This window comes from Streptomyces sp. CY-1, assembly GCF_047218265.1.
GTDB classification, from domain to species: Bacteria; Actinomycetota; Actinomycetes; order Streptomycetales; family Streptomycetaceae; genus Streptomyces; species Streptomyces niphimycinicus.
This window is the reverse complement of sequence record NZ_CP178393.1, coordinates 10,739,896-10,796,371: the sequence shown is the minus strand read 5'-3', so window position 1 is coordinate 10,796,371 and position 56,476 is coordinate 10,739,896. Positions and strand designations below refer to the sequence as shown.

The following is a 56,476-nucleotide window of genomic DNA, read 5'->3' as shown; positions in this document are numbered from 1 at the left end:
GCGGATCATCCCGGCCCCGCCGTAGTAGCGGTCCTGGTAGTTGGTGATGTGCAGATGGACGTCGTGGCCCGCGGTGTTCTTGCGGATGGTGCGGGCCGGCGGCCAGTAGTGGCCGTTGAGGGTGAGGAATATCTGGTCGTGGTCGGCGATCAGTTCGTCCCACAGCCACTGTCCATGGTCGGAGAAGCTCGCCTCATCGCCCTCGTGGTCCGCGTAGACCAGCTCATGGGTGGTGAGGATGACCGGGGTCCTGGGGTGTTTCGCGATGACCTCCCGGGCCCAGGCGATGCCCTTCGCGGAAGGGCGCCAGTCCAGGGCGAGCACCAGCCATTCCCGGCCCGCGGCGGAGAAGGTGTGGTACGTGTTGTAGCCGTCCGGGCTGGCGCCGCGGAACGAGGGCGAGGAGCGGAACCGCCGGGGGCCGAAGGCGTCCAGGTAGGATGTGCGGCCCCGCTGGTCGTCGGTGGACGAGTCGAGGTCGTGGTTTCCGGCCACCACGCTGTAGGCGGCGCCCCGCTCGTCCAGGAGGCGGAACGCCCGGCTGATCGGCCCGAATTCGGTGACCTGCCCATGCTCGGTGAGGTCGCCGAGGTGGGACAGGAAGACGATGTTCTCCTCGCGTGCGTGGCTGAGGAGATAGCGGAACGACGCCTCCACCGGCGCCGGATGGATGCTCTCGCCGTCGAAGAGGTACTGGGTGTCGGGCATGACGGCGAGGGTGAATCTTGGGCTTTCGGGGTCGGGGTGCCAGGCGGGTGCGCCCGCGGTGCCGGAGGCCGGCGCAGCGGCGGCGGGCGGCGCCGCCTCCAGCCCGGTCATGGCCAGGCCCGCGCCGGCGAGTCCGGTGGTGCGCAGAAAGGTACGGCGGCGGGTTCCGGGCTGCGGCTCATGGGTCTGATGGGGGCTGCACATGCGCTTGCTCCACACGGTGGGACGGAGGGGATCGAGCGCACGTTATGGGGCCCATGAGTGCAAACACAGGAAGATGTCCGGCAACAGATGGGGAAGAGCACATGAATGACCTCCCCTCCGGGTGTGGGGCCGGGCAGCGCCGAGCGACCGCCCGTCGCGGGCGTCAGTGGTGCAGGTCCTCGGCGGTGAGGGTGTCACGGGTCTCCGGCGCCCAGGCCAGGCTGACGACCGTGCCGAGCAGCAGCACCAGCGCCATCCAGCCCATCGACCACCCCGCGCCGAAGTGGCTCAGGCTGACCGGCAGGACGAAGGTGCCGATAGCGGAGGCGACCCTGCTGGTGCCGTTGAGGAAGCCGACGCCGGAGCCGCGCAGCGCGGTGGGGAAGAGTTCGGCCGGATAGACCTGGGTGATGGTGGAGGCACCGGCCATCACGAAGGTGTAGATCAGGAAGGGGACCATCAGCGCCCCGCTGGAGGCGCCGCTGAGGACGGCCATCGCCGCCAGACAGAGTGTGAGGATCGTGAAGGTGCCGATGGTGAACGGCCTGCGGCCCAGGCGCTGCACCGGCCACAGCCCGATCACGCCGCCGAGCAGCAGGGCCAGGTTGAGCACCAGGTTCTGGGTGTCGGCCCCGGAGATCCGCAAGGTGGCCAGGATCTGCGGCATAAAGGTGTAGATGGCGAAGTAGGGCAGCACCTGGGCGCTGTAGAAGATGACGCCGAACCAGGTCTTGGTCGCCTGGCCGGGGGCGAAGAGCTCGCGGTACCGGGCGGCGGGCGGCTGGTCGGCGGCCGCGGCCCGCGCGTCGGCGGCGGTGGCCTCGGACTGCCCCAGGTAGGTGCGGCGGATCCGCGCGGCCTCGGCGGCCCGGCCGCGGGCGGCCAGCCAGCTCGGGGATTCCGGGATACCGATCCGCAGCAGCAGCACCACCAGGGCGGGCACCGCCCCGCTGGCCAGCAGCCAGTACGCGGAGGTGCCGTTGATCGGGATGTAGGTACCCAGGACGTTGGCCAGTACGTAGCCGACGGTCCACAGCACGGTGAGGGAGCCCAGCAGGACGCCGCGCAGCCGGCTGGGGACGAACTCGGAGAGCAGGGTCGGGCCGACGGCGTAGTCCGCGCCCAGACCGAAGCCGATCGCCAGCCGGAGCAGAAAGAGCACGAGTGGGCTGTGTGCCCAGAACTGGGCGGCGGAGGCGACCGCGATCAGCACGAAGTTGTAGAGGTACAGCTTCTGGCGCCCGATCACATCGGCCACCCGCCCCAGCAGGATGCTGCCGAAGAACAGGCCGATCAGGGCGGAGGCGCCGAGCAGTCCCTGCCAGACGCCGGACAGGTGCATATCGGTGCCGAGCGCGGGCAGCACCGCGCCGATGACACCGAGGGCGTAGCCGTCGGAGAAGTTCGCCCCGAAGGTGGTGGCCGTCACCCGGATGTGGAAGCCGTTGAGCGGCTCCTTCGAGGCGGTGCCCGGCACAGGCGCCGCATCCCGGTCCCCCGCCGTCCGCGCGTCCGCCGCCTCCGTGTGCACTGCCACGCCTGCCTCCCGACCGTTCACATTCGGACGGCGCCAGCATGCATGAATTCATGCAGTCAAACAATAGGTTGACTGTAGATTGTCATTCACATAGCAGGAAGATCCATCTGGCGACCTGCTGGTCGGGCGGTGACACTGAGGGCAGATCTGGAGACAGGTGGGCCATGAACACCATCGAAGAGACGATCGAGGTCGCGGTCCCGGTACGCACTGCCTACAACCAATGGACCCAGTTCAAGAGCTTTCCGCGGTTCATGTCCGCGGTGCAGCGGGTCGAGCAGATCAGACCCGCGATCACCCATTGGGTCATCCGGTGCGGCCCGGTGCGCTGCTCGTTCCAGGCGGAGATCGTGCACCAGCGGCCGGACTCCTCCGTGGTGTGGCGTTGCCTTCAGCGCCACCCCTCCCACTGGGGCGAGGTGTCCTTCCGCCCCACGACACCGGAGCGCACCCAGGTCACCGTGCGCATCGAGGCCACTCCGGGCAGAGTCGCGTCCCTCCTCACGAACGCCTCCTCCGGGCTCACCCGCCGTGTGGTCCGAAGGGAACTCGGGCACTTCAAGGAGTTCATCGAGGGCCTGGGCCAGGAGAGCGGGGCCTGGCGGGGGTCCATCCACAACGGACACGTACAGCCGACGGAACCGGAACCGCCGAGAAGCCGGGTCGCGCGCTGGCCCGTGGGCTGACCCCGTCCAAGAGAGCGAGACACACCTGATGAAGAAGGCGCCGAGACACAAGCCGGATGACCGGCTCTCCGCCACGCCGCCCAAGAAGTGGGCGGCGGGAGTGCCCGCGGTGACCCATGCGCTGGAGTACTCCCTGGATGAGACGACGGTCCGGCGCACCGCGACGACGCTGCTGACCATGAACCAGGTGGCGGGCATCGACTGTCCCGGCTGCGCCTGGGCCGACCCCGCCCCCGGCCACCGGCACCGCAATGAATACTGCGAGAACGGCGCCAAACACATCAACGACGAGGCGACGGCGCGGCGCGTCACCGCCGACTTCTTCCGTACGCATCCGGTCTCCGAACTCGGCCGCCGTTCCGACCTGTGGCTGAACCAGCAGGGCCGGCTCACCCGGCCGATGGTCAAGCGGCCGGACGCGGACCACTACGAGCCGATTAGCTGGCACGAGGCCCTGAAGCTGATCTCCGCGGAGCTGACCTCGCTGGACTCCCCCGACGAGGCGGTCTTCTACACCTCGGGGCGGGCCAGCAACGAGGCCGCCTTCGTGCTTCAGCTCTTCGCCAGGGCCTTCGGCACCAACAACCTGCCCGATTGCAGCAATATGTGCCATGAGTCCAGTGGCTTCGCTCTGTACGAGACGCTGGGCACCGGCAAGGGCACGGTGAGCCTGGACGATCTGCACCAGGCCGACCTGATCTTCCTGGTGGGCCAGAATCCCGGTACCAACCATCCGCGGCAGCTTTCCGCACTGGAGCAGGCGAAGATCAACGGTGGCCACATCATCGCGGTGAACCCGCTGCCGGAGGCCGGACTGCTGCGGTTCAAGAACCCGCAGCGGGCCCGCGGGGTGATCGGACCCGGCACCCGGATCGCCGATCGTTTCCTCCACATCCGCAGCGGCGGCGACCTCGCGCTGTTCCAGGGCCTGAACCGGCTGCTGCTGGAGGCGGAGGACGCCCGGCCGGGCACCGTGCTCGACCACGATTTCATCCGCTCCAGCACCAGCGGGTTCCAGGAGTTCTCCCAGCACGTCCGCACCATCGCCTGGGACGACATCCTGACCGCGACCGGGCTGACTCTCCGCGAGATCGAGCAGGTCCGGGACGCCGTCCTGGCCAGCGAGCGCGTCATCGTCTGCTGGGCGATGGGAGTGACACAGCACCGGCACGGTGTCCCCACCATCAGGGAGATCGTGAACTTCCTGATGCTGCGCGGAAACCTCGGCAGGGCCGGTGCCGGGGCCTGCCCGGTGCGCGGCCACAGCAATGTGCAGGGCGACCGCACGATGGGCATCTGGGAGCAGATGCCGGACTCCTTCCTGGACGCGTTGCAGCACGAGTTCGGCTTCGATCCGCCGCGCGCCCACGGCCTGGACTCGGTGAACTCGATCAGGGCCATGCGCGAGGGCCGTATCAAGGTCTTCCTCTCGCTCGCGGGCAACTTCGTCCGGGCCGCTCCGGACAGTGCGGTCACCGAGGAGGCCATGCGGCGCTGCCGCCTCACCGTTCATATCTCCACCAAGCTCAACCGGTCCCATACGGTCTGCGGCCGGACCGCGCTCATCCTGCCGACCCTGGGCCGCACCGAACGGGACACCCAGTCCGGTGGCGAGCAGTTCGTCACCGTGGAGAACTCGATGAGCGAGGTGCACACCTCCTACGGGCGGCTGAAACCGGCCTCCGCACTGCTGCTCAGCGAGGTGGCCATCCTGTGCCGGCTCGCCCGGCACACCCTCGGCGACAAGGCCGGCATCCCCTGGGACGAGTTCGAGGCCGACTACGGGGCCATCCGCCACCGCATCTCCCACATCGTTCCGGGGTTCCATGACTTCAACCGGCGGGTGGCCCGTCCCAGTGGCATCAGGCTGCCCAATCCGGTCAACGAGGGGGTCTTCGGCACCCCCGCCGGCAAGGCCCTGTTCACCCGCAACGCCTGGGACATGCTGCGGGCCCCCGAGGGGCATCTGCTGTTGCAGACCCTGCGCTCCCACGACCAGTGGAACACCATTCCCTATACGGACAACGACCGCTACCGGGGCATCCAGGGACGGCGCAGGGTGGTACTGGTCAATCCGGCGGATATGGCCGAACTCGGATTGTTCGAGGGGCAGTTCGTGGACCTCGTGGGCGTGTGGACCGACGGGTTGGAGCGCCGCGCGGAGGACTTCGAGGTGGTCCCGTATCCGACCGCACGCGGCTGCGCCGCCACGTACTACCCCGAAACCAACGTCCTGGTGCCGCTCGACAGCGTGGCCGAGATCAGCAACCAACCGACCTCGAAGGGGATCGTGGCCCGCCTGGAGGCCCGTGCCGGGTAACGCCTCCGACCCGCCCGTTCGCCCGGTGCGAGCAATCATCGGAGGCCGGGTGGGAGGGCTTCAACTGCCGGTTCTACGATCGGACATGACCAAGGTACGTGCAGGGGCCAGCGGTTGCGTGCCGGGCTGCCCGCATCGTGCCACGAGGCAGCCGCCCATGAGCCGGGGGACCACAAGGGTGCGACGAGCGAGCGAACGCCGGGACGGCGCCGAGTGAGCGGGTGTCGCAGGCGGCGCTGCCCCGTGGCAGAGAGCCGAAGACCCACTGACCGGGGGTTTCACTCCCGGCCCGGCCGCCACGTGTCCTAGGCGCGACTCCTTCCCCCGCAGGAGTCCCGACTGACCACCGCCCCACCGTGTGTCCGCAAGCCCTGGGCACCGAGCGGGTCACCTGGCGATGCGCGCAGGACAGCCGCGGAGCCAGATGAGCGCCCTTCCCCGTTCACCAACGGACTGTTTCATCATCCACGCAACACGGTCTCGACCAGGCCGGCATTCCCCCACGCAGATCATTCCCCCCCACAGATGAAGGACCCAGCACCGAGATGACCGCGAACCCTCCCGACATGGCCATGCCCGTCCCGCCCCAGGAGACGGATGCCACCCTGCACTTCACGGGCCCGGCGACCTTCGGCCGTGTCCCCCGTCTGGACCAGGTCGGCACCACGGATATCGCCGTGGTCGGGGTGCCGTTCGACGCGGGTGTCTCCTACCGGCCGGGCGCCCGCTTCGGCTCGAACGCCGTCCGGGAGGCGTCGCGCCAACTGCGCCCCTACAACCCGGCCCAGGACGTGTACCCGTTTCACTACGCCCAGGTGGCGGACGCCGGTGACATCACGGCCAATCCGCACAACATCGACGCGGCCGTCGAGACCATCGAGGAGGGCGCGGACGCCCTGCTCTCCACGGGCGCGCAGCTCATGACACTGGGCGGCGACCACACCATCGCGCTGCCGATCCTGCGCTCGGTGGCCCGCCGGCACGGCCCGGTGGCACTGCTGCACTTCGACGCGCACCTGGACACCTGGGACTCCTACTTCGGCGCCCAGTACACCCACGGAACGCCGTTCCGCCGCGCGGCCGAGGAGGGCCTCCTGGACACCTCCGCGCTCTCACACGTCGGCACCCGCGGCTCGCTGTACAGCAAGGAAGACCTGGACGAGGACACCAAGCTGGGCTTCGGAATCGTCACCTCGGCCGATGTGATGCGGCGCGGGGTGGACGAGGTGGTGCAGCAGCTCAAGGAGCGCATCGGCAAGCGGCCGCTCTACATATCCGTGGACATAGACGTCCTGGATCCCGCACACGCCCCCGGCACCGGCACCCCGGAGGCGGGCGGCCTGACCTCGCGTGAACTCCTGGAGATCGTGCGCGGGCTCAGCGACTGCTATCTGGTCTCCGCCGACCTGGTCGAGGTCGCCCCGGCGTACGACCACGCCGAGATCACCTCCGTGGCCGCCTCGCACACCGCCTACGAGCTGATCTCCGTCATGTCCCGGCAGATCGCCTTCTTCCGCTGGCTCCAGGCGAACGAGCAGTCGTAGCCGCCACCACCCGCCCCACGTTGCGCCGATGCCACGTCAGCCGGGCTGACGTGGCACGGCCGCGTATCGCATGTCGCACTTTCAACCGATCCAGAGATCATTTGTCGCCGAATCCTCGCCTTCACCCACTGTTCTGGCTCCTCTGCGGGGGTCGGCATAGAACGAGACCAGAACGTCGGTGACGCGAGAGAGGTGGAGTCGATGACGAACCTGGCGGACCAGGTCGTGGCCACGGACCGGGGTAAGCTCCGGGGCTCGGACGAGGGTGCGGTGGTGTCCTTTCGGGGAATCCCCTACGCCGCCTCACCGGTGGGTGCGGCGCGCTTCGCGGCACCGCACACCCACCCGGGGTGGACAGGCGTACGTGAAGCGGTGCGGCCGGGACCGGCCGTGCCGCAGGGGCCGTCCCGGCTGGAACGGATCATGGGGAGGCGCGGGCCCGACTGGGACGAGGACGGCTGCCTCACCCTGAACGTGTGGACTCCGCGGCCCGCGCCGGCGGACAAGGCCCCCCGTCCGGTTCTGGTCTGGTTCCACGGAGGCGGTTTCAGCAGTGGCTCGGGCGGGTGGGACTGGTACGACGGAGCCCGTCTGGCGGAGATCGGCGATGTGGTGGTGGTGACCGCCAACTACCGGCTGGGGCCACTCGGCTATCTGTATCTCCCGCGGGTCGGCGCCGACAACCTCGGGCTTGAGGATCAGGCCGCCGTGCTGCGCTGGGTGCGCGACAACATCGCCTCCTTCGGCGGCGACCCGCGAGCCGTGACGGTCGGCGGGCAGTCGGCCGGTGCCTTCTCGGCCCTGTCGCTGGCCCTGGATCCGGCGACCGGGGGACTCGTCAACCGGGTGCTCCTCCAGAGCGGCCCCTGGGGCCTTGAGCCACAGAGTCCGGAGCAGGCGGCCGAGGCCGCCGAGGAGTACCAGCGCTTGCTGGGCGTCCCGCGTGGCGCGGAGCCCGGAGAGGTGCTGCGCTCGCTTCCCGTCGAGCGTCTGCTGTCCGCCTACGGTGAGCTGGCGGTCCGCCTCGCGCGCCCGGGCAATATCGCCCCTCCGATGTACCCGGTGCTCGGCGGCGCCGGCCTGCCACGGGCCTGGTACGACGCCCTCGTGGACGGGGCGCTGGAGGGCAAGGCCCTGCTGATCGGCACCGCCCGGGAGGAGATGACCGCCTTCTTCGCCTTCGAGCCGCGCATCCAGTCGCTCACCCGGGAGGGGGCCGTCGACCTCGCGACCGGCCTGCTCGGCCACGCGGCGCCGGAGGTCTACCAGCGGTACGCCGACAGGCTCCCGGACGCGGCCCCCGCCCAGGTCTTCACCGCGCTGCGGACCGATGAGCTGTTCCGCGACGGCGCGCTGCGGATGGCCGACCACCATGCCTCGGGTGGCAATGCCACGTACGTCTACGAGTTCGGCTACCGTCCCGCACACGACCCCGGCCATCTCGGCGCCACGCACTGCGGCGAACTGCCCTTCCTCTTCGGCACGTTCGACAGCTTCCCCGACAGTCCGATGCTGGGGAGCCCCTCGGACACCGATCGGGCGATGGGCCGGGCCTTCGCCACGGCTGTCACCGCGTTCATCGCCGGCGGCAATCCGGGCGACTGGCCCCCGTACGCACCCAGGGCCACCGCACGGATCCGGCACTTCGGCTGAGACCCATGGAGCCCATCACACGGAGATCGACGCGGGGCGTACCAGACCGGTGCGCTTGACGCCGGAGAGGATGGGGGTGACCTCCATGCCGGAGACATCCGGCAGCGCCCCCACCGTTCCGGTCAGAAACAGATACAGCGCGCTCAGATCGGTGGCGGCCACCGCCACCAGCAGACTGCTCGATCCCGTCGTGGCGGCGGTGAAGCGCACCTGCGGATGGCTGCTGAGGATCTGTCCGGTCTCCTCCAGCGCCCCCGGATCCGCGGTGATCCACAGCAGGGCCTCGGCGTGCACCCCCAGCAGGGCCAGATCGACTTCGGTGGCCAGCCGCACGCCGTATCCCTCCACCAGGGCGTCCAGGCGGCGCCGCACGGCCCGTGGGGTCCGGCACGTGCGATGGGCGAGCTCTCCATAGGTCATCCGGGCGTCTTCGACCAGCGCGTCGATGAGCGCTTCGTCTTCCGGGAGCGGGGAGAAGGGCTCGGGCGCGGGGTCGGCGCTCGGCCACAGTTGTCCGGACTCCTCCCCGGTCAGCAGTCCCGCGCTCCAGGCGAAACCCGCGGGGAAGACTTTCAGCAGGTCATAGGAGGTCCAGGAGCGCACGGCGGCGGTCGCGGGCAGGTCGCGCAGCAGCAACTTGTCGCGTGCGTCGCGCCCGTTGAGAAAGAGCACAACGCAGATTTCATCCCCTCCGCCGAGGATGTCCACCCAGACGGTGTCGGGGCGCCGGGCGAGCCCGGCGGCGATGGTGGCGATCCGGTTGGGGCGGCAGCGGATACGCAGCACGGTGGGGATGAGGTGGGGAAAGAGGGCGGGATTGCGCACGGCCGTCGCCCGCAGGGTGCGATCGTGGAACAGCGGGGCGGCACGCCGCACGACAGTGCGCTCCGAGACACCCAGCACCTCGGCGACACTCCGCCAGGAGGCCCGGGGCGACGCCAGCAGAACGGCCGTGATCCGCCGGTCCGTGGCATCGAGGTCGTGGCGTACTTTCTGCATCACAAGGCCCTCGATGTTCCTCTTTTCTCGATTCGAGTCTATCCGGCGACCGGAACAGGACGGTCCTCGGTGTCGTACAACGTTTCCTGTCGCTATCCGTGGGATACAGGGCGCTATCGTCATGGCAGCGGGCCGGCCGCCACGCGAGGCTGTGGACAGTGCCCCACAGGGGCGTACTGCTACGGACACGGAGAGCGGACACATGGCGACTGACACTGCTGTCGCGGCAGGTGTGAAGGTGCCGGACACGACGCTGGCGCGCGAGGCCACGGAGCTGATCCGGGACACGACGAGCGAGCTGATCTATCACCATTCACGCCGGGTGTACTTCTTCGGCAGCCTCCAGGGCCACCGGCGCGATCTGAGCTTCGACCCGGAGCTGCTGTACCTGGGAGCGATGTTCCACGACGTGGGCCTGAACGAGGCGTTCCATGACAGTGGCCGCCGTTTCGAGGTGGACAGCGCGGCCGAGGCGAAGCGGTTTCTGCATGCCCATGGCGTACCCGAGGACAGCATCCGCCGGGTCTGGACGGCCATCGCCCTGCACACCACTCCCGGAGTCCCCGAGTTCATGGAACCGGAAGTGGCGCTGGTGACGGCCGGTGTCGAGTACGACGTGCTCGGCATCGGATACGAGGATCTCTCCGCCGAGGACCGGGAGGCGATCGTGGCGCTGCATCCGCGCCCCGACTTCAAGAACAGGATTCTTCAGGCGTTCGCCGATGGCATCCGCCCCAAGCCGCAGACCACGTTCGGCAACGTCAAGGCGGATGTCCTGGAGCACTTCGTCCCCGGCTTCGAGCGGGGGAACTTCGTCCGGACGATCCTGGATTCGCCGTGGACGGAATAGCGCGGCGGGCGTCACCGGCGTCCCGTGGCGGACGCACCGTCGTGATCGTCGCGTTCGACGGGGTGCAACTGCTGGATGTCACCGGCCCCGTGGAGGTCTTCACCACGGCCAACCATTACGGCGCCGACTACGACGTACGGGTGATCTCCCTCGCCGGTGACGCCGTCACCACCTCCTCCGGGCTCGTGATCAGCGCCGACGGCGCGCCCGGCACGCTGCCATCGCGCCTGGGCACCCTGCTGGTCCCGGGGCGGAGGGACTGGCGCTCGGCCGTGGCCGACACCGGCCTGGTCGGGCTCGTGGCCCGGCTGTCGGGGCGGGCGAGGCGCGTGGCGTCCGTGTGCGCGGGAGCCTTTGTGCTGGCCGAGGCCGGGATCCTGGACAGCCGCCGCGCCACCACGCACTGGGAGCTGGCTTCACAGTTGGCCACCGCCTACCCCCGGGTGTGCGTGGACGGCAATCCCGTCTTCGTCCGGGACGGCCATGTGGCCACCTCGGCCGGTATCACCGCGGGAATCGATCTCTCGCTGTCCCTGGTCGAGGAGGACTGGGGAGCGGATGTGGCCCGCAGCGTGGCCAGGCAACTGGTGGTCTTCATGGCCCGCCCGGGCGGGCAGGCGCAGTTCAGCGCACGGCTGGCCCCGCGTCAGCCACGGCATCCGGCGGTGCGCCGGGTGATGGACCGTGTCACCGCGGACCCCGCGGGGTGCCACACACGCGCCACGCTGGCCGCCTCGGGCGGCGTGAGCGCCCGCCATCTGGAGCGGCTGTTCCGCAGCGAGGTCGGCATCACCCCCGGCCGCTATGTCGAAGCCGTCCGTGTCGAGGCCGCCCAGGCACTTCTCGCGGACGGCACCGGCACGGTCGAGGAGGTGGCGCGGCAGGCGGGGTTCGGCTCCTCGGAATCGCTGCGGCGGGTGTTCCAGCACACCCTCGGGGTCTCGCCGACGGTCTACCGTGCCCGGTTCCGCAGCACCGTCGGCGCACCCGGTCCCGCGGCCGGGTAGCCGGTCGCCCCGCCGGTCCCTACGCCCCTTCGCGGGCCGTTCGCGCCGCCCGGGCCAGGTCCAGGTCGGTGGTCTCCGGCGCCAGGAACTGGGACACCAGGGCGCCGACCACCAGCACTCCGGCGCCGATCAGGAGCACGAACTCCGCTCCGAAGTGGTCGAGTCCCATCGGCAGCAGGAATGTGCCGATCGCGGCGCCCACCCGGCTCATGGCCGTGGCGAAGCCGACGCCCGTGGTGCGCAGGGAGGTGGGGAACACCTCCAGCGGATAGACCGCGGTCAGTGCGCTGGAGGCGGCGTTGAGGAAGATGAAGAACAGGAAGCCGACGACGATGACGGGGGTCGAGGACGGCCACACCGCCACCAGGGCCAGACATGCGGCCGTGATCCAGAACGGCGGGATCAGCAGCTTGCGGCGGCCGATCCGGTCCACGACGAGGCACCCCGCGGTGACACCGGCCACGGCGGTGAAGGAGTAGACGAGCAGCGCGGCGACCGCGTTGTCCCCCATGTGCAGAGCCTCGAAGACCTCGGTCCAGAAGGTGCCGATGGCGAAGTACGGCAGCACGAGGGCGGCCCAGAAGACGCTGGCGAACACCGTGGAGCGCAGATGCTGGCGGCTGAAGAGCGCGCGGAACCCGTCCTGCCGCACCTCGTCGCGGTCATCCAGTTCCGCCTCGATGTCCACCTCGATGCCGTACTTCTCGATCAGCGCTTCGGCCTCGTCCCGGCGTCCCCTGCTCAGCAGCCAGCGCGCGGACTCCGGGATGCCACCGCGCAGGGCCACGCACACCACCGCGATCACCGCACTGCTCGCCAGGGACCAGCGCCAGCCGCCGTCGACGGAGGTGAAGAGCGCCCCCACGACCGTGGCCAGCGCATACCCCACGTACCAACTGATCTCCAGGCTCGCCAGCAGCCGCCCGCGGCCCAGCCGGCCCGCGTACTCCGACAGCAGCGGGGCACCGATCGCGTACTCGCCACCGATCGCCACACCCATCACCAGCCGGATGAGGATGAGCTGGGGGCCGTCCAGGACGAAGAACTGGAGCACCGAGCCGATCAGGAAGATCAGCATGTCCATCAGGAACACCGGCCGGCGTCCGAACCGGTCGGCCAGCCGGCCGAAGAGCGGCCCTCCGATGAAGATCCCGATGAGCGGTGAGGCACCGACCAGGCCCTGTTCCATGGAGGACAGATGGAGGTCGTCGGTGATCGCCGACATCGCCAGGCCGATGCCGCCGATGATGTAGCCGTCGATTCCCTGGCCGATCTGGGTGGCCAGCTTCAGCTTGGTGTGCAGCCGCTTCCGTTCGCGTTCGGTGGCGGGCGCGCCCGGCGGTGTGCTGGGCTCGTTCTGCTCGGTCACAGGCGTCGTTGCCATGCGCGGGTCCTTCACTGAGAGGGGGAGGAGACCGCTGCCCCGGGAAAGAGCGGCCCGGGAATGAGCGGCCCGGGAGGAGTGGCCCCGGGAGCAGCGGTGGAAAGGGAAAGAGGGGGAATCAGTCGGTCGGCCAGTCGAGGGCGATGTACTGCGTTTCCAGGAAGGCTTCGATGCCCTCGCGGCCGCCCTCCCTGCCCAGACCCGACTGCTTGACGCCGCCGAAGGGCGCGGCCGGGTCGGACAGCAGGCCCCGGTTGAGGCCGACCATGCCGGTCTCCAGGCGCTCGGCCAGGCGCAGGGCCCGGCCCACATCGCGCGAGTAGATGTACGAGGCGAGACCGTGCACCGTGGCGTTGGCACGGGCCACCAGCTCGTCCTCGTCGGTGAAGGTGGCCAGGGGCGCGACCGGCCCGAAGACCTCCTCGTTCATGATCCGGGCGTCCTCGTCCACGTCCACCAGGACGGTGGCCGGGTGGTAGCAGCCCGGTCCCTCCGGCACGCTGCCCCGCGCGGCCACCTTCGCGCCACGCCCGACCGCGTCGTCGACCAGGGAACGGATGGACTCCACTGCGGTCCGGTTGATCATCGGGCCGAGGGTGACGCCCTCCTCCAGACCGGCTCCGGCGCGTACCGCGGTCATGGCCGCCGCGAACTTCGCGGTGAATTCGGCGGCGACGGACTCATGGACGTAGAACCGGTTGGCGGCGATGCAGACCTCGCCACCGCCCCGCATCTTGGCGTCCATCGCACCGCGCACCGCGGCGTCGACGTCGGCGTCCTCGCAGACGATGAAGGGGGCGTTGCCGCCCAGTTCCATGGTCACGTTGACCACGTTCGCCGCCGCCTGCCCCAGGAGGGTCCGGCCGGTGGCGGTGGAGCCGGTGAAGGAGAACTTGCGGACCCGCTCGTCGCGGAGCCAGGCGGAGACCACCTCGGGCGCGCGGTCGGTCGGCAGGACGTTCAGCAGCCCGTCGGGCAGGCCCGCCTCGCTCAGCAGGGCGGCGATCGCGAGGGCGGTGAACGGGGTGTCGGGGGCCGGCTTGAGGAGCACCGGGCAGCCGGCGGCGAGCGCCGGGGCGATCTTCCGGGTGGCCATCGCGGCCGGGAAGTTCCACGGGGTGACGAAGGCGGTGACACCCACCGGATGCCTGCGCACCACGTGCCGGAAGCCGCCCCCGGGCGCGTCGCCGAACGAGGAGCCGATCCGTACCGCCTCCTCGGCGAACCAGCGGAAGAACTCCGCCGCGTAGCCGACCTCGGCCGCCGCGTCCCGGTATGCCTTGCCGTTCTCCAGGACGATCAGCCGGGCGAGCGTGTCGGTGTGCTCGCGCATCAGCGCGAACGCCGTGTGCAGGACCTCCGAACGACGGCGGGCCGGTGTCGCCCGCCACCCGGCGGCAGCCGTCTGGGCCGCGTCGACCGCCGCCATGGCGTCCGCCGGGCCGGCCGCGGACACCTCGCGGATCAGCTCCGCGGTGGCCGGGTCGTGCACGGGGAACGTCCGTCCGTCCTCGGCCGCGCACCAGCGGCCGGCGATGAACACATCGCCTTCGGCGAACGGCGCCTTGACGAGGGTTTCTATGCCGGGGAGGTTCATGAGCTGCTCTTTTCTCCGTTCCGAACAAGGGCTGGTCCGGTTCGCGGTGAATTTACGAGCGCGTCATGCGGCCGACAAGACCACTTCTCGGATCGCAATGGTGGTTGCTGTCAGGGCAACTCCCCCGTCATGCCTGCCCCCGCACACCGGCCCTCGCGCTTTCAGGTGAGCCGTGCCCTGGGGAACGAGGTGTGCCGCGGCTCCCAGCCCAGCATCACGGAGACGCGTGCCGCCGCCTTGGCCGTGGTGCGGCCCGCCTGGTCCAGGCGGTCGCCGAGCCGGGACTTGGGCGCCGAGATGTTGAGCGCCGCGACGACCCGTCCCCGGAAGTCGCGCACGGGTGCCGAGACCCCGACCAGACCGGTCTCGAACTCCTCGCTCACCCTCGCGTAGCCCCGTCGTGAAGCCTCCTGGATCAGTGCCCACAGTTCGGGGATCGGTGGCGTCGAGGCGGTGCCGAAGCGGACGTACAGCTCATCGGGGGTGGCATCGGCCAGCAGCACCCGCCCGGCCGAGGTCTGCCACGCGGGCACTCCGCGCCCCTCCCAGCCGTGGACGCGGAAGGAGTGTCCGGAGACCGAGAGCAGGGTGAGCACCTCGCGGTCGCTCAGCACACACAGATGGCTGGTCTCCTCCACGTCCGAGGAGAGCGCGTGCATCACCGGCTCCGCCATGCGCACCAGCCGGTTCTGCGAGGTCCTGGCGACGAGCGAGAAGAGCCGCCAGCCCAGGCGGTACTCCAGGGTGTCGGGGTCCCGTTCCACGATGCCCGCGGTGGCCAGGGCCTTGAGGGCCCGGGAGACCTGGGTCTTCTCCCTGCCCACCAGATGCGCCAGCCGTACGACACCGAGCCCGCCGGCGTTCTGGGCCTCGTCGGAGGCGAGCGCCTCCAGCAGGTCGATGTCACGGCGCAGCCCGTGGCCGCGCGGGGCAGCGGTGTCCCCGGGGCCGGAGGAGGCTTCACCCGGGCCCGGCCGTTGCGGATCGGCCGGGTCCTCGGGACCGTCGGTGCCGCGAGGGGGGAGGTTCGTCACGCGCGACATCCTAGGGCGCGCGCCGGGGAAGCCCCAGGTCAGCCGCCGGGTTGTCATGAGAGCAACCGGCATTTCGATTCAGCCGGGCGCCTTGTCGGCGAGGTGGCGGCGGTTCTAGATTCGCCGCATCGGACCGGAGAACTGCGGCGAATGCGTGGTTCCTCCCCTGTGGTCCGCCGATTCCCCGCTCCCGGAGATCCAGGAGATCCCCATGCCATCGCCTTTTGCCCCGACCGCCCGCATCGGCGAGTCCTTCGCCGGGGAGGGTGCCAACGCCGCGCACACGAACGTCGTGATCGGACGCAAGGGCGGACCCGTCGAGACGGCCTGGGCCACGGCGCTGGCCACGCCCAGCGCCGGACACGTTCCCTTCGTGACGATCGTGCGGCCCTCGGTCCCGGTGAAGCCGCTGACGCTGTTCGTGCCGAAGGCCGCCGCGGAGGGTGAGCTGCATCAGCGCGCCACCTGGGGCTCCGCCCAGGCCGGTCTGGCGCGGGGCGTCGCGGACGCGGTCCAGGGCGGTCTGCTGCCCGCCGAGGAGGCCGACGATCTGCTGATCATCGCCGCGATCTGGGTGAACCCGGCGGTCGACGACCTGGATGTGTCCTTCCGCAATCAGCGCGCCGCCGCGTACGAGGCGGTGCGGGCCGCGGTGACCGGCACCCCGACGGTGGCCGATGTCCTCGCGGCCGCCGAGGAAGGCCCGGCGAACCCGTTCTACGCCCCGACCTCCGAGGTGCTCACCCGATGAAGATCACGGACATCACCCTGGACCGGCTGCGCCTGGAGCTGGACCCGCCGTTCCGGGCCGCGTGGGACCCCGAGCCACGGCGCCACTTCGACGCGACGATCGTCCGCGTCCACACCGACGAGGGGATCACCGGTATCGGCTCCGGTGATCTGATGGACGGCTTCGACACCTACAAGCACCTGTTCGTCGGCGAGGACCCGCTCGACATCACCCGGCACGTCAAGGCCATCGAGACCGCCAACTTCCACGGCGCCCACTACTGGCCGCTGGAGGCGGCGCTGTGGGACATCATCGGCAAGGTGCACGGCCGCCCGGTGGCGGAGCTGTTCGGCAACGCGGCCAAGAAGCTGCCCGCCTACGCCTCCTGCGGTGAGCTCAAGTCGCCGCGGGAGCGCGTCGCCACCGCGCTGAAGGTCCGCGAAGCGGGCTTCCGCGCAATGAAGATACGCATCGACCGCAGCCGGGTGGACGAGGGGATCGCCGCGGTCCGCGCCGTACGCGAGGAACTGGGCGCGGACTTCGAGATCATGGTGGACCTGAACCAGTCGTGGCGCATGGCGGGCGACACCGCGGGCGCCACCGACCTCGCCCGGACCCGCAAGACCATCGCGCGGCTGGCCGAGCTCGACGTGTTCTGGGTCGAGGAGCCGCTGCCCTACGGCGACCTGGCGGGCTTCAAGCGGCTGCGGGCCGAGAACCCCGGGGTGCGCATCGCGGCCGGCGAGATGCACCACTCCCCCACCGAGCTGCTGCGCTACCTCGAAGAGGACGCCCTGGACATCTACCAGATGGACGTGGTGCTCGCGATCGGCATGCACCGCGCCCGCACCCTGGCGGAAGTCGCCCAGCTCAAGCACCGCCACTTCACCCCGCATAGCTGGACCAACGGCATCGGCGTGCTCGCCAATCTGCATGTGGCGGCGGGGGTCGGCGGCGGCCCGTTCTTCGAGTTCCCCTACGACCCGCCCGGGTGGACCCCGGAGCGCCGGGACTTCATGCTCGCCGAACCGGTGCGGGTCGGCGGCGACGGCAACCTCGAGATACCCGCGCGGCCGGGCCTCGGTATCGAACTCGACGAAGACGCGATCGACCGGTGGAGGATCACATGACGCATGGCATCGACGCCCTGCTCGCCCGCTCGTACGACCAGTGGGTGGCCGCGGCCGGCACACTCACCGTCGAGACCCGGCTGTTCATCGACGGCCGCTTCACCGACGCCCTGTCCGGCGACAGCTTCACCAGCGTCTCGCCGCGCGACGGTGCGGTGCTCGCCAAGGTGCAGGCGGCGGGGGCCGAGGACGTGGACCGTGCCGTACGCGGCGCGCGCGCCGCCTTCGAGGACGGCCGGTGGCGCGACCTCCCGCCCAAGGAGCGCAAGGGTGTCCTGCTGCGCTGGGCCGAGCTGATCCGGGCGAACGCCGAGGAGCTGGCCCTCCTCGACACCCTGGAGATGGGCAAGCCCATCACCGAGTCCGTGCGGATCGACGTGGACAAGGCCGCCGAGACCATCGCCTGGTACGCCGAGGCCATCGACAAGACCTACGACGAGGTGGCGCCGACCCCGGGCGACGCGATCGCCCTGATCACCCGGGAGCCCCTGGGCGTCATCGGCGCGGTCGTCCCGTGGAACTACGCGCTGCTGATCGCCAGTTGGAAGCTGGGCCCGGCCCTGGCCACCGGCAACAGCGTCGTCCTCAAACCGGCCGAGCAGACCTCCCTGGCCGCCCTGCGGCTGGCCGCCCTCGCCTGCGAGGCGGGTCTGCCGGACGGGGTGTTCAACGTCGTCCCGGGCCGCGGCGAGGTGGCCGGACAGGCGCTGGGCCGCCACCCGGAGGTCGACAAGATCGCCTTCACCGGCTCGGCGGAGGTGGCCCGGCTCTTCCAGGTGTACGCGGGCGAGTCCAACGGCAAGCAGGTGGCCGTCGAGGCGGGTGGCAAGTCGCCCCAGCTCCTGTTGCCCGACGCCGATATCGAGGCCGCCGCGTCGGCCGTGGCCTGGGGCATCTTCTACAACGCCGGACAGACCTGCAACGCCGGTTCCCGTGTCGTGGTCCACGCCTCCGTCAAGGACCGGCTTCTGGACGCCCTGCGCCGGATCACCGCGGAGACCTTCCGGGTGGGCGATCCGCTCGACCCGGCCACCGTCATGGGCCCCCTGGTCGACGAGACCCAGCTCGCCACCGTCCTCGGCTATGTCGAACGCGGTGTGGCGGACGGGGCGAGCGTGGTGTTCGGCGGTGGCCGCACCCTCACCGAGTCGGGCGGCAGCTTTGTCGAACCGACCGTTCTGGACGGGGTGGTGAACACCTCCGCCGTCGGCCAGCAGGAGATCTTCGGCCCGGTCCTGGCCATCGTGACCTACGACGGCGACGCCGACGAGGGGATACGGCTGGCCAACGAGAGCGACTACGGGCTCGTCGCCTCCGTCTGGACACGTGATGTGGCCGTCGCCCACCGCGCCGCCAAGCGACTGCGGGCCGGGACGGTCTGGATCAACACCTTCGACGCCAGCGATGTCATCACCCCCTTCGGCGGCTTCAAGGCCACCGGCGCGGGCCGGGACAAGTCCCTGCACGCACTGGACGCGTACACCGCGCTGAAGACCACCTGGATCAACCTGGCCTGAACCGGCCACGGTGCACGGACCTGTCCAACCCTCCCCTCTTTACTTATCTCTTCTCACCACAGCGAGGACAACGATGAGGATCGGTTTCATCGGCCTGGGCAACATGGGACGCCACATGGCCCGCCATCTCATCCACGCGGGCCACCTGGTCACCGTGCACGACACCCGGCCCGAGGCCGCCGCCGAGCATCTGGCGCTCGGCGCCCGCTGGGCCGATTCCCCCGCGACCTGTGCCGAAGGCGCGGAATTCCTGATCACGATGCTCCCCACCCCGCGCATCGTGGAGGACGTGCTGCTGCGCGGTGGCGCGGCCGAGGCCCTGCCGCCCGGTGCCCTGTGGATCGACATGTCTACCTCGACCCCCGCGGCCGCGGACCGTGTCGCCGCCGATGTGCTGGACGGGCGCGGGGTGCGCCGGCTCGACGCACCGGTCAGCGGCATGGCGCGGGGCGCCGAGGCCGGCGCACTTCAGATCTTCGCCGGCGGTACGGACGACGACTTCCGCATCGCCCTGCCCGTCCTCGAAGCCATGGGCGATCCGGACCGGATTCTGCACGTCGGCCCGCCCGGAGCGGGCTACACCGTCAAGCTCATGCTCAACCTGCTCTGGTTCAGCCACCTGGTCGCCACCTCCGAGGTGCTCGCCATGGGCGTCAAGGCGGGCGTCGACCTCGGGACGCTGCGCAGCTCGCTGCTGGCGAGCCCGGCCGCCTCCTCCTTCGTCGAGAAGGACCTCATGTCCATCCTCGCCGACGGTGACTACGACGACTCGTTCGCCATGGCACTGGCCTGCAAGGATCTGGGGCTCGCCGTCGACCTCGGCCGCGACCTGGGCGTGTCGACCGAACTGTCCGCACTCGTCGAGCAGATCTACCGCCGGTCCAAGGCCCATCACGGCGAGCTCGCCGGTGAGATGAGCCCCGTCCGCCTCTACGAGGCCCTGGCCGGGCAGGAGTTCCGGCTGCCCGACCCGACCATCGCGCCGGCCGACGCGACACTCGCGGTCTGAGAACGAGCGAACGCCACCACGACGCCAGGAGCCGCACCCCATGACCTCTTCCGGGCCCGGCGGTCCCACACCGCTGAGCATCGACCCCACCTGCCGTATCGAGTTCGGCCCCGGCCGCATCGGCCGGCTCCCCGCACTGATCGCGGCCACCGGCCACGATCGCGCCTTCGTCGTCACCGACCACGGCCTGCGCGCCGCGGGCGTCCTGGAGCCGGTCCTGGGGACCCTCCGGGCCGCCGGGCTGGAGTACGCCGTCTACGACGAGGTGGCCCCCAACCCGTCCACCGCCAACGTCGACGCGGGTGCCGCACGGGCCCGTACGTTCGGCACCGCCGCGGTCGTCGCGCTCGGCGGTGGCTCGGTACTCGACGCGGCGAAGGGCATATCCCTGCTGGTCGGCAACCCGAAGGCGACGGCCGCCGACGCCGACGAACTGTGGGAGGCGGCCGACGGACTCCCGCTCGTCGCGATCCCCACGACCTCCGGCACCGGCGCCGAGACCAACGGCTTCGGGGTCATCGAGGACACCACCGCCTGCCGCAAGGTCTACCTCGGCCACCCCTCCGTGAAGCCGCGCATCGCGCTGCTCGACCCGGAGCTCACCCTGGGCCTGCCCGCACCCGCCACCGCCGCCACCGGTATCGACGCCCTCGTCCACGGCATCGAGTCACTCGCCTCGCGTGGCGCGAACCCGGTCTCCACCGCCTACGCCACCCAGGCCGTGACCATGGTCAGCCGCGCCCTGCCCGCCGCGTACCGGGACGGCTCGGATCTCGACGCCCGCGCCGAGCTGATGCTGGGAGCCCATCTCGCGGGCCAGGCGCTCAGCCTCTCCGGGCTCGGGCTGATCCATGGCATCGGCCACGCGCTGACCGCGCACACCGGCACTCCTCACGGCGTCGCCCTCGCCGCCGTCCTGGAGGAGGTGATGGAGTTCAACGCCCCCGCCGCGCAGGGCGCCTATGAGCAGGTGGCGCGCGCCATGCGGCTGGCACCGCCCGCCGACGGGGACTGGGCGCGGGCCGCCATCGAAGCGGTACGCGAGATCGCGGGCGCCGTCGAGGTGAAGCGCCCTCTGCGGACGCTGGGCGCCGACCGCGACATGCTGCCCGCCATCGCCGCCGGAGCGGTGGCGGACGCGGTGACGAAGAACAACCCCCTGCCCCCCGATCACACCCAGGTCCTGGACATCCTCACCACCACCTACTGACCGTGGCGCGCCACCGTGACCTGGACGATCCGGGCACGGTGGCGACCACTGTCACATGCGCGGACCCGGCGGTGTCTTCATGCCGAACAGGCAACCGCACAGGGAGAACACCATGTCGCTACGCGTTCCGAAGGGGGAGCTCCCCACCGAGCTCCGGGAAAACCTGCTCAAGCAGCTCGGCGAGGTGCCCGAGCCCGACGAGGTGCTGTGGAACAACCCCAAGGTGGCCGAGGCGAACCGGGAGTTCGCGGCCAAGCTGGGCGCGTGGGACGCGGCCGACGCGAGCCTCAAGACGTTCGCGCATATGGCGGTCGCCGCACAGATCGGGTGCAGTTGGTGCCTCGATGTCAACTACTTCCTCGCGCTGAACCAGAACCTGGACCTGGCCAAGGCCAGCCAGGTGCCGCGCTGGCGGGAGTCGGAGGTGTTCACGCCGCTGGAGCGGGACGTCCTGGAGTACGCCGAGGCCATGACGCATACACCGCCGACCGTCACCGACGAGTTGTCCGCGGGCCTGCTCGACCGGCTCGGCCCGGCGGCGCTGGTCGAACTCACCGTGTACATCGGCTTCGCCAACTTCGCGAGCAGGTGCAATACGGCCCACGGAATCACCTCGCAGGGCTACTCCGACGCCTGCGGGATTCCGCTGGCCGGGCGCGCCGCGCAGTCGTCCGGCGTAGCGTCCACGGCATGACCGAGGATCCGTTCGTCGCCCATCGCAGCCTGCTGTTCACGGTCGCCTACGAGATGCTCGGGTCGGCCGCCGACGCGGAGGACGTGGTCCAGGAGTCCTGGCTGCGGTGGGCCGGCGTCGACCGGTCGCGGGTGCGTGACCCGCGGGCCTATCTCGTCCGCACGGTCACCCGCCAGGCGCTCAACCGCCTGCGGACACTGTCGCGCCGCCGTGAGGAATACATCGGCGAGTGGCTGCCGGAACCGCTGCTGACCAGCCCCGATGTCGCCGAGGACATCGAGCTCGCGGAGAGCGTGTCGATCGCGATGCTGACCGTCCTGGAAACACTCGGACCGGCCGAGCGGGCGGTGTTCGTGCTGCGCGAGGTCTTCGACATGCCGTACGGAGAGATCGCCGAGGCCATCGGGAAGTCCGCGGCCACGGTGCGGCAGATCGCCCGACGGGCGCGCGAGCATGTGGCGGCCCGGCGGCCGCGGATGCGGGTGAGCCGCTCGGAGCAACAGGCCGTGGTGGAGCGGTTCCTGGCCGCGCTGCGGACCGGGCAGGTGCGGGAGCTGATGGAGATCATGGCGCCGGACGTGGTCATGATCGCCGACGGTGGCGGGGTGGTGGCCGCCGCGCGGGCTCCGATCCACGGCGTCGGGGAAGTGGCGAAGTTGCTGGCGCGCGCGCACCAGGTGGTGGCCGCGTTCGAGACGGCGCCCGTATGGCTCAACGGCGCGCCCGCGGGCCGGCTCGTCTTCGACGGCGAACCGTCCGCGGTGAGCCTCCTGGTGGAGAACGGGCGCATCGCCCGGATCTATGTGGTGAGAAATCCACGGAAACTGACCCGGCTGGATGTACCGGCCGAACTCACCAGGTAGGCGCGCCACAGCTCTGATGCCATGGGTGTTCCGGGCGGACCGCCTGGAACACCCACGCCCGCACGGGGGCGGCCCTCCCTAGTGGTGCCAGGCATGTCCACCCGTGTTGTGGATGAATCGCTGGAGCACCTTGACCGTCGTCAGGTACTCCTCGTCGGAGATGCCCGCGTGCCGTTCCGTCCGCAGTTCGTCCTGGAGGGCCGCGGCCTTGTCGAAGAAGGTTCTGCCCTCGGCCGTCAGGCCCAGATGTCCCTCGGCGTCCTCGGTGATCCAGCCCTGGGCGATGGTCCGGTCGATCTCCTCCTCCATGACCTCCGGACCCGCTTCGAGATAGTTGCTGAGCAGGCCGGACACCTCCTCGCGGGTCTTGGCGGGGTCGGCGTGGGCGACCTGCGCGAGGACCCACCACTGTGGCTGGGTGGTGCCGATCCCGGCGAGCGTGGCCTGGATGCGGGTGACAACGGCTTTGTACGCCGCCCAACTCCAGTAGCCGATGGGCTGCCGTATCAGTTCGGCGTCGCTGTGGGAGTACTCCATGGCCGGTCCCTCCGTCTGTGCTTGAACTCGTTCGACGAAACCGACCGTAAAAGTTGAACCGGACGTGAAGTCAAGGACGCCCGGCCCCCGCGCCTCGCGGTCGCCACCTCACCCGTACGACGCGTCCGGGGCAGCGAGTTGGTCGCCGAGGGTGCTTCGCCGGTACATCACCTGCCGTCCGTGGCGTGCCCTGGTGACCAGTCCGGTGGCATGCAGCACGCGCAGGTGCTGGGAGACGGCACTCGGCGTCACCCGGAGGCGGCGGGCGAGCTCGACGGTGGGCAGTGGTTCCTCCAGGAGGCCGAGAAGCCTCGCCCGGGGCACGCCGATGAGCGACACGAGAGCGGGCGCGCCGGCGGTGGGCGCCGAGGCCCAGAGCGTCGCCACCCCACGGCTGGGATAGACCAGCGACGGAGGTTCCGCCGGGCTCACCGGGGGCGCGGGCTTGTGCGCGAAGACGGATGGCAGGAGGAGCAGTCCTCGGCCGGATGCCGCGACCTGGTGCCGGCTGATCATCTTGGCGATGTACAGCACCCCGTTGTGCCAGCGCAGGTTGGGGTGCATATCGGCGAAGAGCAGGCGGGCGCCGCCCATGGCCAGTTGCCGTGCGCGGTAGGTCATGTCCGCCTCCACGACCAGTCGCATCCGCGGCCACATCGGCTTGATGGCGATCTCCCAGTACTGCCGCAGGAGTGCGCAGATGGTGTCGCGGAGTGCGGCGACGGGTGCGTCATCGGCGGCGGTGGCATCGCGCAGCGCCGGCGGCAGCGGGTCCGGCGCATGGGTGGCCGGCAGGTCGCGGCGGACCAGGCCGGGAGGGGTCCGGCGGACGACGGCCAGTTCGTCCTCGAAGGCCGGGGCGAAGCTCGCGGGGCGCGGAGTCAGAAAGTCCGGGAGGGTGCGTCTCCGTGCCACCAGGGACATCAGCAGCTCCGTGTCCAGTTCGCCGAGTGCGCCGAGTACGGATCTGCGCCACGGGAGATGCACCGCGGACAGGCCCGGATCGTGCAGCACCCGCAGGCTGAACACCGTCTCGTTCAAGGGCGATACGGCGAACCGCGTATCCGCCAGGTCCTCGACATCGAGCACAAAGCTGATCATTAAGCCATACGCTACATCGATTGGCAGGGGCACGCCGGTGCCATGGACTTCAGCCCATGACGCATCCCACGCACGCACAGGCCATGGCCGTGGCGCCCGGTGCCGCCGATGGGCCGGTGGACTGACGAATGAGCCGCCGCATGGTCCTGCTCCTCGCCGTCACCTGCGCGGTGGCGGTGGGCAACATCTACTTCCCGCAGTCCATCGGCCCGCTGGTCGCCGACGGACTGCGGGTGTCGGACGACTCGGCCGCCCTGGTGGTGACCGCCACCCAGGTCGGCTACACGGCCGGGATCGTCCTGCTGGTGCCGCTCGGCGACCGGATCCCGCACCGCTCGTCCCTCGTCGTCCTGCTCGCCCTCAGCGGCCTGGCCCTGCTCGCCGCGGGGTGCGCACCGGCCCTGCCGCCCCTCGTCGCCGCCAGTGCTCTCGTCGGTCTGACCACCGTGGCCGCGCAGATCGTGGGCCCGCTGGCGGCCGGACTGGTGGCCGCCGACCGCCGAGGAGCGGTGATCGGCACCCTGCTGAGCGGATCGACCGGCGGCATGCTGCTGGCCCGCACCTTCAGCGGCACACTCGGCGAATGGCTGGGCTGGCGGGCCCCCTATTTCGTGGCCGCGGTCGTGGCCCTGCTCCTCGCCACCGTCCTGGCGTTCACGGTGCCGCCCACGGCCCCGGCCTCCCGGCAGTCCTACCCCGCGCTCCTGGCCGAACCGCTGCGGCTGCTGCGCACCGAGCCGGAGCTGCGCCGCTCCTGCCTGTACCAGGCGACCGTCTTCGCCGGGTTCTCGGCCGTCTGGACCTGTCTGGCACTCCTGCTCACCGGTCCGGCCTACGGGCTGGGTGCCCAGGCCGTAGGCATGCTCGCCCTGGTCGGCGCGGCGACCATGTTCTGCACCCCGCTCGCCGGCCGACTGGTGGACCGCCGAGGGCCCGATCCGGTGAACCTCGCCTGCATGCTCGGGGTCCTCGTCTCCGCCATGATCCTCGCCGCGGGCGCCCGCGGCGGAACGCCGGGCCTGGCCGCCCTGACGGTCGGCACACTGCTCCTGGACGTGGCGATGCAGTCGGGCATGGTGGCCAACCAGACGCGCGTCTACGCACTGCGTCCGGACGCCCGCAGCAGACTCAACACCGCCTATATGACCTGCGCCTATCTGGGCGGCAGCGCGGGTTCCTGGCTCGGCGTCCAGGTCTGGAGCCGGGCCGGCTGGTGGGGTGTGTGCGCACTCGTCACCGTCCTCACCGGGATCGCCCTGGTCCGCCATCTGCCGACGGTGCGCCGATCCCGGGAGAGTCCGCCCCGTGGGGAGATCCCGGAGGGCCGTGTCGTCGGTTCCGGCTCGGGCGCCACGCCGTAGAGCACCGCCGCTACGCTCCGGAGTCCTCCCCCGGCAACGCGGTGAGCAGCTCGCTCGTCGTGAGGATGGCATGGGCGAACGTGGGGCCGTTCAGCTCGTGTGCGGAATGCATCATCTCGGGCTTGGCGGCGGCGGTGGCGTCACGGACCAGCGTGACGTGGTAGCCGAGCTCCATGGCGAAACGTCCGGTGGACTCGATGCAGGTGTTCGCCAGCAGTCCGATGAGGATCACATGGGTGATGCCGTGCTGCCTGAGCTGCATATTCAGGTCGGTATTGGCGAACCCGCTCTGCGCCCAGTGCTCATGGGCCACCACCTCCCCCGGCCGGGGCTGGAAGTCGGGGTGGAACTCCCCGCCCCAGGTGTCCCGGGCGAAGCTGTGCCGCACCATGATGTTCCGCTGGGTCGGGTTGGGGTGGGTCCACGACTCGTAGTCACCCGGCTCCCAGCGGCGGTGCGGGACGAACACCACCCGCACCCCGCACTGCCGGGCGGCGCCGACGACGGCGCGCAGATTGTCCAGCAGGCCGACCTTCTCGGCGACGCCCTGCACCACCGGCCAGACCTTGCCTCCCTCGGAGAGGAAGTCGTTGTACGGGTCGACCAGCAGCACTGCCGTTCGCCGGGGGTCATAGGTCTCGGCTGCCATGATGTCCCCTCCGCCCTCTGGAAGATCACTCATCGCCCGGGCAGGCCATGTTCCGGCCCGGCCGAGTACCCCCCCGTTCGGCCACTCAGTCGGCGACGGTCCCGCGCGTGATGGGGCCGCGGGCGGCGCCTGGGACCGACTGACGGTGAAACCCACTTCCCGGATCTCTCATCGCCCTCTACTCTAGGTAGACCTACCTACCTAGTTTGTCGGGATGCATGCGATGAGTGAGACCGGTACGAGGACGACGGATCCCGGAAGGCGGCGGCCCGCGCGGGAGCGCCTGCTGGCGGCTGCCGCGCGGCGCTTCTACGCCGACGGTGTGACGACGACCGGAATCGACACGATCACCACCGAAGCCGGCGTGGCGAAGATGAGCCTGTACAACAACTTCTCCTCCAAGTCCGATCTCGTCAGGGCCTATCTCGACGCCCGGCACGAGGAGTGGCTCGCGCTGTACGCATCCCGGCTGGAGCAGGCCCAGAGCCCCCGCGACGGTGTCCTCGCGGTCTTCGACGCCTACGCCGATCACGCGGCGTTCGCCTATGAGCGCGGCTTTCGCGGCTGCGGACTGCTCAACGCGGCGGCCGAGCTGCCCGCCGGAGACGAGGGGCGGAGTGTCGTACGCCGCCACAAGGAGGAGGTCGAGCGCCTGATCGCCGGGCACCTCGAAGAACTGCTGCCCGACCGCCCCGACGACGTGCGCACCACGGCGGAGCATCTGTCGTTCCTGCTGGAGGGCGCGATGGCGCGCGCCGGTCTGGAAGGCGACGGCAACCGGCTTCGGCACGCCCGCGCGATGGCGGCGGCCCTGCTGGACAGGCTGTGAGGCGGCCCACCGGATCCGGCGCCCGTTCGGCGGGCGCCGGATCGTTGTGCGTGCTCGCCGCTTCCGTGCTGTGGGGCACCACCGGCACCGCGGCGACCTTCGCCCCGGGGGTCGGGCCGCTCGCCATCGGCGCCGTCGCCATGGGCCTGGGCGGGCTGCTCCAAGCCCTGGTCGCCGCCCCCCGCATCGTCCGTCAGGCCCCACGGCTGCGGGCGCGGCGCGGCGCCGTACTGCTCGGGGCGCTCGCGGTGGCGGTCTACCCCCTGGCGTTCTACAGCTCGATGCACCTGGCCGGAGTGGCGGTGGGAACCGTGGTGTCGATCGGTATGGCGCCACTGGCCTCAGCCGTGATCGAACGTGTCATGGACCGGCGGCGGCTGACGCGCCGCTGGACACTCGGCGCTGCCTTGGGCCTTCTGGGCACCCTCCTGCTGTGCGCGGCCCAAGCCACTCAGGACCCGGGCGACCGGGGGCAGCCATCCATGGCCGCCACGATGCTCGGCGTGGGACTGGGCCTCATCGCGGCCACGACCTACGCCCTCTACTCCTGGGCGGCGCACCGGCTGATCACTCATGGCATCGCCTCCCGCGCGGCGATGGGCACGGTGTTCGGCCTGGGCGGAGTGCTCCTCGTGCCCGTCCTCCTGGTCACCGGCGCCCCGCTGCTCGACTCCGGGACCAATATGGCCGTGGGCGCCTATATGGCGGTGGTGCCCATGTTCGCCGGCTACGTCCTGTTCGGCTGGGGGCTGGCGCATGTGCCCGCGAGCACGGCGACCACGCTCTCCCTGCTCGAGCCGGCCGTCGCCGCCGTCCTCGCCGTGCTGGTCATCGGCGAACGGCTGCCCGCCGTCGGCTGGACCGGCATCGCGCTCGTCCTCGCCTGCCTGGCCGTCCTCACCGCCCCGACAGCCGTCTTGGGGCGGCGCCGACAGCGGCCGGAAGGCGTGACGCCGCCACAGCGCACGGCGGCGGAGCACACCGTTGCCCGGCCGGGCCCGGGGCGGGTGCCGTAGCGGAGTCCGCGGACCGCAGGAGGAGTCTGCCAGGTGCCCGGTGCGCCACCGCCGACGCGTCCCCCGGTTCAGGTCGCGGTCGCGGCGGCGGCCGCACGGCCCGCGGCGCGGCCCGAGAACAGGCAGCCGCCGAGGAAGGTGCCCTCCAGGGAGCGGTAGCCGTGCACTCCCCCGCCGCCGAAGCCCGAGACCTCACCGGCCGCGTACAGACCGGTGATGGGGTTGCCGGAGCCGTCCAGGACGCGGCCGGAGAGGTCGGTCTGGAGGCCGCCGAGGGTCTTGCGGGTGAGGATGTTGAGGCGCACGGCGATCAGCGGTCCGGCGGACGGGTCCAGGATCCGGTGCGCGGAGGCAGTGCGGCTGAGCGCGTCCCCGGGGTAGGCGAGCGCGTTGCGGATGCCCATGACCTGGACGTCCTTGGTGTACGGGTTGGCGATCTCGCGGTCGCGGGCCTCGATCTGCCGGGTGAGGTCCGCCAGGTCGATGAGGTTGTCGCCGGTCAACTTGTTCATGCCCGCGACCAGTTGGGGCAGGGTGCTCGCGACGACGAAGTCCTCGCCCTTGTCCCGGAATCGCTGGATCGGCTCGGGTGTCTGCCAGATGCGGGAGAGGAGCTGGAGGATGTCCTTGTTGGTCAGGTCCGGGTTCTGCTCGGAGCCCGAGAGCGCGAACTCCTTGGCCATGATCTTCTGGGTGGTGACGAACCAGGAGTAGTCATAGCCGGTGGCGGTGATCGTCCCGAGGGTGTGCAGAGTGTCGTAGCCCGGGATGTCGGGGGTGGAGAAGCGCTTGCCCTTCGCGTCGAACCACATCGAGGAGGGGCCCGGCAGAATGCGGATGCCATGGCCCGGCCAGATCGGGTCGTAGTTCCTGAGGCCCTCGGTGTAGTGCCACATGCGGTCGGGGTTGACGATCCGTCCGCCCGCCTTCTCGGTGATCGCGAGCATCCGGCCGTCCACATACGCCGGGACGCCGGTGACCATGAACTTCGGCGGTGTGCCGAGCCGGTCGGGCCAGTTCCGCCGCACGAGATCGTGGTTGGCGCCGATACCGCCGGAGGTGACGATCACCACCGGGGCGTTGAGCTCGAAGTGGCCGACCACGGTGCGCGAGGTGGGCTTGCCGCGGGCGGCGTCGCTGGGTTCCAGGATCGAGCCGCTGACCCCGGTGACGGCACCGCCGGTGACCACCAGATCGTCCACCCGGTGCCGGAACTTGAAGGTCACCCGCCCGTCCTTCGCGGCGGCCCGCACCTTCTTCTCGAACGGCTCGACCACGGCCGGACCGGTGCCCCAGGTGACATGGAAACGCGGCACCGAGTTGCCGTGCCCGTCCGCGAGGCCGCCACCGCGCTCGGCCCAGCCGACGATCGGGAACCACTGCACGCCGAGCCCGTGCAGCCAGGACCGCTTCTCCCCGGCCGCGAAGTCCACGTATGCCTCGGCCCATTTGCGGGCCCAGTAGTCCTGGCCGCCGGGGTCCAAGACGCCGCGGTCGAAGCCGGCCGTGCCGAGCCAGTCCTGCCAGGCCAGTTCGTGGGTGTCCTTGATGCCCATCAGCCGCTGTTCCTCGGAGTCGACGAAGAACAGGCCGCCGAAGGACCAGAACGCCTGGCCGCCGAGGTTGCTCTCGGGCTCCTGGTCGAGGAGGAGCACCTTGCGTCCCGCGGCCGCCAGTTCGGCCGTCGCGACCAGCCCGGCGAGCCCGCCGCCGACCACGATGGCGTCCGCGTCCGAGGACGCCCCGGAGGCGGCGAAGGCCGGACCGGCCGCCTGGGCGAGCGCGGCGCCGGCGAGCACACCGCCCGCCGCCGTCAGGGCGCGGCGGCGGCTGATCCCGGCGAGCGAAGCGGCGTTCTCTGTGGAGTTCTCCATGGGCTGCCTTCCGGAAGGGGGTTCGGAGGGTGCGGGAGATGCGGAGGGGGTTGCCGCGACGGCAACGTGTTACCGACGGTAGCCCACCGGGTGCGGGGCCGCCAGACTCCTGCTCCCAATGAGCAACTCCCGGCAGCCGCAGGGAACTTCGGCCGGTCAGCGCCCGCCGGACGACGGCTCGGGCGAGGCGCGCGGCCGTGGCGAGAAGGCGTACAGATCGAGGATGTCGGGCAGCGGCGCCACACCGGGGCCGCCCGCCGCGACCCAGGCCACGACGTCCTCTGTCGCGTCCGGGTCGTTGACCAGGCCGAGCCACACCGGCCTGCCCCCGGCGGCACGTCCGGCGGCCGATGGCTGCACCACGATCACATTGGCCCGATCGCAGACGTCCAGACACTCGGAGACGCGTACGGGCGCCTCCTCACCGAGCCGTGCGAGCTGCGCCGCATGGTCGATTCCGGTCACCTTGGGGCTGCCGCAGCAGCAGTCCCGGCATACGGTCACCCGGCATGGCACCGGGTCGGTCGGCCTCACAGGCATGCCGCAGCACCCTCCTCCGGGGAAGTCCGCCCCCCACGCGGCGGAGCCGCACATCGACACACCCCGTCGAGGAGGCGACCGCGTGAGTCTCCTGGCTCTCGGGTCGATGCTCGTCCCGGCCTTCCCACCCGCGTATACGGGCAGTGGCCTGTTCGGGATCCGCTCGCCGATCACAGTGGCGGCACCGCGCCGGATTCACACCGGCTTCCTCGTCCCGCCGTCGCCTTTGTCGCCCGGCATCATCGCATCCCGGGCACCGCCGCACCATGTGGCCCCCGCCCCCGGGAGCACCACGGGCGGCTGGACGTCAGTTGCGGTGGGCCGCCACCCCCGCGAGGATTTCGCCCAGGCCCTGGCGGGTGGCCGCCAGCACCACCCGGTCGTGCGGCCGCAGAACATAGCCGGGGTGCAGATCCCACACCAGCGCGGGCTCCTGAGCGGCGCCGTCGTAGGGAGGCGCCGCGGCGAGGTCGCGCTGCCGGTCGGCGGGTTCCGCCGCGTCCAGTGCGATCACCCGCCAGGCGCCCGGTGCGAACGCCTCGGCGACGGTGCGCCCCTCCAGTTGCGGATGCCCGGCGACATGCAGGGCGGCGAAGAGCAGCACCCGGCGCTCGACCGGTATGGCACCCAGGATCTGACGCCCCATCATCGCCCCGGCGAACGCCGGGGCCGCCAGGCTGGAGACACTGCGGCTGCGGGTGAGGGCCCGCGGATGGGCCGCGCGCAGCGTGCGGTAGACGGCGGTGGCGAAGCGGTCGTCGTACAGGCGCAGCGCCACCCGCAGCCGGGGCTTGACCGAGCGGGCGTACAGCGTCGCCTCCAGGTTGGTGGTGTCGACGCTGGTCAGGGCGAGCAGGGAGTGTGCCCGCTGGATCTTGGCCGCCTCCAGGACGCCCTCCTGGGTGACATCGCCGATGACCGTCGGCACCCCCAGCCTGCGGGCCAGCGGGATACCGCGCGCCGCGGGATCCTCCTCCACGCACACCACGGGGATGTCCATCTCCCGGAGTCTGGCCAGCACCCGGGTGCCGACCTTGCCGAGCCCGAGCAGCACGACGTGGCCGGAGAGACCGCGCGGAGGGCGGCGCAGCGCCGAGGCGGTACGGAAGGTGCCCAGCGCTTCGAGCGCGGCGGCCACCAGGACGGGCAGCATCAGCAGTCCGATCAGCCCGGACAGCAGTTGGAGGACCTTGCGTCCGGTCGGCTCGTCCAGCGCCGGGTCGTCGATCGCCAGCACGTCCAGCACCGTGAGGTAGGCGGCGTGGAGCAGACCGGCTCCGGTGAGCTGCCAGGAGGCGACGGTGAGGGCGAGCACGGCGATCGCCATTCCGGCGACGGACCAGCGCAGTCGGCGGGAGAACAGCGAGGCGAGGGGCAGTCTGCGGGTGCCGAGCCGCCGTGGCGGCAGCGGAGCGCCGGTGGCGGAGACGGCCTCGAGCACCACCGTGTCGCGTCCGGTGGCGGCGGCCACCTCCTCGTCTCCGGGCAGCAGTTTGGGCCCTTCGTCCCCGCTGCTGTCGGAGCCCTCGCTGCCGCCCGGGTCGCTGGTGGTGGACGAGAGCAGGGCGAGGGTGCACAGCCCCGGGCGGGCGACCTCGTCGGGGCCGGGTGGGGTGCGCTCGGCCGCGCGCAGCAGCCCGTCGGCCTGGAGGACTTTGCTGGTGCCCGCGATGGCGGTGGCCGCCAGTGCCGGGGCCGCGGTGTCGGCGTCCGACAGTACGGTGGTGGTGGCGTCCAGCTCCGCCGCGTCCATGCCGGGATCGGCCACCCGCGCCGCCTCGTCGAGGAGTTCCTCCAGATGCTGGCCGAGCTTGCGGTTGTAGAGCCGGATCACCAGCCGCAGCCGGGGGTTGAGACGGCGGGCGCGCAGTGCGGCGTGGATGTTCGCCTCGTCGTCGTCATGGACCAGGGCGAGCGCGGTCGCATGCTCCGCACCCGCCTCGGTCAGCACCTCTTCGTCGAGCACCGGGACCTCCATGACCCGCACTCCCCCGTCCGGAGCGGGGTCGTCCGCGGTCTGCCGGGGCAGCGGGACCCGTCCGACGGCCGCGCTGAACCGGCCGAAGAGCGCGGAGGTACGGCCGCCCGGCCACCATCGCGCCGCCTGCTGCCCGGCCGGGTCCGCCAGCGGGGCGCCACCGGGGATGACGACCGTCACCCGGGTCCGGTAGACGTCATGGAGCTCGGCGGCGAGGCGGTGGGCGAGCGCGTCGTCACCGCAGACGACCATGTGGGCCGTCCCCGAGGGGGACGGCGGGTCCGAGGCGGAGATGGAGAACACGACGGCGAAGCCCCCCGTTGGTCCGTGATGCCGTGGGTCGTCCGGGCGGGGTACGGCGGCCGCGGTCTCCGGCGACCGGCACCCGCGCTCCGGCGGTCATGATCAGACCGTACCTGGCGCGCCCCGCAAGGGAGTTGGGCACCGGGGGCGGGCGACCGGGGAGCCCGGTGTGCTCACTCCCTGGGGGCTCCGCAGCGCGCACAGCGGGCGAAGGGCGCGGCGTCCTGGATCGCGCCGCAGTCGGCGCAGACCCGATCCAGCCAGCAGGCGGGCTCCCCGCCCTCGGGCTCGGCGGGCGCCGGGGCCGGGTCCGGGCCGGGATCCGGGGCCGCCGCCGCCCGGCTCTCTGTCTCCCGGTTCGCCGTCTCCCGCTCCGGGTCTCCGGGTCGAGCCGTGCCGCTCATCGTGTGCGCCTCCCTGGCCGGACCGTACGCGGGCCCATCCACCGACCCCTTACCCGTGCTTCGTCCCGGAAAGCGGCCCGCCCATAGATCCGATCTCTCATGCGCCAATGACCCTTGACGGGGCGTAATAGCGCCCGACCCCTCCCCAGTTATCGGATGACTCGGTAACGTATCCGCCTCGGGAGGCAACGATGCCGAGATCTTACCGACGCTCCGCTGTGGCATTTCTGCTCTGCGGCGTCCTGGCCATGACGCTCTTCATCACCGGGCCCGCGCAGGCGAAGGACTCCGCCTGGACCGTGCGCGGCCCCTCACCCCACTCCGGTCCCCTCGCGCAACTGCGGCTCGACGGAGCCTCGGGAGCGCTGACGCTCCAAGTGTCCCGGGGCGGACGGACGGTGGTCGAGCCCTCGCCCGTGGGCATCGTCACCGAACGGGCGGATCTGTCGCACGGGCTGCGCTATCTGGGGCGCCACGACCGCACCGTCGTGGAGCGCTACCGATCGACGGTCGGCAAGGAGCGCTCGCGCACGGCGCGGATGACCGAGACCCGCTTCCGGTTCCGGGGCAGCGGCAGCGCCCGGCTGGACCTCATGGTGCGGGTCTCGGACGACGGGGTCGCCTATCGCTATGTGCTGCCCTCCGGCAGCGGCGATGTCCTCGGCGAGACCTCGGCCTTCACCCTGCCGCCGGACGCGGCCGCGTGGCTGGGCGACTACCGCAAGGACAACGAGAACCTGTTCAAGGAGTACACCGCGGCGACCGCGCCCACCGGTGAGTACATGGCCCAGGCGCTCTTCGAGACGGCGGGCGGCTACGCCCTGGTCGCCGAGTCGGATCTCAGCGGCCGCTACTCCGCCGCCCGGCTGATCCATCAGCAGGGGCAGCCCACCTACCGCATCGGGCTCTGGGACCAGCGGGTCGCGTCCGACGGACCGCTCAGCACACCCTGGCGCGCGCTGGTCGTGGGCGATCTGGCCACCGTCACCCAGTCCACCTTCACCAACGACCTGGCCCCCGCCTCGCGGGTCGCCGACACCTCCTGGATCCGGCCCGGGCCCGCGCTGTGGACCTGGCTCGCGGGCGGCAAGGCGGCCGGGCAGAGCCTGTCGATGCAGAAGGGGTACGTGGACTACGCGGCCCAGCGCGGCTGGCCGTATGTGGTGGTGGACGCGGGCTGGTACTTCGACCCCGACCAGTGGGATGTCACCGATCCGAACTGGCCGCGCAATAGCTGGCTGCCGCAGCTCGTGGACTACGCGCGCGAGCGGCATGTGGGCATCCAGGTCTGGATCCACCACCGCGACCTCGACACCGCCGAGGAGCGCGAGCTGTGGCTGCCCACGCTGGAGAAGTGGGGGGTCAAGGGCGTGAAGATCGACTTCATGGACTCCGAGGCCCAGGAGACGCTGCGCTGGTACGACGAGATCCTCAAGGCCACCGCGGACCACCATCTGCTGGTCAACTTCCATGGCTCGACGATCCCCAAGGGCATCCAGCGCACCTGGCCACAGGTGATGTCGATGGAGGGGGTGAACGGCGAGGAGAAGCGGACCAACACCCCACAGCATCTGGCGACGCTGCCCTTCACCCGCAATGTGATCGGCTCCATGGACTTCACCCCCGGGGCCTTCCACCGGGCCGAGCGCCCCAACGCGGGTTCGGACGCGGGGGAAGTGGGCCTGTCGGTGCTCTACGAGTCCGGTATCCAGGACCTGGCGGGCACCCCGGAGTCCTATGACGCCCGTCCGCTCGCCCGCCGCTTCCTGGAGCAGATCCCCGCCACCTGGGACCGCACCCGGCTGCTGACCGGGCGGCCCGGTGAGAGCGCGGTGCTGGCCCGCGCCAGCGGCTCGCGCTGGTTCATCGGCGGTACGTTCACCGGCCCCGCCCATACCGCAAAGGTGCCGCTGCGGCTGGAGAGGGGCCGCTGGCTCGTCGATCTGGTCCTGGACGGCCCGGACGGTCTGGTCCGCACGCCCACGGTGGTGCGCGGCGGGCAGACGCTGTCCGTGCCGGTGACGGCGGACGGCGGGTTCGCCGCCATCGCCTGCCGCTGGCGGCCCGGCCTGTCGACCTGCGACCGTCCCTGACCATCCCTCATTCGGACACCCCGTCCAGGACGCCCGTCCAGATCCCGATCGCCGGGATACAGACGCCGGCCGCGAAGACCCATGCGGCGGCGACGGCACGGGCGTAGGGGGCGGGGTGGCCGCCGGTCCAGCCGCGGGAGAGGGCCAGCAGCCGGTCGGCCTTCTGCCGCGTCGGGTTCTTCTCCTGCTGCTGGGTGAGGAAGGCGGACAGCCGGTCCGCCGACTCCGCGTCGGTGACCGCCTCGGCGTCCGCCCGCATCTCCATCAGCGTGACCAGGACCCGGCCGGCCCGGCTGTTGGCGTAGAGGCCGCAGGTCAGGGTGAGGACGAAGACGGCGATCGAGGTGACAGTCTGCGCCGCGGTCTCCACGGGGGTGATGGCGAGGGCCGTCATCCCGTCGTAGCACACGGCGGCCTTCCCCGCCGCCGGCGCATGCCGCAGATAGCGCCGTCGCATCGGATCACCGTGGCGCAGATGCGAGATCTCATGCCGGAGCAGGACCGCCCCGGCCGGGCTTCTGAGCAGGGTGCGCCAACTGCGCGGGATGGCGACATGGACGGTGGGCCTGCGGATGTTCAGGGTGACCGCGTGGTACAGGAAGGTGCCCGCGACCGCCCAGAGCGCGATGACCAGGATGATCGCGGGCACCAGGAGACGATCCCCGTCGAACGGCAGGGAGATCCGGTCCTGAAGTACGGCGAAGGCCAGTCCGCCCGCGGCGCCGACGGCCCAGACGGACTTGCGGCGCTGTAGCCGCGTACCCCAGTCCTCCATCCGGCCCAGGCGTCCCGGGGACGGCTGGGGGACATGGACCACCTTCAGGTCGGCCACCGGGGACCAACTGGAGACCGCGTCCAGCCGGGCGGTGTCCAGTCCGGCGGAGTGGAAGGTGGCCCGGACGCGCGCCCAGCTCTTCGCCGACCAGTCGACCGGATGCGGCGCCTCCTCGGCCTCACGACCGCTGAGGGAGTCGGCCCGCCACTCGTTGACGAGGGGCAGCAGGAAGACGATGAGGAGGACGAGGACGGCCAGGAACGCGGTGGCGCCGACCGCGGCCGGCACGGACAGCCGATCGTCCCCCGTGGTCAGCACGCTCGCCCCGGTGGCGGGCGCCGCGCACAGCGGCCCGATGAGGACGGTCCAGCAGGTCCGCTCGGCCCGGCGCAGCCGGCGGACCGGGGACGCGGCGGTCATGGCCGGCCGGGCCCGGCGGGGTCCGCGGCGTGGTCGGGGCCGCCGCCGGGTTCGTCGTCGGGGCCGGGTTCGGAGCGGATGAGCGCTGCCGCCTGGATCCGTACGATGGCCCGTACCGTGTCCGGGTCCACCTCCGGCGGAAGCAGCAGCTCCACCGTCACCCGCCGGGCGAGCCCCGCCGTGCTGTCCTCGTCCTCGGTGTCCGTCCCGCCGGCCGTCCCACCCGTGGCGGCGTCACCGCGCAGGCAGCGCCCGAGATAGCCGACGGCGTCCCGCAGTCCGCGCTGGACGGCCATGTCGGTGGCGGTCGAGAGCACCGTGAAGGCGATCTGGCCGAGCAGGGACAGCCCGATGGTGAGATACACATGGGTGTCGACCGCGGGCGCCCCGCTGAGGTCGTCGAAGAACTCCCCGGCGCCGGGCACCCGCCGACGGGCGCGCGTCTCCTCGGCGAACTCCTCGAAGAGCTCCTCGTGTTCGTCCTCGGCGACGGCGCGCGCCGATGCGTCGACCATCGTCAGGATCCGCTCGATGGCGGCGTCGTCCAGCTCCGTCATGTCCGTCATGCGTTCCCCCCGGTACGCCACACCCCGGCGGGGCGTGCGACGCCTGTACGGTAGCCCGGCTGGGGGAGATGATGTGAGGACTTACCGCACATAGGCAGATTCATCGCGCATTTCGCGTACGGTCCGCCGACGCGGGTGGCCGATGGCGGCCGTCAGCTCGCCCGGCGCGGGGGCCGTCGGGTGCGGGTCCACTCCACCAACTGCCGGGCCGTCCAAGTGGTGATGACCCGCTCCACCGGCACCCCGCATTGCACCGCCCGGGCGCATCCGTTGCGCTGCCAGTCGAGCTGGCCGGGGGCGTGGGCGTCGGTGTCGATGGAGAAGAAGGTCCCCGCCCGGACGGCCTCGCGCAACAGCCCGCGCGGTGGATCCAGCCGCTCCGGACGGCAGTTGATCTCCACGGCGGTGCCCGCCTCCGCGCAGGCGCCGAAGACCTCCTCATGGTCGAAGACGGACTCGGGGCGCTTACCCCCGAGCAGCCGTCCGGTGCAGTGTCCCAGCACATCGACCAGCGGATCGCTGACGGCGGTGACCATCCGGCGGGTCATGGGGCGGGCGTCCATCCGCAGCTTGGAGTGGACCGAGGCCACCACCACATCCAGCCGGTCCAGCAGCTCCGGCTCCTGGTCCAGGGATCCGTCGGGGAGGATGTCCACCTCGATCCCGGTGAGCAGTTGAAAGGGGGCCAGCTTCGGGCGCAGCTCCGCCACCACGTCCAGTTGGGCCCGCAGCCGGTCCGCCGAGAGGCCGCGGGCCACCGTCAGCCGCGGGGAATGGTCGGTGAGCACCGCCCATGCGTGTCCCAGGCGCGCCGCCGTACGGGCCATCAGCTCGATCGGGGAACCGCCGTCGGACCAGTCGGAGTGCATATGGCAGTCCCCGCGCAGCGCGGCGCACAGCTTCGCCGCGTCCTCGTCGGGCTCGGCTTCGGCCTCGGTGGCCTCGGCCTCCAGATTGGCCAGATATCCGGGCATCTGGCCCATCAGCGCCTCCTTGACCACCTGCGAGGTCTTGGGGCCGAGCCCCTTGAGCGACCGGAGGGTGCCGTTGGTGACCCGCCGCTCCACCTCCTGGGGGTCCAGACCGGCGAGCACGGCCTGGGCCGTGCGGAAGGCACGCACCCGGTAGGTCGGCGCCTGGGCGCGCTCCAGGAGAAACGCGATCCGGTCCAGGGCCTCCAGGGGGTCCATCGTGCGCTCCTCGCTGTGTCCCGGCATCCGCGGTGTGTCGCGTCCGCGTCTCAGGCGCGGCGGTTCGGGCGGCGGCCGGGAGGCTGGTGGGGCTCGGGACGTGCCGTCAGCTCGGCGATGTCGCAGGTGTGGGGGGTCTTTTCGGAGACGGTGATGGGCCGGCCGTAGTGCCGGATCTCCATGGGGGCGCCCTCGGTCAGGGAGTAGGTGACGCTGCGGCCGGTGATCTCCACGCGCAGTCTGCGGCCCAGCACCTGCATGGTGAAGGCGAGCCGGGCCAGCTTCTCGGGCAGCTTGGGCGAGAACTCCAGCCTGCCGTCGCGGTGCCGCATCCCGCCGAACCCGGCGACCAGCGCGATCCAGGTACCGGCGAGCGAGGCGATGTGCAGACCGTCACGGGTGTTGTGCTCCAGGTCCTTCAGGTCCATCAGGGCCGCCTCGCCCAAGTAGTCGTAGGCGAGCCGCAGATGGCCGACCTCGGCGGCCATGACGGCCTGGGTGCACGCGGACAGGGAGGAGTCCCGGACCGTCAGCCGTTCGTAGTAGTCGAAGTTGCGTGCCTTCTCCTCCTCGGTGAAGCACTCGCCGCGCAGATACATCGCCAGCACCAGATCGGCCTGTTTGACGACCTGTTTGCGGTACATGTCGAAGTAGGGGAAGTTGAGCATCAGCGGGTACCGGTCGGCGCGGGTGCCCTGGAAGTCCCACTCCTGGTGGCCGGTGAAGTCCGCCGACTGCTCATGGACGCCCAGGGTCTTGTTGTACGGGACCGACATGGACTCGGCCGCGTCCCGCCAGGCGGCGGCCTCCTCGTCGTCGACGCCCAGTTCGGAGCCCTTGTCCGGGTGGCGTTCGATGATGTCCGCGGCGGCCCGCAGGTTCGACTGGGCCATGAGGTTGGTGTAGACGTTGTCGTCGGCGACGGCGCTGTACTCGTCGGGGCCGGTCACCCCGTCGATATGAAAGCGGCCGTGGTGGTCGTGGTGGCCGAGGGAGCGCCACAGTCGGGCGGTCTCCACCAGCAGTTCCACACCGGTCTCGCGCTCGAACTCCTCGTCGCCGGTGGCGGCGACATAGCGCACCACCGCGTCCGCCACATCGGCGTTGACATGGAAGGCCGCGGTGCCGGCCGGCCAGTAACCGGAGCATTCGGAGCCGTCGATGGTGCGCCAGGGGAACGTGGCGCCCTCGTGGCCCAGTTGCTGGGCGCGCTCCCGGGCGGCGGGCAGGATGGACTGGCGCCAGCGCAGCGCCTCGGCCACGGACTCGGGGAAGGTGTAGGTGAGCAGGGGCAGGACGAAGGTGTCGGTGTCCCAGAAGGTGTGGCCGTCGTAGCCGGAGCCGGTGAGGCCCTTGGCGGGGATGGCCCGTTCCTCGGCGCGGGCTCCGGCCTGGAGGACGTGGAAGAGCGCGAAGCGCACGGCCTGCTGGATCTCGGCGTCGCCCTCGACCTCCACATCGGCGCGCGACCAGAAGTCCTCCAGCCAGGCGCGCTGCTGGTCCACCAGGCCGCGCCAGCCGGTGCTGGCGGCCCCGGCGAGCGCGGCCTCGACCTGGTCCCGTACGGCGGGCAGCGAGCGGGCGCCGGACCAGCCGTAGGCCACCAGCTTCTCCAGCCGCAGGACCTGGCCGGGCTCCAGCACCGAGGTGACGGTCAGACGGGCGACGTCGTCGCCGCTCTCGCTGGCGTGGCGGGTGGGCGGCGGCCCGGTGATCAGGTGGTCGGCGGCGGCCGCGACCCGCAGGCCGCTGTCCTCGGTGCAGTGGATCAGCCGCAGCCGCTTGTCGTCGGCGGCGTTCTCCTCGGGGTTCAGCGGGGATTCCAGGGCCTCGGCCACCCGGGGGTCACCGGCGCGCTCGGGAAGCTGCTCGTTGGCGACCAGTTCGGACTGGACGACGACGCGGATCTGGGCGTCGATGGCCTCCACCTCGTAGGCGACGGCGGCGATGGCCCGCTGGGTGAGGGAGACCAGCCGGGTGGAGCGGACCCGCACACTGGTGCCGGAGGGGGAGGTCCATTCGCAGGTGCGGTGCAGCACTCCGGCGCGCAGGTCGAGCACGCGCTCATGGGAGCGCAGCCGTCCGTAGCGCAGATCGAAGGGCTCGTCGTCCACCAGCAGCCGGATGATCTTGCCGTTGGTGATGTTGATCATGGTCTGGCCGGCCTCGGGGTAGCCGAATCCGGCCTCGGCGTAGGGCAGCGGACGCCGTTCGTAGACGCCGTTGAGATAGGAGCCGGGGAGCCCGTGGGGCTCCCCCTCGTCGAGATTGGCGCGCCAGCCGATATGGCCGTTGGAGAGCGCGAAGACCGATTCGCTCTGGGGCAGCAGATCGAGCTGGAGATCGATCTCCCGCAGTACCCAGGGGTCGACGACATACGAGGAATCGGTGATCACGAGTCGTCCTCCAGCAGCTCGGCGAGATCCTTGACCACGATGCCCGCGCCGTGCGCGCGCAGCGCGTCGGCCTGACCCACCCGGTCCACGCCGACGACACAGCCGAAGTGCCCCGAGCGCCCGGCCTCCATGCCCGCCAGGGCGTCCTCGAAGACGGCGGCCGCCTCGGGGGCGGTGCCCAGCTCCCGTCCGGCCTCCAGGAAGGTGTCGGGGTGCGGTTTGCCGGGCAGCTTGCGCTCGGCGGCCACCACACCGTCGATCCGCACCTCGAAGAGGTCCTCGATACCGGCGGCGATCAGCACATCGCGGCAGTTGGCGCTGGAGGAGACGACCGCGGTCCGCAGGCCCTCGGCGCGCGCGGCCTCCACGAAGCGCACCGAGCCCGGGTACGCCTCGACTCCCTCCTCGCGGATCTTCTCCAGGACCAGGATGTTCTTGCGGTTGCCCAGGCCGTGCACGGTGTCCGCGTCGGGCGGATCGTCCAGCCCGCCCTCGGGGAGAACGATGCCCCGGGAGGCCAGGAAGGTGCGCACCCCGTCGGCGCGCGGACGGCCATCCACGTACTCGTCGTAGTCACCGGCCGAGTCGAAGGGACGGAAGGAGGCGCCGTCGCGCCGCCGCAGGAACTCGTCGAACATCTGCTTCCACGCCGCCGCGTGCACCACCGCGGTCCTGGTCAGCACGCCATCGAGGTCGAACAGGCAGGCCCGGATGGAACCGGGCAGGCTGAGCTTGGTCATGGCCCCCGATTCCCCCGGCAACGCCGGAATATGCGGGGTGTGACGGCGGGATCGGGACCTTCCCCCACTCGGCGCAGCGCTGCCGTCGCTCAGCGTGGTACGACCGTGCGCCCCTCGCGGCGGGAGCGGTCGGCGGCCTCCAGGACGGCGACGACCTCGCGGCCGAACCGCACGTCACAGGGATCGGCCGCGCCGCCATTACGGGCGGCGCCCAGCAGCCGGTCGACGGCCGTGCCGAAGGCCGCCACCGCGGTGGTCCCGGCCTCGGGGACCGCGGCGATCCCCCGCTCGCCGTAGAAGTCGCAGGAGAATCCCTGGGCGGCGGGCCGGGCGTCCAGGGTGAGCGCGAGCGTGCCGATGGCGCCCGAGTGATGGCGCAGCAGCACATGCGCGGCGCCGCGCGGCCCGTCCAGGGCGGTGACCTCGGCCACCGGGCCGAGGACCGGGAGCAGGACGGACAGGGAGTGCGGGCCGACGTCCCACAGTCCGCCGCGCTCCCGCCGCCAGCGGGATCCGCCGTAGCGGCCGCCGGGCTGGAAGATCGAGGCGAAGGCGGTGGCACGGCCGCCGTCCCAGCCACCGGCCGCCGCGGTCTCCTGGAGGAAGGTCTCGACGGGCGCCGCGAAGCGGTTGGTGAAGAACACCACCGAGGCCAGTGCGCGCTCGTCCACGGCGCGCACGATCCGGTCGGCCTCCTCGGTGCCGAAGGCCAGCGGCTTGTCCAGGAGCAGATGGCGCCCGGCCAGCGCGGCCCGCTCGGCGAGGCCGCTCTGGATGTCCGGCGGGAGGGCGATGGCCACGGCGTCCACGTCGGCGATCAGCGCGTCGGCGTCCGGGTATGCGCGGGTGCCCCAGCGGTCCGCCAGCGCCTGTGCCTTGGCCGGGTCGCGCCCCCAGATCCCGGCCAGTTCGGCCACCGGGTGCGCGGCGAGCGCCGCCGCATGGGTCTCGGCCGCCCAATGTCCGGTGCCCAGCAGTCCGAACCGCACTGTCCGTCCCCCTCCGCGCGAGGTCCCGGGGTCTTCCCCGGAGTCGGCCGCGATCCTACGCCCGTGCGACCGCCCGCATCGGCCGAGGGCGGTACGCCCCTCCCCCGCTTGGCCCCGGGCGGATGCCGGTGGGCGGGGGCGGTGCCAGGGTGAGGCCATGGCCGGCCACGGTGCGGGGGACGGCCGAAGCCCACCCTCACCGCTGGAGGAATCCGTGGCCCGTGGCTCGTCCCGCTCCCACTCCCGCGCGCTCCGGCGGCGCGCCACGGTCCGGGCCGTGGCGGCCCTGCTGCTGTGCGGGGCCGCGGTACCGTCCTGCGCCTCCACCAGTGAGCACCGGCCCGACCGGGCGAAGTCGGCGTCGGCGCGGCAGAGCGCGCTGGAGGCCGCCGCCGCGGCCGAGGCCGCGGCGAAGAAGAAGGCCGCGGCGGCCCGGCTGCTGCCGGGGATGCCGCCGCCACTGGACTCCCATGACCTCTACGCGGCCGACCGGCCGGGGAAGCTGGCCCGGGCGGTGAAGGACTTTCCGTCGCGGGTGTACGTGCCCAATACGCTCTCGGACACGGTGAGCGTCATCGATCCGAAGAAGTTCAAGGTCGTCCGCACCATCCGGGTGGGCCATCAGCCACAGCATGTGGTGCCCTCGTGGGATCTGAAGACGCTGTGGGTCAACAACGACCTGGGCAACAGCCTCACCCCCATCGACCCCGCCAGCGGCCGGGTCGGCCGCCCGGTGGACGTCCACGACCCGTACAACCTCTACTTCACCCCGGACGGGAAGTACGCCGTGGTGATGGCCTCCATGGACCGGGCGCTGGTCTTCCGGAACGCGCACACCATGAAGGTGATCAAGTCGGTGCCGGTGGACTGCTATGGCGTCAACCACGCCGACTTCTCGCCGGACGGGCGCTACTTCATCGTCTCGTGCGAATTCTCCGGTGAGCTGCTGAAGGTGGACACCGCGAAGAAGAAGGTGGTCGCCAAGCAGCGGCTGCCGATCGCCGGGGCCATGCCGCAGGACGTCAAGATCTCGCCCAACGGCAAGACGTGGTACATCGCCGACATGGTGGCGAACGGCGTGTGGGTGCTCAACGGCGACACCTTCGGCAAGCCGCGGCTGCTGCCCACCGGAAAGGGCACACACGGCCTCTACGTCAGCCGCGACTCCCGTTCGATGTACATCTCCAACCGCGGCGAGGGCACCATCTCGGTGCTGTCGTTCAAGACCGGCAAGCTGGTGCGGCGGTGGCGGCTGCCCGGCGGCGGCAGCCCCGACATGGGCGGGGTGTCCAGCGACGGCAAGGTGCTGTGGCTCTCGGGCCGCTACAACGCCGAGGTCTACGCGATCGACACCCGCGACGGCCGGCTGCGCGCCCGGATCCCGGTCGGCGGCGGTCCGCACGGGCTCGCGGTCTACCCCCAGCCCGGCCGCTACTCCCTCGGCCACACCGGCATCTTCCGCTGAGGCGGCCCTCCCGAAGGCGCCATGGGCGGCTGTGAGGCTCTCCACAGCCATCTGCATAGGCTGCCTATATAGAGGCATGATACAAATATAGATGTGGAATACACACAGCAGTCCGGCCCCCGGGAACCCGACGCCCCCGCGACCCGTGAGCAGGTCGCGGAGGCGCTGGAGCAACTGGCGTTCCTCGCGGTGCGCCATCTGACCAACCGGGACATCAGCTTCACCGCGGCCTCGACCCTCGGCCGGCTCAGCCGGGAGGGGCCGTCCCGGCTGACGGCCCTGGCCGCCGACGAGGGTGTCACCCAGCCCTCGATGACCCAGTTGATCCAGCGGCTGGAGCGGCAGGGTCTGGTGACCCGGGTCGACGATCCGCAGGACGGGCGGGTGGTGCTGGTGGCGATCACCGACGCCGGGCGGGAGCTGCTCGCCGAGCGGCGCCGCGGCCGTACCAACCGGCTCGCCGAACTGCTGGCCACCCTCTCCCCCGAGGACCAACAGGCCCTCGCCACCGCCGTCCACGCCGCCGCCCCCGCCTTCCAGCGGCTGGTCGACAACGCGGCACGGGCGCGCAAGGCCCCGGGGAGTACCGCTTCCTGATCAACCGGCACCCTGCCGCGCCACGGCATTGCCATGTCGTCACGGCTGGGACCCTGAACGACGGAGCAGCTCTTGTCCGCTCATCCCAGCGCCCCCAATCCCTTCAAGCAGCCGAAGGCCGTATGGGCGGTCGCCTTCGCCTGCGTGATCTCCTTCATGGGCATCGGCCTCGTGGACCCGATCCTGCCCTCCCTCTCCTCCCAACTGCATGCCACACCGAGCCAGGTGTCGCTGCTGTTCACCAGCTATCTGGTGGTCACCGCCGTCGCCATGCTGGTCACCGGATTCGTCTCCAGCCGCATCGGCGCCAAGCGCACCTTGGTGGCCGGTCTGGTGCTCATCGTGCTCTTCAGCGCGGCGGCCGGGGCATCCGGCAGCATCGACGGGATCGTCGGCTTCCGGGCCGGATGGGGCCTGGGCAACGCCCTGTTCATCGCCACCTCGCTCGCCGTCATCGTCGGCTCGGCCAGCGGTGGCTTCGCGGGCGCGATCATCCTCTACGAGACCGCCCTGGGCATCGGCATCGCGATCGGGCCGCTGCTGGGCGGTGAGCTCGGCGGGATCAGTTGGCGCGGACCGTTCTTCGGCGTATCGGCCCTGATGGCCATCGCGCTGATCGCGACCATCGTGCTGGTCCAGCCCACCCCGACCCCGGCGCGCCGGGCCTCGATCGCCGACCCGATCAAGGCGCTGCGCCACCGCGGACTGCTCACCATGGGGCTGACCGCGCTCTGCTACAACTGGGGCTTCTTCACGGTGCTGGGCTATGCGCCGTTCCCGATGGACCTGGGCACCCATGAGCTCGGCTATGTCTTCACCGGCTGGGGTCTGCTCGTCGCCTTCTTCTCGGTCTTCGGCGCCCCGTGGCTACAGTCGCGGCTCGGCATAGCCCGCTCCCTGTATCTGAACCTGGCGCTGTTCGCGCTCGACATCCTCGTCATCGGCCTGTTCACCGATTCGAAGACGACGCTGATCGTGGCGGTGATCGTGGCCGGCGCCTTCATCGGGATCAACAACACCATCACCACCCAGGCGGTGATGACCGTCGCCCCCGTGGAGCGGCCCGTCGCCTCCGCCTCCTACGGCTTCGTCCGCTTCATCGGCGGCGGACTGGCCCCGTACGCCGCGGGCAAGATCGCCGAGCACAGCGGGGTACATCTGCCCTTCTACATCGGGGCCGCGGCGGTCGCGCTGGGCATCGGCGTCCTGGCCACCGGGCATTCGCTGCTCGCCGAGGCCGAGCGCGTCCAGGCGGCGGAGGCGGCCGGACACACCCCGGCCGAGGAGCGGCGGGAGACGCTGGAGAAGCAGGCGCTGGCCGAGGAGCTGGGCTCGGCGGGCTGACGCGAGGGACGGGCCCGGCACGATGCGCGGGGCAGGTATGGACCAATTGGCGCGGCTCCAGTACGGTGCGCACACCATCGATCGGGGGCCTTCCCAAGGAGTGGCATGGCTTCCTTACGGTCCACCCAGCGCATCGCCGGGCTCCGGTTCGCCGTACCCGCCGCGGCCGTGGCGGTCGCGGGTCTCGCGTTCGCCTGGCCCGCGGACGCCGCGTCCATCTGGGACGGCGACGCCTCCGGCGGCACCAAGATCTACGGCCTGCTGAACTGCGACTCCCCCGGCAGCGTCACCGCCGTCTCGGACGCGCAGCGCGGCAAGATCTGGAAGTACGACAAGCCGAGCGGCAGCAATCGCTGCGAAAGCCATGGCATCGCGGTGGGCGGCTCGAAATACGCCTTCCAGAACGGCGGGACCTACTGGTTCGGCTGGTCGAGCAAGCTCTCCAGCACGGTCGACAACAACGCCACCTTCCAGTGGAAGTCCTACGGGGATCACATCCAGAACTGGCCGGTGGTCCTGAAGACGCTCGGCGGCCGGACCACGATGATCCAGCGGCAGCCCGGCAACCAGGTCTTCACCATCTGGTCGACCCCGGCTACGGCGAACACCTGGAACCACTACACCATCGGGCTGCATCTGTCCGACGAGACCAAGGGCGGCTGGGTCGAGCTCTGGGTCAACGGTCAGCAGCAGAAGTTCAGCGACGGCACCACCCGGTGGGCCTGCCGCACCTTCGACAGCAGCAACGACCCCAAGTGGGGGGTGTACGGCGCCGAGAACAGCAGGGTGATCAACTACATCGACGACCTCAAGGTCGGCACCACACGCGGTGACGTCGGCTGACCCCGAGCCCCCAACCGAGACCCCGCCGGTCCGTTTCCCGCTCAGATCCGCCAGGAGCGGATACGGCCGGCCGCGTCGAACACATCGGCCTTGCTGGAGAGGATGTCGCGGACCAGATCGATCAGCGCCCCGTACGGCGGGTCGATCCCCTCGCCCGAAGCGTGCATATAGGCGACCGCGGTCGCGGAGGCGAACCGCGCGTTGCTCGCCGGGAGCGGTCTGAGCAGCGCGATGGTGTGCAGCAGGGCCGCGGCCCGCCACGCCGGGTCGGGATCGACACCCAGGCGGGGCGGGTCCACCCGGTGACGGGCGACGGCCGCGACCAGACCCGAGAAGTCCGAGATGGCCGGCTGTTCCGGCATGACCTCCTCATGGCGCTGGAGCAGCCAGGGGACGTCGATATGCAGCAGCGGGGCCATGATCAGGCGGCCTGCCCGGGATGGCGGTGCTCATCGTCGGGGAACGCGTCCGCGAAGGCGTCCGCGTTGTCCGCGAAGAACCGCCGGAAGACCTCGGCGCCCTCCTGTAGGGCGCGGTGCCGCGCGATGTCGGCCACGGTCGCCTCCCGGACGAGGGCCTTCATCGTCGTACCGCGTTCCTTGGCGATCTGGCGGAGGTCCTCAAGTTCCCGATCGCTGAATTCCACGTTGAGTGCTGACATGCGGGACACCCTACTCACCAGGTACCCCGTCAGCAATCGCCCCAGCTCAGATCATGTTTTTGTAGGTACTTGACAAAGCTTTCCCGCCGTTACGGGAGGCTGCGGCCGGGGACCGGACCGCCCTCGGGTCCCAGCCGCACGAAGGGTTCGCGCACCTCACGGCCGGTCAGGCTCCGGTAGGCGGCGGGGCGGCGGAAGGCGTCCCCCCAGCTCTCCCGGCGCCGGTAGTCGCGCAGTGCGTCGAGGTCGAAGACCGCCGGATAGACTCCCGCGGCCTCGCCCGCCTCGACCACCAGGGTGTCCCGCGACCGCCCGTGGGCGAAGGCGACGCCGTCATGGGCGACGGAGTGGCCCCAGCCGGGACCGGCGTAGTTGGCCATGGCCATCCCGGTCATGTTCTCCCCCGCGCGGGAGCGGAACTGGGAGAGCCGGTTGATCTCCAGCTCGCACGCGTTCGGGGTGAGGACGATCTCGGCTCCGGCGAGCATCAGGGCGCGGGCGCTCTCCGGGAACTCGCGGTCGTAACAGATCATCGCCCCGGTCATCACCTCGCCCACCGCCGTGTCCAGGGCGCACACCTCGAACCCCTCCCCCGGCGTCAGCGCGGCCTCGGGCAGGTCGAAGACGCAGGTGTGCACCTTGGCGTAGGTCAGGACCAGGCGGCCGTGCCGGTCGATGAGGGAGAGGGTGTTGCGCGGCGCTCCGGCCCAGCGCTCCAGATAGGTGAGCGCGATGGCCATCTCCAGCTCGGCGGCCAGCTCGCGGAAGTGGGTGACGAAGGGCGAGTCGCGGGTGATCGGCTCACCGAGCCAGACGGCCCCGGGCGGCGCCGCCGCAGCCTCGTCCCACAGCGACGGATGGCGGTAGCGATCCCCGCGGGCGACGCCGTCCGGGACGGCGCAGCTATAGCCGTTGCTCCACATCTCGGGGAAGAGCGCGATGTCGGCGCCCATGGCCCCGGCCCGGCGGCAGGCCGCCTCGCCGAGGGCGAGGTTCTGGGACAACTCGGGCCCGGGCGGGGCGAGTTGGAGGAGGGCGACGGTGAGGGTGGTCATGGCGGATGCCTCCTTCGGTCTCTGATGACGTGCGGACGGTGCGAAGGAGGTGTCCCGGCGGGCCCCGGGGGCGGGGCGGGTGTCACAGCATGCCGCCCACGCTACCCGCGGGCCGGGGAGCTGACGAGGGGGCGGGGGCGTGCCGTCGCCCCGGATCCCGGCGGTCGGAAGCGGGTAGAGCTGCCCGTACGGCGTGATCGCCGGAAGGGACCGAGCAAACGGAACAAGGGGAATGGGGTACGCGGTGAGAATCGAGTCGGCCGAGGTCGTCATCACCAGTCCGGGGCGCAATTTCGTCACCCTGCGCATCGTCACCGAGGACGGGGTCACGGGTCTGGGGGACGCCACGCTCAACGGCCGTGAGCTGGCCGTCGCCTCGTATCTGCGGGACCACGTGGTGCCGCTGCTGCTCGACCGGGACGCCTCGCGCATCGAGGACACCTGGCAGTATCTGTACCGCGGGGCGTACTGGCGGCGGGGTCCGGTGACCATGGCCGCCATCGCGGCCGTCGACACGGCGCTGTGGGACATCAAGGCCAAGGCCGCCGGAATGCCGCTGTACCAGTTGCTGGGCGGGGCCTCGCGCAGCGGGGCGCTGGCCTACGGACACGCCTCCGGCCGGGACATCCCCGAGCTGCTCGACTCCATCCGCGCCCATCTGGCGCAGGGCTATCGCGCGATCCGGGTGCAGACCGGCATCCCGGGGCTGGCCTCGGTCTACGGGGTGGCCTCCTCCAGCGCGGGCGGCGGGGAGCGCTACGACTACGAACCCGCGCGCCGGGGATCGGGGCCCCGGGTGCTGCCCGCCGAGGAGAGCTGGGACACCCGGGCCTATCTGCGCCATGTGCCGACGGTGTTCGAGGCGGTACGGCAGGAGTTCGGCCCGGAGCTGCCGCTGCTGCACGACGGCCACCACCGGATGACGCCCATCCAGGCGGCCCGGCTCGGCAAGGCGCTGGAGCCGTACGACCTGTTCTGGCTGGAGGACGCCACACCCGGCGAGGACCAGACGGCGCTGCGGCTCATCCGGCAGCACACCACCACCCCGCTGGCCATCGGCGAGGTCTTCAACCACGTCCACGACTACACCACCCTGCTGAGCGAGCGGCTGATCGACTATGTGCGCTCGGCGGTGACCCACACCGGCGGGGTCACCGCCATGCGCAAACTGCTGGACCTGGCCGCGGTCTACGGGATCAAGTCCGGCATCCACGGCCCGACCGACATCTCCCCGGTGGGCATGGCCGCGGCGCTCCATCTGGATCTCGCCATCCACAACTTCGGCATACAGGAGTACATGCCGCACACCGCCGACACCCTGGAGGTCTTCCGCACCGCCTTCCGCTTCGAGGACGGGCTGCTGCACCCGTCCGACACCCCGGGCCTGGGTGTCGAGCTGGACACCGAGGCCGCCGGGCGGTTCCCGTACCAGCCCGCCTATCTGCCGGTGAACCGGCTGGCGGACGGCACGGTGCACGACTGGTGAGCGGGGGTACGGTGAGCGTCGCAGCAGGAGAGAAGAGGGAGCATGGAGCAGCGTGAGTTCGGCCGGCTCGGCCGCAAGGTCTCGGTCGTGGGCCTGGGCACCTGGCAGTTGGGCGCGGACTGGGGCGAGGTCGGCGAGCAGGACGCCCTGGCGGTGCTGGACGCGGCCGTCGCAGCGGGCGTGACGTTCTTCGACACCGCCGATGTGTACGGGGACGGGCGCAGCGAGCGGCTCATCGGGCGGTATCTGCGGGAGCGTCCGGACTCCGGGATCTTCGTGGCGACCAAGATGGGGCGGCGGCTGCCGCAGCTCGAGGAGAACTACACGCTGGACAACTTCCGCGCGTGGACCGACCGTTCGCGGGCCAATCTGGGGGTGGACACCCTGGATCTGGTGCAGTTGCACTGCCCGCCGTCCGCGGTGCACTCCTCGGCCGCGGTCTTCGACGCGCTGGACACGCTGGTGGCGGAGGAGCGCGTGGCGGCGTACGGGGTGAGCGTCGAGACATGCGCGGAGGCGCTGGCGGCGATCGCGCGCCCTGGGACGGCGAGCGTGCAGATCATCCTGAACCCGTTCCGGCTCAAGCCGCTGGAGGAGGTGGTGCCGGCGGCGCGGGAGGCCGGTGTGGGGATCATCGCGCGGGTGCCGCTGGCGTCCGGTCTGCTGTCGGGGAAGTACACCAGGGACACCGTCTTCGCCGAGAACGACCACCGCACCTTCAACCGGCACGGCGAGATGTTCGACCAGGGCGAGACGTTCTCGGGCGTGGGCTTCGAGGAGGGTCTCGAGGCGGCGGTGGAGTTCGCGGAGCTGGCGCCCCAGGGGGCCACCCCCGCGCAGACCGCGCTGCGGTGGATCGTCCAGCAGCCGGGCGTGACCTCGGTCATCCCGGGGGCGCGTTCGCCCGAGCAGGCCCGGGCGAACGCGGACGCGGCGGGGCTGCCCCCGCTGCCCGGCGCCACGCTGGACGCCGTCGGCGACCTGTACGACCGGCGGCTCCGGGCCCGGGTGCACCCTCGCTGGTAACGGTGGCCCGAGAGGCTCAGAAACCGGCGTCCGCCGCCCACGCGTCAAGTTCGCGCTGGGCGGCGGCGCGCAGCTCCGCCGAGGGGGCGGCGGTGCCGTCGGCGATCAGCGCGTAGTGCACGGTGCCGGTGCCCGCGTCGGCCGGGGCGGAGAGCACCAGCCGGCGCGTGTCGGTGCCGCCGGGCTCCGCGGCGGTGGCGATGGGATGGTCGGCGGTGTGGCCGTGTGCGGTGTACGCGGGCGGCCCGGTGACGGTGCCCAGATCGGAGACGACGGTGGTCCGGCCGGGGTCGAAGTCGCGGGGCAGCCGCAGTTCGGTGGGCGCCTCGGTGTCGCCGTCGGAGCGCCACACCAGCATGCCGTAGCGCCCGGAGCCGGTCAGCCCGGCCACGTTCGGCAGGCTGCCGGGGATGCGGTTCCAACTGAGCGTGGTGGAGCCGTCGCGTGAGCGGTCCTCGAAGGTGAAGGCGAGGGTGCGGCCCGCGACGGCGCGCGGATAGAGCCGGTCGAGCAGCCGGGCGTCCTGGCGGAGCCCTGCGTTGCCGGAGTCGTCGAGGCGCACGGCCGAGAGGTCCTCGCCGTTCCAGGCGTCGCCCTCGGTGAGGACCTTGCCGGTGTTGCCGTTCATGGCCTCGTGGTGGCGGCCGCTGTAGATGTCCCACTGCCACTGGGTGGAGGAGAGCACGGCGCCGGAGGCGGCCGGCCGGGTCCACCAGGTGGCGCCGGGGAGCCGGGAGTCCAGTGCCTGGTACATGCCCTTGACGACGGTGGGGGCCTTGTCGGAGGTGAAGCCGGTCAGCGGATGGCCGAACTCGCTCATGACGGCCGGAAGGTCCAGGGCGGTGGAGCGGTCCCGCAGGGCGCCGAAGTCGCCCGCGTACTGGCCGTCTGCCGCCTTGCCGGGCATGAAGATCCCGGAGATGGCCTTCTGGTCGTAGTAGTGGGTGTTGAAGACATAGTCGGGGCCGGGCTTTCCGGCGTCGAGGAGTCCGCCCTCCTGGCGCTGGAAGTCCAGGTTGGAGTTCCAGAACATATTGGGCTCCACGAAGGCGGGCTTGTCCTGCCAGCCCGCGGCGTCCATGCGGGCGCGGAACTTCTCGTAGAAGGGCCACAGCACGCTCTTCTCCCAGGTGCGGCTGTTCTGGCCGTCGTCGTACGCGCCCGCGTACGGCTCGTTGAGCGGGTCGAAGCCGACGACGCGGGTGAACTGGTCGTCGGTGAGGTGCCGGGCGAGGTAGGTCATGGTCGTCCCGGCGGTGGCCAGGAAGGCGTCCTGGACGCGGACGGTGCCCGCGCCGGTGGTCAGGGCGCGGTTGCGCCAGAAGTCGCGGGTGGCGTCTTTGACCGCCTGGTTCTGGGTGATGTTCTGGCCCCAGTGCACGCAGATGCCGCAGGACTCCTTGGGGTATCCGCCCGCGTCGATGACCCATTTCGGCGCGCCGTCGCCGCTGTACCAACTGTCCTTGTCGAAGAGACGGCCGGAGTACAGGTCCTGGTGGAAGTCGGGGAAGACCCGGATTCCGGCGTCCAGGAACGCCTTCATCTGCGCGGTGGCCTTCTCCAGATAGCCGGTGTCCACCTGGCCGGGCTCGGGCTCGGCGTGGGCCCAGGACAGCAGGAAGCGCACCGCGTTGGCCCCGGTCAGGGTCCGCATGGCGGCGGCGGATGTCCTGGCGTCGGCGGTGGAGGCGAAGGGGAGCCCGCCGTTCTCCTCCAGTTTGGTCTCGCCGGACACATTGAAGCCGCGCAGCACGACCTCGCGGCCGTGTCCGTCGGCGAACCGGGTGCCGTCCACGGTCACCTGGTCCGCCGCCCGGCCGTCGAACCAGGGCGCCTCGGCCGCGGCCGCCGGAGTGCCCGGGGCCGCGGCCGCCGCCAGCAACGCAGCGGCCACCCCGAGCAACCGGGTGCGACCCGGTCGGGGGCGGCCGATCCGTATCCCTCGCGTCTTTTGAGTCGGCATGGACCTACCGTCCAGTAGATCTGAGGGATCGTCAACTAGTTGTGCACAGAGCGGAGTTCGGCCCTGTGGTGATGCGGCTACCGCCGGAATCCGGTTACTTCTGGAATCCCGCGCCCAGGGCCGCACCGGCCTCCGGCGCCCCGAGGGAGTCGGGCCCGAAGGAGACGACGCCGCTCGTGGTGAGGCCGCCGGACTGGCCGCGCAGCACCCATGCCGCACCGCTGGTGGACTGGGCGCCGTCCTCGTCGGGGGCGCCCACCGCCAGGTCGTCCTTGCCGTCGCCGTCGGTGTCGGCGAGCCGGACCGCCATGCCGAAGTGGTCACCCGCCTCGGCGGCACCGGGGACACCGGCGGTGTCCTGGGTGAACGCCTGGGCTCCGGTGCCGGACAGCCCGCCCCGGCCGCCGTAGAGCTGGACGACGCTGCCCGCTTCCTTCTGGCCGGCCTCCAGGGCCTCGTACGGGATGCCGACGGAGATGTCCGCGTAGCCGTCGCCGTTGACGTCGCCGGAGCTGAGCGAGTAGCCGAACTGGTCGCCGTCCTCGTTGACGCCGGGGACGCCCGCGGTGTTCTGGTCGATGGTGGTGGTGCGGGTGGTGCTCGGCCCCGAGGCGGTGCCGTAGAGGACCTTCAGGGTGCCGTGGTCGTACGGCAGGTTCTCGACGACGTTCCCCGGGACCGTGCGCAGCACCAGATCGCCGTGGCCGTCGTTGTCGACGTCGCCGATGGTCGCGGAGGCGGCGTCGGTGAGGTCCTTGACCTTCGGCGACAGGCCCTTGTCGTCCCCCTTGAAGAACAGGCTGGACTGGGACATCTCCTCGAAGGCGTGGGTGGAGACGAGGTCGTCCTTGCCGTCGCCGGTGATGTCGCCCGCGGTCAGACTGGTCGGCCCGTCGAACCTGCCGGTGTCGGAGAAGGAGCTGCCCGCCTCCTTGCCGTCGCGGGTGAACGGGCCGAGACGGACGCGCAGGCCGGTCTTCTCGTCCTCCGAGCCCTCGTCGACGGTGACCACATCGACCAGGTCGGCCTTGCCGTCGCCGTTGAAGTCACCGCCCACGATGTCGCTGGAGCCCCAGTGGTCGCCGTTGCCTGCGGGCAGCTCGGTGCCACCGGTCAGGCCGTTCGCCGAACCCCACAGGACCGTGATGGCCGGGGAGTCACCGGCCTGGACCGCCAGATCGGTGTAGCCGTCGCCGTCCAGGTCGCGGGCGACCGTATGGGCCCCGAAGTACGCCGAGGCGGTGGGGTCACCGGGGACGCCGTCGGTGGCCTGGCTGATGACCTGGCGGTGGGCGGTGTCCGCGCCGGAGGCGGAGCCGTAGACCACGGCGACATAGCCCGCCTTGGCCTTGCCGCCCACTGTGCCGGCGGGGGCGGAGACGGCGAGGTCGGCGCGTCCGTCCTTGTTGAAGTCGACCTTGGGGGCGGCGGCCGCGGCGGTGCGGGCCTCGGCGGCGCCCGCCGAGGGCAGGGCGAGTAAAGCGGGGGTGGTCACAAGTGCCGCCACTGTCGCGCAGCGCACGACGGTGGTGAGGGAACGGGAGCGCACAGATCCTCCTGCTCGTTGATGAGCGTTTACCTCATGTACACCCACCTGGACCCGTGACGTCGCCTCAGGGTTGCACCGCCGTTCCCAGGGATTTCCCTAGTCCGCCTCGTCCACGTAGCGGAGCACGCCCATCATGTGCGTGTCGTCGACCTCTTCCGCGGGCGCCGCCACGCACTCGGTCAGCCGCTTGGTGAGGGTGCCGGCGTCGATCCCGGTGCCGATCATCACCAACTGGGTGGTGCGGGGCTCATCGCGCTCCCAGGGCGACGGCTGGAAGCGGAGATACGAGCCGACCGCGTGCAGCGCGAACTTCCGCTCCCGGCCCGCGCCCGCGAAGTGGAGGAACCCCTTGGCGCGGTAGAGGCCCGCCGGAAGGCTGTCGAGGAAGGCCATCAGCCGGCGCGGATGGAGCGGCTCGGCCGCGGTGAATTCCATGCTCTCGTAGGCGGCGTGGAGGTGGTGACCGTGGTCATGGCCGTCACCGCACGCGTCCTGGCCGCACCCGTCCTCGGCAGGTACGTCGTCGCCCCACACATCGGCGAACGAGAGCTGTCGGAAGCCCTCCTCGGCGGTCTCCCGGGGCCGGTGGTCGAAGAGGAGCGCGGGGTCGACGCGCCCATGTGCGGCGGCCAGGACCGGGGCACCGGGGGCGATCTCCTGGAGGGTCTCCACCAGATCCCGCCGCTCGTCCTCGGCGACGCGGTCGGTCTTGTTGAGCACGATGAGGTCCGCGGCGCGGACATGGCGGTCCAGCTCGGGATGGCGGACGCGGGTGTCCGGGAACTCCGCGGCGTCCACGACCTCCACCAGGCCGCCGTAGACGATCCGCTCATTGGTGCTGGACAGCAGCGTACGGATCATGCTCTGCGGTTCGGCGAGGCCGCTGGCCTCGATCACCACCACATCGATGCGCAGCTCCGGATCGGTGAGCCGGTCGAGCATCTCGTCCATCTCGGAGGCGTCCGCCGCGCAGCACAGACAGCCGTTCTCGATCGGGATCATCGAATCGACCTGTCCGGCGACGGCCATGGCGTCGATGTTGATCGATCCGAAGTCATTGACGATGACGCCGATGCGGGTGTCCGCGCTGTCCCGCATCAGATGGTTGAGCATCGTCGTTTTCCCGGAGCCCAGAAAACCCGTGACGAGAATGACCGGAATCCGTTGTGTGGCCAAGGTTGCGTCTCCGTGCGGCGGTTCGTGGCGGTCTCGGGTGACCGCTCATGCTATCCGGCCGCGGGCCGGGCCGATCCCCGGCCCGCGGACCGTCAGCGAACCCCGTCAGGGAATCTCGATGCCCGCCTCGGCCGAGAGGCGGTCGATCTCGGCCAGCTCGGCCTCGCTGAAGGCGGGCGAGTCCAGCACCGAGACGTTCTGCTCCAACTGCGCGACGCTGCTCGCGCCGATCAGCACCGAGACCACCCGGGGGTCGCGCAGCACCCAGGCGAGCGCAAGCTGGGCGAGGGTCTGGCCGCGCCCCTCCGCCAGCTTGTTGAGGGCGTGCAGCAGGGACAGCCGCTCCTCGGTGAGCGTCTCGCGCTTGAGGAAGTGGCCGAGCGCCATCCGCGAATCGGCCGGCACCCCATGGAGGTACCGGTCGGTGAGCTGTCCCTGCGCCAGCGGCGAGAAGGCGATGACCCCGACGCCCGCCTCGGCGGACGCCTGGAGCACCCCGCCCTCGACCCCGCGCTGGAGGATCGAGTACGGATGCTGGTTGATCAGGTACGGGGTGCGCAGGTCCTTCAGGATCGCGGCGGCCTCGGCGATCGCCTCCGGCGGGTAGTTGGACAGGCCCGCGTAGAGCGCCTTGCCCTGGCGCACCGCGCTGTCGAGGGCGCCCATCGTCTCCTCGAGCGGGGTGTCCGGGTCGAAGCGGTGGGAGTAGAAGACATCGACGTAGTCCAGCCCCATCCGGGACAGCGACTGGTCGAGGCTGGCCAGGACGTACTTGCGCGAGCCCCACTCGCCGTACGGCCCCGGCCACATGAGGTATCCGGCCTTGCTGGCGATGAACAGCTCATCGCGATAGGGGCGGAAGTCCTGGGCGAAG

At 71.1% G+C, this 56,476-nt stretch carries 49 protein-coding genes and 1 riboswitch (2 of these 50 running past the window's edge); of the genes, 23 read left to right on the top strand and 26 right to left on the bottom strand.

Features of this window, described 5'->3' with window-relative positions:
• On the bottom strand, window positions 1-912 hold the 5' end (the start) of the coding sequence (locus tag ACK1X7_RS45510; RefSeq protein ID WP_390792237.1) for a LamG-like jellyroll fold domain-containing protein. It extends 975 nt beyond the left edge of the window; only the first 912 of its 1,887 coding nucleotides appear in the window; the start codon lies at window positions 910-912; its stop codon lies beyond the left edge, outside the window.
• Window positions 913-1,075: 163 nt separating this feature from the next.
• Window positions 1,076-2,449 carry an MFS transporter gene (locus ACK1X7_RS45505; protein ID WP_385149189.1) on the bottom strand — a complete coding sequence of 458 codons (1,374 nt, stop codon included), beginning with the start codon at window positions 2,447-2,449 and terminating at the stop codon, window positions 1,076-1,078.
• Between the two features lie 164 nt (window positions 2,450-2,613).
• Here ACK1X7_RS45505 and ACK1X7_RS45500 point away from each other — a divergent pair, with 164 nt between their 5' ends.
• From ACK1X7_RS45500 to ACK1X7_RS45485, 4 genes are all read left to right on the top strand, one after another.
• Window positions 2,614-3,135: an SRPBCC family protein gene (locus ACK1X7_RS45500; RefSeq protein ID WP_385149186.1), complete on the top strand. Its 522-nt coding sequence runs from the start codon at window positions 2,614-2,616 to the stop codon at window positions 3,133-3,135.
• 28 nt (window positions 3,136-3,163) lie between these two features.
• Window positions 3,164-5,455 carry an FdhF/YdeP family oxidoreductase gene (locus ACK1X7_RS45495; RefSeq protein ID WP_385149183.1) on the top strand — a complete coding sequence of 764 codons (2,292 nt, stop codon included), beginning with the start codon at window positions 3,164-3,166 and terminating at the stop codon, window positions 5,453-5,455.
• Between the two features lie 572 nt (window positions 5,456-6,027).
• Window positions 6,028-6,999 (top strand): agmatinase, encoded by a 972-nt coding sequence (gene speB / locus ACK1X7_RS45490; RefSeq protein ID WP_385149210.1) that lies wholly within the window; start codon window positions 6,028-6,030, stop codon window positions 6,997-6,999.
• A gap of 201 nt (window positions 7,000-7,200) precedes the next feature.
• A complete protein-coding gene (locus ACK1X7_RS45485) occupies window positions 7,201-8,652 on the top strand; it encodes a carboxylesterase/lipase family protein (RefSeq protein ID WP_413116681.1) in 1,452 nt (483 codons plus the stop codon).
• Window positions 8,653-8,667: 15 nt separating this feature from the next.
• Here the strand turns inward: ACK1X7_RS45485 and ACK1X7_RS45480 are convergent, their stop codons facing one another.
• Window positions 8,668-9,651, bottom strand: coding sequence for an Lrp/AsnC family transcriptional regulator (locus tag ACK1X7_RS45480; protein ID WP_413116680.1), 984 nt, complete (start codon window positions 9,649-9,651; stop codon window positions 8,668-8,670).
• Window positions 9,652-9,853: 202 nt separating this feature from the next.
• On the opposite strand from ACK1X7_RS45480, the gene ACK1X7_RS45475 reads away from it, so the two are divergent.
• Together ACK1X7_RS45475 and ACK1X7_RS45470 are read left to right on the top strand one after the other, a co-directional pair.
• Window positions 9,854-10,501 (top strand): HD domain-containing protein, encoded by a 648-nt coding sequence (locus tag ACK1X7_RS45475; RefSeq protein WP_385149174.1) that lies wholly within the window; start codon window positions 9,854-9,856, stop codon window positions 10,499-10,501.
• Window positions 10,498-11,508, top strand: coding sequence for a GlxA family transcriptional regulator (locus ACK1X7_RS45470; protein WP_413116959.1), 1,011 nt, complete (start codon window positions 10,498-10,500; stop codon window positions 11,506-11,508). The genes ACK1X7_RS45475 and ACK1X7_RS45470 overlap by 4 nt, the downstream gene beginning before the upstream one ends.
• A 19-nt stretch (window positions 11,509-11,527) precedes the next feature.
• On the opposite strand, the gene ACK1X7_RS45465 is transcribed toward ACK1X7_RS45470, so the two are convergent.
• The 3 genes from ACK1X7_RS45465 to ACK1X7_RS45455 all read right to left on the bottom strand — a co-directional run bounded on the left by ACK1X7_RS45465 (window position 11,528) and on the right by ACK1X7_RS45455 (window position 15,532).
• Window positions 11,528-12,892: an MFS transporter gene (locus ACK1X7_RS45465; RefSeq protein WP_385149171.1), complete on the bottom strand. Its 1,365-nt coding sequence runs from the start codon at window positions 12,890-12,892 to the stop codon at window positions 11,528-11,530.
• Between the two features lie 118 nt (window positions 12,893-13,010).
• On the bottom strand, window positions 13,011-14,489 hold the full coding sequence (locus tag ACK1X7_RS45460; protein ID WP_390792233.1) for an NAD-dependent succinate-semialdehyde dehydrogenase: 1,479 nt from the start codon (window positions 14,487-14,489) through the stop codon (window positions 13,011-13,013).
• A gap of 161 nt (window positions 14,490-14,650) precedes the next feature.
• On the bottom strand, window positions 14,651-15,532 hold the full coding sequence (locus tag ACK1X7_RS45455; protein WP_390792232.1) for an IclR family transcriptional regulator: 882 nt from the start codon (window positions 15,530-15,532) through the stop codon (window positions 14,651-14,653).
• A gap of 202 nt (window positions 15,533-15,734) precedes the next feature.
• On the opposite strand from ACK1X7_RS45455, the gene fae reads away from it, so the two are divergent.
• From fae to ACK1X7_RS45420, 7 genes are all read left to right on the top strand, one after another.
• Window positions 15,735-16,274 (top strand): formaldehyde-activating enzyme, encoded by a 540-nt coding sequence (fae, locus tag ACK1X7_RS45450; protein WP_361497665.1) that lies wholly within the window; start codon window positions 15,735-15,737, stop codon window positions 16,272-16,274.
• Window positions 16,271-17,383, top strand: coding sequence for a mandelate racemase/muconate lactonizing enzyme family protein (locus ACK1X7_RS45445; RefSeq protein WP_413116679.1), 1,113 nt, complete (start codon window positions 16,271-16,273; stop codon window positions 17,381-17,383). The genes fae and ACK1X7_RS45445 overlap by 4 nt, the downstream gene beginning before the upstream one ends.
• Window positions 17,380-18,900, top strand: a complete 1,521-nt coding sequence (locus ACK1X7_RS45440; RefSeq protein ID WP_390792230.1) for an aldehyde dehydrogenase — start codon at window positions 17,380-17,382, stop codon at window positions 18,898-18,900. Before ACK1X7_RS45445 ends, ACK1X7_RS45440 begins: the two co-directional genes overlap by 4 nt.
• 73 nt (window positions 18,901-18,973) lie before the next feature.
• The gene (locus ACK1X7_RS45435; protein ID WP_385149689.1) at window positions 18,974-19,909 is read left to right on the top strand and encodes an NAD(P)-dependent oxidoreductase; all 936 of its coding nucleotides are present in this window, start codon (window positions 18,974-18,976) and stop codon (window positions 19,907-19,909) included.
• 40 nt (window positions 19,910-19,949) lie between these two features.
• Entirely contained in the window at window positions 19,950-21,119 is a 1,170-nt protein-coding gene (locus ACK1X7_RS45430; protein ID WP_390792228.1) for an iron-containing alcohol dehydrogenase, read from the top strand.
• A 112-nt stretch (window positions 21,120-21,231) separates the two neighbouring features.
• Window positions 21,232-21,813 (top strand): carboxymuconolactone decarboxylase family protein, encoded by a 582-nt coding sequence (locus ACK1X7_RS45425; protein ID WP_385149695.1) that lies wholly within the window; start codon window positions 21,232-21,234, stop codon window positions 21,811-21,813.
• Window positions 21,810-22,676 carry an RNA polymerase sigma-70 factor gene (locus ACK1X7_RS45420; RefSeq protein WP_385149698.1) on the top strand — a complete coding sequence of 289 codons (867 nt, stop codon included), beginning with the start codon at window positions 21,810-21,812 and terminating at the stop codon, window positions 22,674-22,676. Before ACK1X7_RS45425 ends, ACK1X7_RS45420 begins: the two co-directional genes overlap by 4 nt.
• Window positions 22,677-22,754: 78 nt before the next feature.
• Here the strand turns inward: ACK1X7_RS45420 and ACK1X7_RS45415 are convergent, their stop codons facing one another.
• Window positions 22,755-23,213, bottom strand: coding sequence for a MarR family winged helix-turn-helix transcriptional regulator (locus tag ACK1X7_RS45415; RefSeq protein ID WP_385149701.1), 459 nt, complete (start codon window positions 23,211-23,213; stop codon window positions 22,755-22,757).
• Window positions 23,214-23,321: 108 nt separating this feature from the next.
• Entirely contained in the window at window positions 23,322-24,314 is a 993-nt protein-coding gene (locus ACK1X7_RS45410) for an ArsR/SmtB family transcription factor (protein ID WP_390792227.1), read from the bottom strand.
• A 128-nt stretch (window positions 24,315-24,442) separates the two neighbouring features.
• Between ACK1X7_RS45410 and ACK1X7_RS45405 the strand changes: the two genes are divergently transcribed.
• On the top strand, window positions 24,443-25,675 hold the full coding sequence (locus tag ACK1X7_RS45405; protein ID WP_390792459.1) for an MFS transporter: 1,233 nt from the start codon (window positions 24,443-24,445) through the stop codon (window positions 25,673-25,675).
• Between the two features lie 10 nt (window positions 25,676-25,685).
• Here the strand turns inward: ACK1X7_RS45405 and ACK1X7_RS45400 are convergent, their stop codons facing one another.
• Complete coding sequence (locus ACK1X7_RS45400) at window positions 25,686-26,324, bottom strand: isochorismatase family cysteine hydrolase (RefSeq protein ID WP_398160855.1); 639 nt, start codon at window positions 26,322-26,324, stop codon at window positions 25,686-25,688.
• Between the two features lie 223 nt (window positions 26,325-26,547).
• On the opposite strand from ACK1X7_RS45400, the gene ACK1X7_RS45395 reads away from it, so the two are divergent.
• Together ACK1X7_RS45395 and ACK1X7_RS45390 are read left to right on the top strand one after the other, a co-directional pair.
• A complete protein-coding gene (locus ACK1X7_RS45395) occupies window positions 26,548-27,153 on the top strand; it encodes a TetR/AcrR family transcriptional regulator (protein WP_385149712.1) in 606 nt (201 codons plus the stop codon).
• Window positions 27,154-27,203: 50 nt separating this feature from the next.
• Entirely contained in the window at window positions 27,204-28,169 is a 966-nt protein-coding gene (locus ACK1X7_RS45390) for a DMT family transporter (protein WP_385149715.1), read from the top strand.
• A 68-nt stretch (window positions 28,170-28,237) separates the two neighbouring features.
• Here the strand turns inward: ACK1X7_RS45390 and ACK1X7_RS45385 are convergent, their stop codons facing one another.
• The 4 genes from ACK1X7_RS45385 to ACK1X7_RS45370 all read right to left on the bottom strand — a co-directional run bounded on the left by ACK1X7_RS45385 (window position 28,238) and on the right by ACK1X7_RS45370 (window position 33,268).
• Window positions 28,238-30,043: an FAD-binding dehydrogenase gene (locus tag ACK1X7_RS45385; RefSeq protein WP_413116678.1), complete on the bottom strand. Its 1,806-nt coding sequence runs from the start codon at window positions 30,041-30,043 to the stop codon at window positions 28,238-28,240.
• A 156-nt stretch (window positions 30,044-30,199) separates the two neighbouring features.
• The gene (locus ACK1X7_RS45380; RefSeq protein WP_385149721.1) at window positions 30,200-30,583 is read right to left on the bottom strand and encodes a (2Fe-2S) ferredoxin domain-containing protein; all 384 of its coding nucleotides are present in this window, start codon (window positions 30,581-30,583) and stop codon (window positions 30,200-30,202) included.
• A gap of 84 nt (window positions 30,584-30,667) precedes the next feature.
• Window positions 30,668-30,794: riboswitch (cobalamin riboswitch) on the bottom strand.
• 96 nt (window positions 30,795-30,890) lie between these two features.
• Window positions 30,891-32,813: an NAD-binding protein gene (locus ACK1X7_RS45375; protein ID WP_413116958.1), complete on the bottom strand. Its 1,923-nt coding sequence runs from the start codon at window positions 32,811-32,813 to the stop codon at window positions 30,891-30,893.
• Window positions 32,814-33,037: 224 nt separating this feature from the next.
• Entirely contained in the window at window positions 33,038-33,268 is a 231-nt protein-coding gene (locus tag ACK1X7_RS45370; RefSeq protein ID WP_385149724.1) for a hypothetical protein, read from the bottom strand.
• A gap of 191 nt (window positions 33,269-33,459) precedes the next feature.
• Between ACK1X7_RS45370 and ACK1X7_RS45365 the strand changes: the two genes are divergently transcribed.
• Window positions 33,460-35,361 (top strand): glycoside hydrolase family 97 protein, encoded by a 1,902-nt coding sequence (locus tag ACK1X7_RS45365; protein ID WP_413116677.1) that lies wholly within the window; start codon window positions 33,460-33,462, stop codon window positions 35,359-35,361.
• A gap of 7 nt (window positions 35,362-35,368) precedes the next feature.
• On the opposite strand, the gene ACK1X7_RS45360 is transcribed toward ACK1X7_RS45365, so the two are convergent.
• The 6 genes from ACK1X7_RS45360 to ACK1X7_RS45335 form a co-directional block, all read right to left on the bottom strand.
• Window positions 35,369-36,556: a hypothetical protein gene (locus ACK1X7_RS45360; RefSeq protein WP_413116676.1), complete on the bottom strand. Its 1,188-nt coding sequence runs from the start codon at window positions 36,554-36,556 to the stop codon at window positions 35,369-35,371.
• Window positions 36,553-37,122, bottom strand: coding sequence for a hypothetical protein (locus ACK1X7_RS45355; RefSeq protein ID WP_390792223.1), 570 nt, complete (start codon window positions 37,120-37,122; stop codon window positions 36,553-36,555). The genes ACK1X7_RS45360 and ACK1X7_RS45355 overlap by 4 nt, the downstream gene beginning before the upstream one ends.
• 152 nt (window positions 37,123-37,274) lie before the next feature.
• Window positions 37,275-38,312 (bottom strand): PHP domain-containing protein, encoded by a 1,038-nt coding sequence (locus ACK1X7_RS45350; protein WP_390792222.1) that lies wholly within the window; start codon window positions 38,310-38,312, stop codon window positions 37,275-37,277.
• Between the two features lie 50 nt (window positions 38,313-38,362).
• A complete protein-coding gene (locus tag ACK1X7_RS45345) occupies window positions 38,363-40,708 on the bottom strand; it encodes a glycoside hydrolase family 65 protein (protein ID WP_398160861.1) in 2,346 nt (781 codons plus the stop codon).
• Entirely contained in the window at window positions 40,705-41,448 is a 744-nt protein-coding gene (locus ACK1X7_RS45340; protein WP_413116675.1) for an HAD family hydrolase, read from the bottom strand. The genes ACK1X7_RS45345 and ACK1X7_RS45340 overlap by 4 nt, the downstream gene beginning before the upstream one ends.
• Before the next feature lie 89 nt (window positions 41,449-41,537).
• Window positions 41,538-42,437, bottom strand: coding sequence for a Gfo/Idh/MocA family protein (locus tag ACK1X7_RS45335; RefSeq protein WP_385154581.1), 900 nt, complete (start codon window positions 42,435-42,437; stop codon window positions 41,538-41,540).
• A 157-nt stretch (window positions 42,438-42,594) separates the two neighbouring features.
• On the opposite strand from ACK1X7_RS45335, the gene ACK1X7_RS45330 reads away from it, so the two are divergent.
• The 4 genes from ACK1X7_RS45330 to ACK1X7_RS45315 all read left to right on the top strand — a co-directional run bounded on the left by ACK1X7_RS45330 (window position 42,595) and on the right by ACK1X7_RS45315 (window position 46,686).
• Window positions 42,595-43,902: a beta-propeller fold lactonase family protein gene (locus ACK1X7_RS45330; RefSeq protein WP_385154579.1), complete on the top strand. Its 1,308-nt coding sequence runs from the start codon at window positions 42,595-42,597 to the stop codon at window positions 43,900-43,902.
• A gap of 93 nt (window positions 43,903-43,995) precedes the next feature.
• Window positions 43,996-44,499: a MarR family winged helix-turn-helix transcriptional regulator gene (locus ACK1X7_RS45325; RefSeq protein ID WP_390792219.1), complete on the top strand. Its 504-nt coding sequence runs from the start codon at window positions 43,996-43,998 to the stop codon at window positions 44,497-44,499.
• A gap of 72 nt (window positions 44,500-44,571) precedes the next feature.
• On the top strand, window positions 44,572-45,843 hold the full coding sequence (locus ACK1X7_RS45320; RefSeq protein ID WP_385154573.1) for an MFS transporter: 1,272 nt from the start codon (window positions 44,572-44,574) through the stop codon (window positions 45,841-45,843).
• Between the two features lie 105 nt (window positions 45,844-45,948).
• Window positions 45,949-46,686 carry a heparin lyase I family protein gene (locus ACK1X7_RS45315; RefSeq protein WP_385154570.1) on the top strand — a complete coding sequence of 246 codons (738 nt, stop codon included), beginning with the start codon at window positions 45,949-45,951 and terminating at the stop codon, window positions 46,684-46,686.
• A gap of 41 nt (window positions 46,687-46,727) precedes the next feature.
• Here the strand turns inward: ACK1X7_RS45315 and ACK1X7_RS45310 are convergent, their stop codons facing one another.
• The 3 genes from ACK1X7_RS45310 to ACK1X7_RS45300 form a co-directional block, all read right to left on the bottom strand.
• Window positions 46,728-47,105 (bottom strand): toxin Doc, encoded by a 378-nt coding sequence (locus ACK1X7_RS45310; RefSeq protein ID WP_078646242.1) that lies wholly within the window; start codon window positions 47,103-47,105, stop codon window positions 46,728-46,730.
• A 2-nt stretch (window positions 47,106-47,107) separates the two neighbouring features.
• The gene (locus tag ACK1X7_RS45305) at window positions 47,108-47,347 is read right to left on the bottom strand and encodes a hypothetical protein (protein WP_014057435.1); all 240 of its coding nucleotides are present in this window, start codon (window positions 47,345-47,347) and stop codon (window positions 47,108-47,110) included.
• An 89-nt stretch (window positions 47,348-47,436) separates the two neighbouring features.
• A complete protein-coding gene (locus tag ACK1X7_RS45300; protein ID WP_385154567.1) occupies window positions 47,437-48,402 on the bottom strand; it encodes a carbon-nitrogen hydrolase family protein in 966 nt (321 codons plus the stop codon).
• A 244-nt stretch (window positions 48,403-48,646) separates the two neighbouring features.
• Between ACK1X7_RS45300 and manD the strand changes: the two genes are divergently transcribed.
• Both manD and ACK1X7_RS45290 read left to right on the top strand, forming a co-directional pair.
• Complete coding sequence (manD, locus tag ACK1X7_RS45295; protein WP_385154564.1) at window positions 48,647-49,888, top strand: D-mannonate dehydratase ManD; 1,242 nt, start codon at window positions 48,647-48,649, stop codon at window positions 49,886-49,888.
• A 42-nt stretch (window positions 49,889-49,930) separates the two neighbouring features.
• A complete protein-coding gene (locus ACK1X7_RS45290) occupies window positions 49,931-50,914 on the top strand; it encodes an aldo/keto reductase (protein WP_385154561.1) in 984 nt (327 codons plus the stop codon).
• Between the two features lie 16 nt (window positions 50,915-50,930).
• On the opposite strand, the gene ACK1X7_RS45285 is transcribed toward ACK1X7_RS45290, so the two are convergent.
• From ACK1X7_RS45285 to ACK1X7_RS45270, 4 genes are all read right to left on the bottom strand, one after another.
• A complete protein-coding gene (locus ACK1X7_RS45285; protein WP_385154558.1) occupies window positions 50,931-52,877 on the bottom strand; it encodes a cellulase family glycosylhydrolase in 1,947 nt (648 codons plus the stop codon).
• Window positions 52,878-52,971: 94 nt separating this feature from the next.
• Entirely contained in the window at window positions 52,972-54,426 is a 1,455-nt protein-coding gene (locus tag ACK1X7_RS45280) for an FG-GAP-like repeat-containing protein (RefSeq protein ID WP_390792216.1), read from the bottom strand.
• Between the two features lie 96 nt (window positions 54,427-54,522).
• The gene (locus ACK1X7_RS45275; RefSeq protein WP_385146127.1) at window positions 54,523-55,602 is read right to left on the bottom strand and encodes a CobW family GTP-binding protein; all 1,080 of its coding nucleotides are present in this window, start codon (window positions 55,600-55,602) and stop codon (window positions 54,523-54,525) included.
• A 105-nt stretch (window positions 55,603-55,707) separates the two neighbouring features.
• Window positions 55,708-56,476: the 3' portion of an aldo/keto reductase gene (locus ACK1X7_RS45270; RefSeq protein ID WP_385146125.1), read on the bottom strand. It continues 239 nt past the right edge of the window; the window shows 769 of its 1,008 coding nt (coding positions 240-1,008); the start codon falls outside the window, past its right edge — the gene reads right to left on this strand; its stop codon occupies window positions 55,708-55,710.

What these genes read in the sequence shown, in the direction of transcription:
- ACK1X7_RS45500 (WP_385149186.1), top strand. Translation starts at nt 2,614, where the DNA reads ATGAACACCATCGAAGAGACGATCGAGGTCGCGGTCCCGGTACGCACT.
- ACK1X7_RS45495 (WP_385149183.1), top strand. Translation starts at nt 3,164, where the DNA reads ATGAAGAAGGCGCCGAGACACAAGCCGGATGACCGGCTCTCCGCCACG.
- speB (WP_385149210.1), top strand. Translation starts at nt 6,028, where the DNA reads ATGCCCGTCCCGCCCCAGGAGACGGATGCCACCCTGCACTTCACGGGC.
- ACK1X7_RS45485 (WP_413116681.1), top strand. Translation starts at nt 7,201, where the DNA reads ATGACGAACCTGGCGGACCAGGTCGTGGCCACGGACCGGGGTAAGCTC.
- ACK1X7_RS45480 (WP_413116680.1), bottom strand. Translation starts at nt 9,651, where the DNA reads ATGCAGAAAGTACGCCACGACCTCGATGCCACGGACCGGCGGATCACG.
- ACK1X7_RS45475 (WP_385149174.1), top strand. Translation starts at nt 9,854, where the DNA reads ATGGCGACTGACACTGCTGTCGCGGCAGGTGTGAAGGTGCCGGACACG.
- ACK1X7_RS45465 (WP_385149171.1), bottom strand. Translation starts at nt 12,892, where the DNA reads ATGGCAACGACGCCTGTGACCGAGCAGAACGAGCCCAGCACACCGCCG.
- ACK1X7_RS45460 (WP_390792233.1), bottom strand. Translation starts at nt 14,489, where the DNA reads ATGAACCTCCCCGGCATAGAAACCCTCGTCAAGGCGCCGTTCGCCGAA.
- ACK1X7_RS45455 (WP_390792232.1), bottom strand. Translation starts at nt 15,532, where the DNA reads ATGTCGCGCGTGACGAACCTCCCCCCTCGCGGCACCGACGGTCCCGAG.
- fae (WP_361497665.1), top strand. Translation starts at nt 15,735, where the DNA reads ATGCCATCGCCTTTTGCCCCGACCGCCCGCATCGGCGAGTCCTTCGCC.
- ACK1X7_RS45445 (WP_413116679.1), top strand. Translation starts at nt 16,271, where the DNA reads ATGAAGATCACGGACATCACCCTGGACCGGCTGCGCCTGGAGCTGGAC.
- ACK1X7_RS45440 (WP_390792230.1), top strand. Translation starts at nt 17,380, where the DNA reads ATGACGCATGGCATCGACGCCCTGCTCGCCCGCTCGTACGACCAGTGG.
- ACK1X7_RS45435 (WP_385149689.1), top strand. Translation starts at nt 18,974, where the DNA reads ATGAGGATCGGTTTCATCGGCCTGGGCAACATGGGACGCCACATGGCC.
- ACK1X7_RS45430 (WP_390792228.1), top strand. Translation starts at nt 19,950, where the DNA reads ATGACCTCTTCCGGGCCCGGCGGTCCCACACCGCTGAGCATCGACCCC.
- ACK1X7_RS45425 (WP_385149695.1), top strand. Translation starts at nt 21,232, where the DNA reads ATGTCGCTACGCGTTCCGAAGGGGGAGCTCCCCACCGAGCTCCGGGAA.
- ACK1X7_RS45420 (WP_385149698.1), top strand. Translation starts at nt 21,810, where the DNA reads ATGACCGAGGATCCGTTCGTCGCCCATCGCAGCCTGCTGTTCACGGTC.
- ACK1X7_RS45415 (WP_385149701.1), bottom strand. Translation starts at nt 23,213, where the DNA reads ATGGAGTACTCCCACAGCGACGCCGAACTGATACGGCAGCCCATCGGC.
- ACK1X7_RS45410 (WP_390792227.1), bottom strand. Translation starts at nt 24,314, where the DNA reads ATGATCAGCTTTGTGCTCGATGTCGAGGACCTGGCGGATACGCGGTTC.
- ACK1X7_RS45405 (WP_390792459.1), top strand. Translation starts at nt 24,443, where the DNA reads ATGAGCCGCCGCATGGTCCTGCTCCTCGCCGTCACCTGCGCGGTGGCG.
- ACK1X7_RS45400 (WP_398160855.1), bottom strand. Translation starts at nt 26,324, where the DNA reads ATGGCAGCCGAGACCTATGACCCCCGGCGAACGGCAGTGCTGCTGGTC.
- ACK1X7_RS45395 (WP_385149712.1), top strand. Translation starts at nt 26,548, where the DNA reads ATGAGTGAGACCGGTACGAGGACGACGGATCCCGGAAGGCGGCGGCCC.
- ACK1X7_RS45385 (WP_413116678.1), bottom strand. Translation starts at nt 30,043, where the DNA reads ATGGAGAACTCCACAGAGAACGCCGCTTCGCTCGCCGGGATCAGCCGC.
- ACK1X7_RS45380 (WP_385149721.1), bottom strand. Translation starts at nt 30,583, where the DNA reads ATGCCTGTGAGGCCGACCGACCCGGTGCCATGCCGGGTGACCGTATGC.
- ACK1X7_RS45375 (WP_413116958.1), bottom strand. Translation starts at nt 32,813, where the DNA reads ATGGTCGTCTGCGGTGACGACGCGCTCGCCCACCGCCTCGCCGCCGAG.
- ACK1X7_RS45370 (WP_385149724.1), bottom strand. Translation starts at nt 33,268, where the DNA reads ATGAGCGGCACGGCTCGACCCGGAGACCCGGAGCGGGAGACGGCGAAC.
- ACK1X7_RS45365 (WP_413116677.1), top strand. Translation starts at nt 33,460, where the DNA reads ATGCCGAGATCTTACCGACGCTCCGCTGTGGCATTTCTGCTCTGCGGC.
- ACK1X7_RS45360 (WP_413116676.1), bottom strand. Translation starts at nt 36,556, where the DNA reads ATGACCGCCGCGTCCCCGGTCCGCCGGCTGCGCCGGGCCGAGCGGACC.
- ACK1X7_RS45355 (WP_390792223.1), bottom strand. Translation starts at nt 37,122, where the DNA reads ATGACGGACATGACGGAGCTGGACGACGCCGCCATCGAGCGGATCCTG.
- ACK1X7_RS45350 (WP_390792222.1), bottom strand. Translation starts at nt 38,312, where the DNA reads ATGGACCCCCTGGAGGCCCTGGACCGGATCGCGTTTCTCCTGGAGCGC.
- ACK1X7_RS45340 (WP_413116675.1), bottom strand. Translation starts at nt 41,448, where the DNA reads ATGACCAAGCTCAGCCTGCCCGGTTCCATCCGGGCCTGCCTGTTCGAC.
- ACK1X7_RS45330 (WP_385154579.1), top strand. Translation starts at nt 42,595, where the DNA reads ATGGCCGGCCACGGTGCGGGGGACGGCCGAAGCCCACCCTCACCGCTG.
- ACK1X7_RS45315 (WP_385154570.1), top strand. Translation starts at nt 45,949, where the DNA reads ATGGCTTCCTTACGGTCCACCCAGCGCATCGCCGGGCTCCGGTTCGCC.
- ACK1X7_RS45310 (WP_078646242.1), bottom strand. Translation starts at nt 47,105, where the DNA reads ATGGCCCCGCTGCTGCATATCGACGTCCCCTGGCTGCTCCAGCGCCAT.
- ACK1X7_RS45305 (WP_014057435.1), bottom strand. Translation starts at nt 47,347, where the DNA reads ATGTCAGCACTCAACGTGGAATTCAGCGATCGGGAACTTGAGGACCTC.
- ACK1X7_RS45300 (WP_385154567.1), bottom strand. Translation starts at nt 48,402, where the DNA reads ATGACCACCCTCACCGTCGCCCTCCTCCAACTCGCCCCGCCCGGGCCC.
- ACK1X7_RS45290 (WP_385154561.1), top strand. Translation starts at nt 49,931, where the DNA reads ATGGAGCAGCGTGAGTTCGGCCGGCTCGGCCGCAAGGTCTCGGTCGTG.
- ACK1X7_RS45285 (WP_385154558.1), bottom strand. Translation starts at nt 52,877, where the DNA reads ATGCCGACTCAAAAGACGCGAGGGATACGGATCGGCCGCCCCCGACCG.